We start from the raw sequence: 54,540 nt of genomic DNA, 5'->3' as shown, positions 1-54,540 counted from the left end.
GGAGAGGTTTCCCTGGACGTCTTCCACGTCGGGGATGTCGAGTATCGCCAAAGTCTCGGGAATCGCGGTGGCGGAAGCGGCACGATCGAGGTGGACGACTGGGCCAACCTGATGCGCTTCAAGGCGATCGGTGGCTACGATGCGGGGCGCGCCATGCCCTACGTCACCGCCGGCCTGTCCCGCCTGACCATCGGAGACGAGTCCACGGGTGGCTACTTCATCGGCATCGGCGGTGCCGTGAACCTGACGCCGCAGTTCTCGCTTGCCCTCGAAGGCATCTACGACGTCTTCGACGAGCCGACCTTGTGCAGCGACGACGGGTGCCTCGACTACGGCGAGGGCGCCGACGGCACGACCCTCATGCTCAAGGGCTCCTACCGCTTCTAGGGATCGATCGGACCGGGAACGAAAAAAGCCGCCCCGAGGGGCGGCTTTTGCGTCACCGATCTGCGGTGTGCGGTTCAGCGGCGGATGTTGAGCCGCTGGATGAGGTCGCGATACCGCTCCTCGTTCTTCGCACGGGTGTAGTCCAGGAGCTTCCGGCGCTGCGCGACGAGCTTCAGCAGGCCGCGGCGCGAGTGGTTGTCCTTGTGGTGCGTCTTGAAATGCTCGGTCAGGGCGGCAATGCGGTGCGTCAGGATCGCGACCTGCACCTCGGGCGAACCGGTGTCACCGGACTTCGTCCCGAAATCGTTGATGACCTTTTGCTTCTCTTCCGGCGTGATCGACATCGGGTGTCTCCTTCAAGTTCGAGTGTGACGGCGCCGACCGGGATGTCGTCCAGAACGGGCCCTGCCGCGCAGAATCGTGCGGCGAAGCGCGCGTATAGAGGACAGGGGGCGACTTGAAAAGGGGCCTACGCCCAGACCTGCGGCGACTGCGTGTAGGCGATATAAAGGGGGTGCTTCGGATGCCCCTCCTTCGACAGCCCCAAATGGTGCAGCACCTGTCCCGAGTCGCGCATCAGCCGCTCGACCTCGGGGCCGCGGCCCAGATGGGCGCCGTGGGTGCCCCAGGCGCAGACGATGGTGTCGGCCCAGTGGCAGCCGTCGAGGATGGCCGCGTCGTTCTCGGGGCGGCCGACAGGTTCGTCGGCGCGGCGCATCGCCTTGGGATCGGTGTCGCGCCAGGCGAAGATGTTGCAGACCCGGAACGCGCCGAAGCCCAGCGTCCGGGCGCGGCGCTCGCACCGCTCGACCGTGGGGTCGTTTTGGATCTCGGTCGCGGTCGACGGGTTCAGCATGACGAACAGTGCCTTTTCCCCAGCCGGATCCCATACCCGCGTCAGGGTGTAGCGGTAGCGTTCGCAGTCGGAATAGACCGCCACGCTTGCCGCATCGCCCTTCAGGTGCTGCCGTTCGATCACGTCAGAAGAACGCGCGAGGGGTGGAACTGCCCCGCGCGATAGTGCCCCAGCGCGACCGCCTGCCCTTGGTGCGCGGCCCAGGTCAGATCCCCGAAATCGGCCTCGGTCGACAGGACCTCGGCGGCGTTGCCGTTGCGGATCTTCGTCGCGGCGATCTGGTTCACGTGGCAGACCGGCAGGTCCGACAGCCCGGCCTCGACGGGCAGCAGAAGCTGGTCGATCTCTTCGGTTCGCGCCAGTTCCTCGATCCGCTCCATCGTCACGGCGCGGTCCAGTTCGAACGGCCCCGACCAGATGCGGCGGAGGGAGGTGACGTGGCCGAGGCACCCCAGCTCCTGCCCCAGGTCGCGCGCGATCGAGCGGACATAGCCGCCCTTGCCGCAGACCAGATGCAGGTCGGCCGCGTCGCCCCGCGCGTCGTCCAGCGAGAGCTCGTCCACATAGAGGGCGCGAGCCTGCAACTCGGGCGTCTCGCCCTCGCGCGCCATGTCGTAAGCGCGGCGGCCGTCGACTTTCACGGCTGAAAACGCGGGCGGCGTCTGCATGATGTCGCCGACATAGCCGGGCAGGGCGGCCTCGATCGCCTCGCGCGAGGGGCGGGCGTCCGACGTCTCCAGAACCTCGCCCGATGCATCGTCGGTAGTCGTTTGCGTTCCCCATTTTACGGTGAAGTCGTAGGCCTTCAGCGCGTCGGTGATCGACGAAACGATCTTTGTCGCCTCACCCAGTGCAATGACCAGCACGCCCGTCGCGTCGGGGTCCAGCGTGCCCGCATGGCCTGCCTTCTTCGCCTCGAACGCCCAGCGGACCTTGTTCACCACGTCGGTCGAGCCGATTCCGGCCGGCTTGTCCACGACCAGCCAGCCCGAGACGTCGCGTCCTTTCTTGCGCCGCGCCATTAGTCCTCCGTCACCGTTCCGATGATCGGCCCCATGGGCCAGCCGGCGTCATGCCGCCCCGAGCCGGCGTCGTAAAGCCGCGAGATGGTGCCGTCGAAGTAAAGCGCATCCGGCACGCCAAGCTCGTCGCGGAACAGGCGGCCGAACGTGTGAAAGTTCACCACCTCATTCGAGATCGCGAAATACAGCGTTCCGTCCGGCCCCACGCCCACCCCGTTGCGGATGTTGAGAGAGTCCGAATCGGCCAGGAAGCGCGGGTGCAGGTCGCCGTCGATCACCAGCATCGGGCCCGACTGCGTGGCAAAGGTGCAATCCGGCGGTTCGGCGGCGAAGGTGCGGCTTTCGATCACCTGCGCCTTGTCGTCGGTCAGGCACAGCACCCCGTTCGGCAGCAGCCCGAAATTGCCCGGCCCCTCGGAGGTGACGATCTCGCGCGCGGTCTCGCCGTCCTCGACGTAAAGACCCACGGGCGAGCGGTCGGGATGATACATGCCCGCATTCATCGCCACGCCCAGCGCCTGCCCCTGAAAGGCAAGCGCGTCGTTCACGGCGCGGAAGCTGGCATAGGGCGCGCCTGCGTCGTCCCGCAGGAACAGGCGCACATCTTCGGCCGCGGGGTCGATGCGGCACACGGTGAAACCCGCGCCGTCGAAGGTCACGTCCTCGCATTCCGCCGCCGCTGCGGGTAGCGCGGAAAGGCCCAGAAGGACCAGCGCCGCGCGGATCACCCTTCGTCCTCCTCGTCGTCGCCCAGGTCGCGCTGGACGTCCTCGCGGGCGAAGAGCTCGCGCGTCTCGTCGAGGCGGTCGAAGGTGTCGTCGATAAGGAACCGCAGGTCGGGCGTGAATTTCAGCGTCGTCTCTTTCGACAGCGCGCGGCGCAGCTCGTGCTTGTTGCGCTTGAGGCCGGCGATCGCCTCTTCGCGGTTCTTGCCGCCCAGCGGCAGCACGTAGGCCGTCGCGATCTTGAGGTCGGTGGACATGCGCACCTCGCTCACGGTGATCGACAGGCGATTGAGGTCCGGGTCGTGGATATCGCCCTTGTTCAGCACGTCCGACAGCGTGCGGCGGACCAGCTCGCCCACGCGGAGTTGCCGCTGATTCGGGCCGGATCCTTCGGAATGACGGTTCTTGGACATGGGGCGCAGATATTCACCTCTCCCGGGCGGTGCAACAGGACGTTGCGAGAGGCGGCCGATCCGGGCTAGCTGCCCGCCATCGGATACGGGGGACGAGCCATGAAGATCGCGGTTGCGGGCGTATCGGGCCGGATGGGCCAGATGCTGGTGAAGGCGGTGGAAGAGGCCGACGGCGCCGAGCTGTCGGGTGCCATCGAGAGGCCGGACCACGCCTGGGTCGGGCAGGACCTGTGCGATCTCTGTGGCATGGGTCGGGGCGTGACGGTCGCGTGCGATGCCGCGCAGGGGATCGCCGGCGCTGATGCGGTCGTCGATTTCACCGCGCCGGCCGCCACCGTGGCCCTGTCGCGCGCCTGCGCCGAGGCGGGCGTGGCGCATGTGATCGGCACGACCGGTCTGTCGGACGAGGACATCGCTGCCATCGACGAAGCGGGCCGGAAGATCGCCATCGTGCGCGCCGGGAACATGAGCCTTGGCGTCAACCTGCTGACCTCGCTGGTCGAGCGTGTCGCGGCGAGCCTCGGGCTGGACTACGACATCGAGATCTTCGAGGCGCATCACCGGCACAAGGTCGACGCCCCCTCGGGCACGGCGCTGATGCTGGGCGAGGCGGCGGCCAGGGGGCGCGGCGTGGACCTGGCCGACGTGGCCGACCGCGCCCGCGACGGGATGACGGGCGAGCGCGAGCCCGGCGCGATCGGCTTTCACGCCATCCGTGGCGGGTCCATCATCGGCGAGCATGACGTGGTCTTCGCAGGCCCGGGCGAGACGCTGACCCTGAGCCACGTCGCCAACGACCGCGCGCTCTTTGCCAAGGGCGCGATCCGCGCCGCGCTCTGGACCGAGGGGCGCGAACCGGGGCACTACGACATGGTGGACGTGCTGGGGCTCTAGGCTTCAGAAGTCGATGGCGATGCCCTTCTTCTCCCAGTCGCCATAGCGGATGGGCTCAAGGCCGTCGCGGCCGCCAAGCTCGGGCGGCAGGTCCAGCGGCTTGGCCGCCTTGCGCCGCGCCTCGGCTTCTTCAAGCGCGCGGATCGCTTCGGGGGGCAGGTCGTCTTTGTCCATCGGCTTACCTTGCTGGTCAAACGGGCCTCTTCCGTCATATACGCAGCGCCGTTCCCGCAACAAGGTCAGGCCCCATGGACACCGCCCGCGCCGCCGCGCTCACGCTGATCCGAGAGGTGACCGAATCCGGCCGCCTGCTGCCCGAGGTCTCGGACAAGATCCTCGCCCCGCTATCCGGCCCCGACCGCGCCCGCGCCATGCGGCTGGCCCTGACGACGCTGCGCTGGAAGGACCGCGCCGACCGGGCGCTGGGCCCGCACCTGCGGATGAAGCCCCGGCCCGAGGTGCTGAACGTCATGCGCCTCGCCCTGTGCGAGATCTATGTCGAGGGCGCCGCCCCCCACGGTGCCGTCGGCGCGGCGGTCGACCTTTCGCGCGGGACCGAGCGCGGCAAGGGGCAGGCGGGCCTCGTCAACGCGGTGCTGCGCAACGTCCTGCGCAAGGGCCCCGAAGCATGGGAGGCCTTGCCCGTCCCGCGTCTCCCCAAGTGGCTGCGCAAGCCGCTGGTGACCGATTTCGGCAAGGACGCCGTCGCGGGAATGGAGATTGCCTTTGCCGCCGGCGCGCCGCTGGACCTGACGGTGAAGGACGACCCCGAAGGCTGGGCCGAGCAACTGGGTGGAACCGTCACGCCCACAGGGTCTGTGCGGCTTGCACGGCAGGGACAGGTGTCGAAGCTGCCGGGCTATGACGAGGGCGCGTGGTGGGTGCAGGACGCCGCCGCCGCGGTGCCGGTGCGCGCGCTGGACCCGCAGCCGGGCGAGCGGGTGCTCGACATGTGCGCGGCCCCCGGCGGCAAGACGATGCAGATCGCGGCGGCGGGGGCCGAGGTGACGGCGCTGGACATTTCCGAGGGGCGGTTGGCGCAGGTCCACGAGAACCTCGCCCGCTGCGGGCTTGCAGCCGAGGTGGTCGCCGCCGACGCGCTGGAGTGGCAGGGCAGGCCGTTCGACGCGGTGCTTCTGGATGCGCCATGTTCGGCCACCGGCACGATCCGCCGCCATCCCGACCTGCCCGTCGCCAAGACCAGCGACGCCTTCCCCGAGCTTTTCGCCCTGCAGGAGCGCCTGATCGACCGCGCGCTGTCGCTGGTGAAGCCGGGCGGGCGCGTCGTCTTCTGCACCTGCTCGCTGCTGATCGACGAGGGGGAAGAGCAGGTCCGCGACGCCCTCGCTCGCCATCCCGGCCTGACGGTCGAGACCGCACCCCTGTCCATTCCCGGCATCGACTCCGCGTGGGTCGGCCCCGAGGGCCTGCGCCTGCGCCCCGACTACTGGCCCGATCTGGGCGGCATGGACGGCTTCTTCGTCACGGTTCTGCGCCGTGCGCCGCATGGCGATGACAGCGCGGGCGGGCCGGTCTAAGCTCGGCGCGACCGAGAAAGACACGCCGTGCCGCGCCAAGACCTGACCCGCCTCGACCGACTTCGGATGTGGAACGACCGCCGCCGGCATGCGGAGGCCGAGTTCCTCGTGCGACCGGGCCCTCGCGATCCGGGCCGTCTGCATCGCGGGCAGGGGATGCTGGAGGGCGAGTTCATGTTCCTCGGCTACAGCGTCGAGGCCCCCGACACGTCGATCTGGGACCTGCCCATCCCCGAGCCCGCCTTCCACGAGGCGCTGCACGCCTTCGGCTGGCTCGACGATCTTGCCGCGACCGGGGCCGGGGACCGCAAGGCGCGCGCGTGGCTCGACGACTGGATCGCGCGGTATGGGGACGGGACCGGGCCGGGCTGGCGGCCCGACCTGCTGGGCCGGCGGGTGCTGCGGCTGATCGACCATTCCGGCATCCTGATGATGGGCGACCGGCCGCGCGACCACGCCGCGCGCGCCTCGCTGCAGGTTCAGGCACGGCAACTGGCCCGGTCGTGGCGACGGCTGCGGCCCGGCCCCCGGCGGTTCGAGGCGCTCGCGGGCGTCCTGCTTGCCGCCGGGACGCTTGCGGGCCTGTCCGGCCACCGGGCGAAGGCGCTTCAGGCGCTCGAGGCCGAGATCGCCCTTACTGTGGGGTCGGACGGCACCCTCCCCAGCCGCAACCCCGAGGCGCTCGCCCGGATCTTCGCCGATCTCGCCCGTATCCGCGCCGACCTGGAGGAAACGGACGCCCCGGTCCCGCAATTCCTGACCGACGCGCTGGGCCGCATCGCGCCGGTCATCCGGACGCTGCGCCACGCCGACGGCGGATTGCCGCGCTTTCACGGCGGCGGGCGGGGGGCGCCGGGCCTCGTCGACCAGGCGCTCGCACGCTCGGGCACCCGGGCCGGCCCGCCCACCGATCGGGTGATGGGCTATGTCCGCCTCGCGCACGGGCGCACGACGCTGCTGATGGACGCAGCACCACCCCCAACGCAGTCGGCCGAGGCCCACGCCTCGACCCTCGCGTTCGAGCTGACGTCGGGGCGCCGCCCCCTCATCGTGAATTGCGGCTCTGGTCGCACATTCGGCGACCGCTGGCGCCGGGCGGGGCGTGCGACCCCGTCCCATTCCGCGCTGACCATCGCCGGCATGTCCTCGTCCCGGCTGGGGGCGAACGACCTGATCTCCGACGCCCCCCGCGACGTGCGGATCGAGCGCCGCCGCAACGACCGGTCGACCGGAATCATCGCCGGGCATGACGGCTACGTCCGCAGCCACGGCCTGACCCATGTGCGGCAGGTCCATCTGGGCCATGACGGCCGCGGGCTTCAGGGCGAGGACGTGATCGCCGCGATCGAGACCGAGGACGAACCGATCCTCGACGCTGTCCTCGATGCCGCGGGTGGCTGGTTGCCCTTCACCATCCGCTTCCACCTGCACCCCGAGGTCGACGCCGCGTTCGGCGCCGACGGCCAGTCCTTCGATCTGGCGCTCGGCTCGGGCGAGCGGTGGGTGTTCCGGCATACAGGCAGAGCCGCACTGTCCCTGGAAGCTTCGGTCTATCTCGACGTGGGCGAGCTGGAACCGACCCCGGCGCGGCAGATCGTGCTCAGCTCGACAGTGGCGGATTACGCCACCCGCGTGACCTGGACCCTTGCAAAAGCCGACCAAACCCCCGATGCCGTGCGCGACCTCGTGCACGGGGATCGCCCCGTGCTCGCCTGAATTGCGCCGGAGTGCCCATGCCCGAACTCGTCCCCCTCAAACGCGCCCTCCTGTCCGTGTCGGACAAGACCGGCCTGATCGAACTGGGCCAGGCCCTTGCCGGCCGCGGGGTCGAGATCCTGTCCACCGGCGGCTCGGCCAAGGCGCTGCGCGACGCGGGGATCGAGGTGCGCGACGTCAGCGAGGTCACCGGCTCGCCCGAGATGATGGACGGCCGGGTCAAGACCCTGCACCCCAGGATCCACGGTGGCCTCCTGGCGCTGCGCGACGACCCCGCGCACGCGCAGGCGATGGAGGATCACGGCATCGGCGCGATCGACCTCCTGGTGGTGAACCTCTACCCGTTCGAGGCGACCGTGGCCCGCGGCGCGGACTATGCCGAGGCGGTCGAGAACATTGATATCGGCGGCCCCGCCATGATCCGCGCGGGTGCGAAGAACCACGACTACGTCACGGTGATGGTCGACGTCGAAGACTACGCCGCCCTGCTGGTCGAGCTGGACGACAACGGCGGCCAGACCTCGCGCGCCTTCCGCCAGACGCTGGCGCAGCGCGCCTATGCCCGCACGGCGGCCTATGACGCGGCGGTGTCGTCGTGGATGGCCGGGGCGATCGGTGACGTGGCGCCCCGCCGGCGCGCCGTGGCGGGCATGCTGAAGCAGACCATGCGCTACGGCGAGAACCCGCACCAGTCGGCGGCCTTCTATACCGACGGCTCGAACCGCCCCGGCGTTGCCACGGCGACCCAGCACCAGGGCAAGGAGCTGTCCTACAACAACATCAACGACACCGACGCGGCGTTCGAGCTGGTCTCGGAATTCGCCGATGCCGGCCCCACCTGCGTCATTGTCAAGCACGCCAACCCATGCGGCGTGGCCCAAGGCGGCACGCTGGCCGAGGCCTACGGGCGCGCCTATGATTGCGACCGTGTCTCGGCCTTCGGGGGCATCGTCGCGCTGAACCGACCGCTGGACGAGGAGACCGCCCGCGCCATCACCGGCATCTTCACCGAGGTCGTTATCGCCCCCGGCGCGAACGATGCCGCGCGCGAGGTCTTCGCAGCCAAGAAGAACCTGCGCCTGCTGACCACCGAGGGGCTGGCCGCCGCCGTGCCCGGGCTGACCTGGCGGCAGGTCTCGGGCGGATATCTCGTGCAGGACCGCGACATCGGACAGGTGACCGAGGCCGATCTGAAGGTCGTCACCAAGCTTTCGCCGACCGACGAACAGCTCAGGGACCTGCTCTTCGCGTGGACCGTCGCCAAGCACGTCAAGTCGAACGCCATCGTCTATGCCAAGGGCGGAGCGACGGTGGGCGTCGGCGCCGGGCAGATGAGCCGCGTGGACTCCACCCGCATCGCCGCGCGCAAGGCGCAGGACATGGCCGAGGCGCTGGACCTGCCCGAGACGCCGACGGTGGGCTCGGTCGTCGCCTCGGACGCGTTCTTCCCCTTCCCCGACGGGCTTCTGGCGGCCGCCGGTGCCGGCGCGCGGGCGGTGATTCAGCCCGGCGGCTCGGTCCGCGACGACGCGGTGATCGAGGCGGCCGACGAGGCAGGCCTTGCCATGGTGTTTACCGGCCAGCGGCACTTCCGGCACTGATGCGACGGCTCCTCACCCTCTGCCTGGCGGTCTTGCCCGCCCTGGCCCTCGCGCAAGAGGACCCCGAGGCGGTGCTGTCCGGGCTTCTGGACCAGAGGGACATCGCGCCCGACCGCCTCGCCCCCGCCTTCCGGGCGGAGGTGCCGCCCGCCGCGCTGACATGGGTGCTGGACGACGTGGTCGCGCAGGTCGGGACGGTCGAGGACATCGCGCTCGACGGCAGCCGGTTCACCGTCACGGGGACGCAAGCGGTCGTCCGGGGGTCCATCGCGCTGGACGACGAAGGGCGGATCGCCACCCTGTTCTTCGAGCCGCCCGAACCCGTGGCCGAGACGATCGACGACGTGACCGAGGGGCTGACCGAGCTGGGCGCCGACGTGGCCTGGCTGGTGACGCGCGGGGACGAGACGCTCGCCGCCCACCGGGCCGACGACGTGCTGTCGGTGGCCTCGGCCTACAAGCTGGGCGTGCTGGCGGCGCTGCGGGCCGAAATCGAGTCCGGCGCGCGCGATTGGGCCGACGTGGTGCGGCTGCAGGATCGCCACCGCTCGCTGCCCTCGGGCGCCATGCAGGACTGGCCCGAAGGCGCGCCGGTGACGCTGCAGACCGCGGCGACGCTGATGATCGCCGAAAGCGACAACACCGCGACGGACCTGCTGATCGACACGCTGGGCCGCGAGGCGGTGGCCAGAGCCCTGGGTCAGGACCGTGTGCTCACCACGCGCGAAGTCTTCGCGTTGCGGGCCGATCCCGACGCAGCCGCCGCGTGGCGCGCCGCCGATCCAGACGAAGCGGCCCGGATCGCCGCCGAAGCGGCCCGCGACCTTCCGGACCCCGCCGCACTTGGCGACCAAGGCCCCGACTGGCAGCTTCCGGCGCGCACCCTCTGCGACCTGATGGAGCACGTCGGCGACCTAGACATCCTGTCGGTCAATCCCGGCCCCGTTCCGCCCGATGACTGGGCGCAGATCGCCTACAAGGGCGGCGAGTTGGGCGACACCTACAACCTGACCGCGCTGGTCTGGGACGGCCGGGCGCCCGTCTGCGCCGTTCTGACGGTGAACGGGCGCACGGCGCCGCCGGCAGAGATCGTCGGCGCGTTCCGCGCGCTTCTCGCCGCAGCACGGGAGGCGGGCGAATGAGGCTTCTGTGGCTCAGCGCGGCAATCGTGTTCGTCCTCGATCAACTGACCAAGGTGATCGTCGTCCAGCTTCTGGGCCTGTCCACGCGCGGAGTGATCGAGGTGCTGCCACCTTTCGTGACCTTCCGCATGGCCTGGAACCGCGGGGTGAATTTCGGCGTCTTCGCCGGCGACGGCGACGTCACCCGCTGGATCCTCGTCGCCGTCGCCCTCGCCATCTCGGCCTGGGTGGTGTTCTGGCTGCGCCGCGAAAAGCCGGGCCGGTGGGGCATGATCTCGGGCGGGGTGCTGGTCGGCGGAGCATTGGGCAACGTGCTCGACCGGTTGATCTACGGGGCCGTGGCGGATTTTCTGAACATGAGCTGCTGCGGGATCGACAACCCCTACAGCTTCAACGTGGCCGATATCGCAATCTTCGTGGGCGCGGTGGGTTTGATCCTGTTCACCGGCCGGTCGAAGACGGCGTGACGCGCGCGGACGCATAGGATATGGCACGGACCCAAGGGGACGGGAGACGCAAGATGACCACCACGCTGCGCATCGTGACACTGGCGCTGGTCGCCGCTCTGGCGGGGTGCGGGGCGGGCGAACCCGACCTCATCCGCCCCAGGAGCAGCGGCAATGGGCCGGATGAGTTCGGCATCGTGCCGAACAAGCCGCTGCAGCAGCCGCAGAGCCTGTCGCAGCTTCCGCCGCCGACGCCGGGCGGGACCAACCGCACCGACCAGACGCCCGAGGCCGACGCGATCGCCGCACTCGGCGGCAACGCCGCCGCGCTGGCCGGGCCGGTTCAGGGACCCGCGCTGATCCAGTACGCGGGCCGGTTCGGGGTCGATGGCGACATTCGCGCCCAGCTCGCTGCGCAGGACCAGGCCTTCCGCGACGGTAGACCCGGCCGCCTGCTCGAACGGATGTTCGGGACGACGACCTACTATTCGGCCTACTCGAACCAGTCGCTCGACCAGTACCAGGAGCTGGAGCGCCTGCGCCAGCTGGGCGTCCGCACGCCCTCCGCACCGCCGGAAGACTAGAGCGGGCGGCACGTTCGCATGGTCAAGCTCGTCCTGCTTCACAGAGCCGACTCGATCTATGGCGACGTGCCCGAGGCGCAGTATGACTTCCCGAAGGCCTACCTGAAGGCGGTGTCCGACGGCGTCGGCGACTGGGCGATCTACTACGAGCCAGTGAAGGCCGGTCCGAAGGGCTACTTTGCGGTGGCCAAGATACGACAAGTCATCCCGAACCCGGCGGCAGAGGGTCGTTTCCTTGCCCTCGTCGAGCCGGAATCCTTCCTGGAATTCGATGCGACGGTCCCGCGCCTGATCCACGGCCGTCCCTTGGAAAGTGCGCTCGGCCACGTGGATGGAACGCCGAAGGCCGGCGGCGCGCTACAAAGCGCCGTCCGGCGTCTGCCCGAGGCCGAGTTCGCACGGATCGTGAACCTGGGCCTTCCGCCGGACCTCGAACGCGACGAGGCGACCCGCTACGATCCCGTCCAGCCCGGTTTCGCCGACGCGCCCGCCGTGTTCGAGCGCCCGGTGATCGAGCGCCTGACACGGCGCGCCTATCGCGATGTCGCATTCCGCCGGAAGGTGCGCGCGGCCTACGACTATCGCTGCGCCATGTCGGGGCTGCGGCTTCGCAACGGGGGCGGGCGACCCGAGGTGCAGGCAGCCCATATCCGCCCCGTGGCAGACGGCGGCAGCGATTCGGTTCGCAACGGTCTTGCGCTGTCGGGCACGCTGCACTGGATGTTCGACCGCGGGCTCGTCTCCGTGGCCGAGGACGCGACGATCCTCGTGTCGCGCAACAAGGTGCCGGGGGATGTCGTGTCGCGGCTGATCAACGCCGACAACCGCTTGCATACGCCCGGCGATCCGCGTGACGCGCCGCACCCGGCATACCTCAAGTGGCATCGCGAGAATGTCTTCGGTCAGTGGACCCCGGATGGCTCGGCCCCATGGGACTGACGCCCATATCACGACCTCGTAGCCCCGGGTTTGCCCCGGACCCCGGCGGCAATACCTAGGGAGAAACCCAAACCGCGAGGTTCTACATGCTGCGCCTCTTTGCTCCCGTCGCGTTCCTTGCCTCGGCGGTTGCCGCCCAGGCTGCCGAGGTCACCAGCTTCACGCTGGACAACGGCCTCGATGTCGTTGTGATCGAGGATCACCGCGCCCCGGTCGTCGTCCATATGGTCTGGTACAAGGTCGGCGCCGCCGATGAAGAACCCGGCGTCTCGGGCATCGCCCACTACCTCGAACATCTGATGTTCAAGGGCACCGACGAGCTGGAGCCGGGCGAGTTCAGCCGCACCGTCGCGCAGCAGGGCGGCACCGACAACGCCTTCACCAGCTACGACTACACCGCCTATTTCCAGCGCGTGGCCTCCGACCGCCTCGACCTGATGATGGAGATGGAGGCCGACCGGATGCGCGACCTCCAGCTCGACGACCGCGACATCGCGACGGAGCTGCGCGTCGTGCAGGAAGAGCGAAACCAGCGGATCGAGAACGACCCCGGCGCGCTGTTCTCCGAGCAGCGGGACGCGGCGCAGTACCTGAACCACCCCTATGGCCGCCCCATCATCGGCTGGATGCACGAGGTCGAGAGCCTGGAACTCGAGGACGCCACCTCTTTCTACGAGCGCTACTACGCCCCGAACAACGCGATCCTCGTCGTCGCCGGTGATGTCGACCCCGAGCACGTCCGCGAACTGGCCAAGGAGCATTACGGCCCGCTCGATCCGACCGAGAACCTGCCCGAGCGCGTACGCCCGCAGGAGCCCCCGCAGCTGGCCGAACGGCGCATCACCTACGAGGATCCGCGCGTGGCCCAGCCCTACGTGATCCGCACCTACCTCGCCCCCGAGCGTGAGACCGGCGCGCAGGAAGAGGCCGCCGCGCTGACCCTGCTGGCCGAGGTGCTCGGATCGGGCCAGACCTCGGAACTGAACTCGCGCCTGCAATTCGGCACGGGCGAGGCGCTTTACACGAGCGCCTTCTACAGCGGCACGTCCTATGACGACACGACCTTCGGGCTGGTGATGGTCCCGGCGCCCGGCGTCTCGCTGGAAGCGGCCGAGGCGGCGCTCGACCGCGAGCTGGCCGATTTCCTCGAGGATGGCGTCGACCCCGAACAGCTCGACCGGATCAAGACGGAGCTCGGCGCGGCCCTGATCTACGAATCCGACAGCCCCCAGTCGCTTGCCAACCGCTACGGGCGGGCGCTTGCCACGGGGCTGACGCTGGACGATGTGGAAGCCTGGCCCGACATCCTCGACCGGACCACCGCCGAGGACATCATGGCCGCCGCCCGCGACGTGTTCGACCGCAACCGCGCCGTGACCGGCTACCTCAAGGCGCCCGAGGACGCGCCGCAGGATGCCGCCTCCCTCGCGACCGTTCCCGACGCCACGGAGGTCACTCAATGATCCGCACCGTCTTCGCCGCCGCCTTCGCGGTTCTGGCCGGCCCCGCCCTCGCCGCCGTCGAAGTGCAGGAGGTGACCTCGCCCGGCGGCATCGACGCCTGGCTGGTCGAGGAACACTCGATCCCCTTCACCGCGCTTGAGATCCGCTTCGTTCCCGGCGCCGCAGCCGACCGCGACGGCAAGCGCGGGGCGGTCAACCTGATGGCGGGACTGCTGGAAGAGGGCACCGGCGATCTCGACGCGCAGGGGTTCGCCGCGGCGCGGGACGAGCTGGCCGCCCGGTTCGGCTACGACGCCCATGACGACGCGGTGTCCGTCTCGGCCCAGTTCCTGACCGAGAACCGCGACGAGGCGGTGGACCTGCTCCGCCGTTCCATCGTCGAGCCTGCCTTCCCCGAGGACGCCATCGCCCGCGTCAAGGATCAGGTCCTGTCCATCATCGCCCGCGACGCGACCGATCCCGGCGCCATCGCACGCGAGACCTTCGACCGGCTGGCATTTGGCGACCACCCCTATGGCAGCCCGGTCGAGGGCACGGCCGAAAGCGTCACCGCCCTGACCCGTGACGACATCGAACAGGCGCATCGTGACACGCTGGTGAAGGACCACCTCTACGTCTCGGCCGTGGGCGACATCACCCCCGAAGAGTTGGGGACGCTGCTGGACGACCTGCTGGGCGACCTGCCGCAATCCAGCGACGCGCCCCTGCCGGCCGATGCCGGCTGGAACCTGGAGCCGGGGGTAGAGGTGGTGGACTACCCCGTCCCGCAATCGGTGATCCTCTTCGGCCATGAAGGGATCGAGCGCGACGACCCCGACTTCTTCCCCGCCTATGTCGCCAACCAGATCTTCGGTGGCGCAGGCTTCGAATCCCGCCTGATGGACGAGGTTCGCGTGCAGCGCGGCCTGACCTACGGGATCGGCACCTACCTCGCGCCGATGGAATATGCCGAAGTGGTCGGCGGGCAGGCGAACTCGGCCAACGCGACGGCCGCGGAGCTGGTGGACGTGGTCCGCGGCCAGTGGGGTCGGATCGCCGAGGGCGTGACCGAGGAAGAGCTGGCCGACACCAAGACCTACCTGACCGGCGCCTACCCGCTGCGGTTCGATGGCAACGCCAACATCGCCTCGATCCTCGTCGGCATGCAGATGGACGAGCTGGAGCCCGAATATATCGACACGCGCAACGACCTGATCGAGGCCGTGACGCTGGACGACATCACCCGCGTGGCCGAGCGAATCTACCGCCCCGACGACCTGTCCTTCGTCATCGTCGGCCAGCCCGAAGGCATCGACGCCGACTGAACCGGGGGCCGGGGGAAACTGCCCGGCCCCGAGATTTCCACATTTCCCGGCACGGGCGGCCGTGCTAGCGTTTGTGGCATGACCGCCCACGACCGCAACATATCCCGCCCTGTCATACGGCAGCTCGACGAATCGGCCATCAACCGGATCGCCGCGGGCGAGGTTGTCGAGCGCCCGGCCTCGGCGGTGAAGGAGCTGGTCGAGAACGCCATCGACGCCGGCGCCACGCGCATCCGCATCGACTTTGCCGAGGGCGGCAAGACCCTGATCCGCGTCACCGACGACGGCTGCGGAATGTCACCGGAGGATCTGCCGCTGGCGCTGAACCGCCACGCCACGTCCAAAATCGACGGCGACGACCTGCTGAACATCCACTCCTTCGGCTTTCGGGGCGAGGCGCTGCCCTCGCTCGCCGCCGTGGGGCGCCTGACGCTGACCTCGCGCGTCGTGGGCGGTGAGGGGGCTTGCCTGAGCGTCTCGGGCGGGCGCGCGGACAAGGTGAAGCCCGCCGCACTGTCGAAAGGCACCGTGGTCGAGCTGCGCGACCTGTTCTACGCCACGCCCGCCCGATTGAAATTCCTGCGCTCGGACCGGGCCGAGGCGCAGGCCATCGGCGATGTGGTCAAGCGGCTTGCGATGGCCGAACCCTTCATCGGCTTCTGCCTGACGGACGTGTCCGGCGGCGGTGAGGGGCGCGAGGTCTTCCGTGCCGAGCCGGGCTCGGGCGACCTGTTCGACGCGCTCCACGACCGGCTCGCCCGCGTGATCGGCCGGGATTTTGCCGACAACGCCCTGCGCGTCGAGGCCACGCGCGAGGACGTGGCGCTGACCGGCTACGCAGCCCTCCCGACCTTCTCGCGCGGGGCGGCGACGCATCAGTATCTGTTCGTCAACGGCCGCCCGGTGCGGGACAAGCTGCTCTACGGCGCGCTGCGCGGCGCCTACCAGGACTTCCTCAGCCGAGACCGCCACCCCGTCGCCGCGCTGTTCGTCGAACTCGACCCGACCCGCGTCGACCAGAACGTCCACCCCGCCAAGACCGAGGTGCGCTTTCGCGAGCCGGGCGTGGTGCGCGGCCTGATCGTGTCGGCCCTGAAACACGCGCTTCTCGAGGCCGGGCACCGCGCCTCGACCACCGTGGCGCAGGCGACGCTGGGCGCCTTCCGCCCCGAACCGTCCGAGCCGCGCGTCTACCAGATGGACCGGCCCAGCCAGCCGCGCCCCATGCGGCCCCAATCGGGCTTCGCCGAAAACGCCTTCGAATGGGACCGCCCGCAGGTGTCGGCTCGCGTGGACCAAGTGGTTGAGGACGAGACCCCGCCCGAACAGCACCCGTTGGGGGCCGCACGGGGGCAGGTGCACGAGAACTACATCATCGCCCAGACCGAGCGCGGCATGGTCATCGTCGACCAGCACGCAGCCCACGAGCGCCTCGTCTATGAAAAGCTCAAGCGCCAGATGGCCGAGAACGGCGTCGCGGCGCAGGCCCTCCTGATCCCCGAGATCGTGGAGCTGAGCGATTCCGACGCCGCCCGCCTGCTCGAGATCGCGGACGACCTCGCCCGCGCTGGCCTGACGATCGAGGCGTTCGGTGGCGGTGCGATTGCGGTGCGCGAAACCCCCGCGATCCTGGGCGAGGTCAACGCCGAGGCCATGCTGCGCGACATCCTCGACGAGCTGGACGACCTCGGCGAAAGCCTCTCGGTCACCGCCAAGGTCGAGGCGGTGCTGTCGCGCATGGCCTGCCACGGCTCGATCCGCTCGGGCCGCCGGATGCGCGCCGAAGAGATGAACGCCCTGCTGCGCGAGATGGAGGCGACCCCCCATTCCGGCCAGTGCAACCACGGGCGGCCCACCTATGTCGAACTCGCGCTGTCCGACATCGAGCGGCTGTTCGGCCGGACATGAGCCCGACGCTCGACCGCCTTCTGGCCGATCCGCTGCTGCTCGGCGGCGCGATCCTCGGGCTCTTCGCTGTCCTCCTCCTGATCCTCGCCAGCATCCGCGCCGCACGCTCGGCCCGCTCGACCGAGGCTTTGGCGGGCGACCTGCGGCGCCTGAACCACGGCCAGACGCAGTTGGCAGGCTCGCTCCAGACGGTCAGCGAGACCGCGGCGCAGACCCAGATGCACGTCCTCCAGACCGTCGAGGCGCGGCTGGCCGAAGTCCAGCGCCAGATGGCCGAGCGGCTGGCGGAAACTACCCTGCGCCAGCAACGCTCCATCGGCGAGATGCACGAAAAGATGCAGGAGGTGCTGCACGGTCAGACCGAAAAGACCGGCGCATCCCTGACCAAGCTGCAAGAACGACTGGCGGCGATCGACAAGGCGCAGGACAACATCCAGAAGCTGTCGGGGGATGTGCTGTCGCTACAGGACATCCTGTCGAACAAGCAAAGCCGCGGGGCCTTTGGCGAGATCCAGCTCCACGACATCGTCTCGAAGGCGCTGCCCGCCGACAGCTACTCGTGGCAGGCGAAGATGCCGAATGGCACCCGCGCCGATTGCCTGGTCCACCTGCCGAACCCGCCCGGCCCCATCGCCATCGACGCCAAATTCCCGCTGGAGGCATACGAGCATTACGTCGCCGCCGAGGATCGCGAGCAGAAGAAGCGCGCGCTCGCCGCCTTCGGCCACTCGGTCCGCAAGCATATCCGCGACATCTCGGACAAGTACATCACGCCGGGCGACACCGCCGACGGAGCGATGATGTTCCTGCCCTCCGAGGCGGTCTATGCCGAGCTTCATGCCCGCCTGCCCGCCATCGTCCGCGAGGGATTCGCTGCCCGCGTCTGGATCGTGTCGCCCACCACCTGCATGGCCACGCTCAACACCATGCGTGCGATCCTGAAGGACGCCCGGATGCGCGAGCAGGCCGGCGCGATCCGGACCGAGCTTGGGCTGCTCCACGGCGACGTCGAGCGGCTGTCCGATCGGGTCGCCAATCTCGACCGGCATTTCGAGCAGGCCCGCCGCGACGTCGAGCAGATCCGGATTTCGGCCGAGAAGGCCGGCACCCGCGCCGGCCGCCTGCACGACTTCGATTTCGAACCCGAAGAGCGCACCGCCCTGCCGGGGGAGTGACCCCGCGCCGGCGGAGCACCGCAAGACCGACCGAAACCTCCGCACCCATCGGAACGCATTCCCGAAGCCTGCGGTTGATCCGTGGATGCCCACCGACAGGGCCGACGGCCCGGCCCGGCGCGGCGAACGGAGCGGAATGGAAGTCTTTGTGTATCTCACAGTGGTTCTGGCGATCGCGGCGGCCGTGGTTTTCGTCCGCAGCCGGTTCCTGTCGTTCCGCGGCCAGCGCCCGTCGGAATATCTCGGCCTCGCGCCTGACCTGGACCTGCGGCAGCATCTTGCGGGTGAGTGCATCTGCGAAGGCGCGATCTTCGGCCCGACCGGCCGCATGGCCTCTCGCTTCCGGGCGACCATGATCGGCCGCTGGGAGGGCGATCATGGCGTCGTGGATGTGGATTTCCGGTTCGACGGGGGCGCAAGGCAGACGCGCAGCTGGCATCTGACGCTGGGCGAGAACGGGCGCGTCGTCGCCGAGGCCAATGACACGCTTGGTCGCGGGCGCGGGCAGGTGACGGGCCCGACGCTGCAGCTTCTTTACACCATCGTCCTGCCTCAGGATGCCGGCGGCCATACGCTGCGGGTGACGGACTGGATGTACCTGACCGAGTCGGGGACGATCCTGAACCGAAGCCAGTTCCGCAAGGGCGGCCTTCTCGCGGCCGAGCTGGTGGCCACCATCCGCAAGAAGGATCCCGCTTGATCCCTCAGTAATGCGTTCGCGCGTCGGGGCGCGCGTCCAGGTGTGGCACGGCGTTGTACTGCGACAGCAGCATCCCCTGCGGCCGTATGTGAAAGCGGTGGATCGAGGTGTTCAGGATCGGCAGCAGCACATGGGCCAGCCGCTCGGCGTCGAGGCCCAGAACGTGGCGCAGCGCCATCCCGATCACGCCGCCCGAGGTGACGCACAGCACCCGGCGGCCCGGCTCGGCCGCCTCCTCCAGAACGCTGGTGATCCGCGACTCGAACGACGAGAAGCTCTCGTCGCCCTGAATCTCGGCCGCGTGCCAGGCGCGCATCACCTTGGGTGCATGTTCGGGGAACCCGTCCGAGGCAGGCATCGGAACGCCGTGCGCGGCTTCGAGAGCGGCACCGAGGTTGAAGTAGTCCATCTCGTTCAGCCGGCGGTCCTGCACCGGCGTCACGCCCATGCCCTGGGCGGTCTCGACGTGGCGGATCAGCGTGCCGCAGAGCACCGTGTCGAAGGGAGCCTCGTGCCGGGCGATCCAGTCGCCGACCCACCGCGCCTGATCGTGCCCCAACGGGCTGAGCCGGTCGTAATCTTCTTCGGTGGTGGCGTGGCTGTTGGCCTGCCCGTGCCGGACCAGGACGATTTCACCCATGGGGTCCTCCTTGCATCGCAGCGGGGCGTATCGCCACGTTGCGAGAAAGCCAAGATGCTGCGGGGGCGGGTGTCAGCGATAGGCCATCTGAACCGCAACCCGCAACGTCTGCAGCGCCGAAGGCGTGCGCGCCCGGGTGGGATGGGGATCCGGTCGCGATATCAGGCCTCACGTCACGTTTCACGGCCTGTTCCCTGCGCCGGACATACCGCCGGCCGGCGCGGTCCCGCCCCCTGCGCGGAAACCTTCGCGGTTGGTGCAGGGTTTCCCCTCATGCGGGTCGCTCCGGCCCGCCTCAATTCGTGGAGGATCATCGTGAAACCCAGTTCCCTAGGCACCCTTTCGGCCGCCATCCTGTCCCTTGCGGCCCCGACGGCGCTGTCGGCACAGACCGCCGGCGGCAACGACGCGATGACCGATATCACCTGCGAAGCGTTCCTCGACCTGCCCGCCTCTGACCAGGAGATGCACGCGACGGCGCTGACCACGGCGCGCATGGACGCGGCGATGCCCCCGTCCGACACCGATGCGACAGGCGAGGACACCGCCGAAGCCGAGCCCGACGATGCCGAGGCGCCCTCGGAAAGCGCCGGCACGCCCACCGACGGCATGATGAGCAACATCCTTTCGCCCACGGTCGTGGCCCTCGTCACGATCTGCGAGAACACGGTCTCCGACGGCACCGGGGCCGGCACCGTCAGCGAGAGCGATACCGGCGCATTGCCCGACTGATCAGGCGCGAGTCCACGGGTATTTCCCTGCGCGATTGGGCTGTTTTCGGGCCGGTTATCCGATAACGTCGCGGCGACATGGACCGACGGTCCCGACCCGTGCGACGGGCGGATACCGGTCCCCTGGAACAGACGACTAAAGGAGCCCCCATGCGCGTCCTTCTCACTGCCCTGACGCTTGGCCTTACCGCGACGGGTCCGTCGCTGGCCGCCGAATCCGCCCTGCTGATCGGTAACGACCGGTACGATACGCTCGACGGCGTCGACGCTGCGCGCAGCATCGACGATGCCGGGCAGTCGCTTTCGGATGCGGGCGTCTCGGTGGTCGCGGTCGAAAATGCCGACCGTGCCGCAATGCTGGAGGCGGTGCGCCGATATTCGGATTCCGCCGACGACGCGGACGCGCAGGCGATCGTCCTGGTCGGCCGGTTTGCGGCGCAGGGGGACGAGGTGTTCTACCTCGGGACCGAGGCCGAAGGCACCGGCGTGCTCGACGGAATGACGGCGGGTCTGCCGGTCTCGGCCCTGGCCGAACTGCTGACGCAGACGCCGGGGCGGGGGCTTCTTGTCCTGGGGGCCGCTGGCGGGCTGCCCGACATCGACCTGCCGCAGGGCGTCACGCTGGTCGTCACCTCGCCCGAGCGCGCCGCCCGCCTGGTCGAAGAGACGCTGGCCGAGCCCGGCGCCCGGCTCGGCGCGGGTGACGGGATCGAGGCGCGCGGCTTCTCGCCCGAGAGCTTCACCTTCCTCCGCACCGAGGCGGCGGCGACCCGCCCGCAGGCCGCGCCCGGTGCCAGTGACGCCGAGGCGGACTACTGGCGCCTGACCCGCAGCCGTGACGACGCGACCGCCTATGCCGCCTATCTCGACCGCTACCCGAACGGCCAGTTCGCCGCCGAGGCGCAGGCGCGGATCGCCGGAGAGCAGGCGACGCCCGAGGAGCGTGCCGCTGCCGCCGAGGAGGCGCTCGACCTCAGCCGCGAGGGGCGGCAGGGCGTGCAGCAGGACCTGTCGGCGCTGGGCTTCGATACCCGCGGGGTCGATGGCATCTTCGGGTCCGGCACCCGCGGCGCCATCCGGGGCTGGCAGCAGGATCAGGGCTTTCCCATTACCGGCTATCTGACGGCGGAGCAGGTCTCGACCCTCGACCGGCAGGGTTCGCAGCGGCGCGAGGCGCAGCGCGCCGAGGACGATGCGCTCTGGGCCGGCATGGGGCAGGATCGCAGCTCCGCCGAGCTTGAGAACTACCTCGAACGCTTCCCCGGCGGGTTCCACGCCGCCGAGGCGCGCGGGGCGTTGACCGAGCTGCGCAACGAGCAGGCCGCCGACGGGGGCGTGGCCGAACGCGAGCGGCAGATCTGGCGGGCGACGCGCGCCGAGAACAGTGTCGAGGGCTACCGGCGCTACATCACCGCCTTCCCCGATGGCGAGTTCGTCGCGGACGCCCGCGCCGCCATCGCCCGGTCCGAGGGCCAGCCGCAGCCGCAGCCGCAGGGTCAACCCCAGCCGCCGCAGCAGGACGTCAGCGCCGACGCCCAGACCGAGGCCGCGCTGGGCCTGACCCCCGCCACCCGGCGCGCGGTCGAGATGCGGCTGTCGCAGCTTGGCTTCGAGCCCGGCGCGGTGGACGGCGAGTTCGACAACGGCACTCGCTCGGCGTTGCGCCGCTACCAGCAGAACGCGGGTCTGCCGCAGACGGGGTACGTCAACCAGATCACGGCGGTGCGTCTGCTGGCCGACACCCTGCGCGATGTCCTGCGCTAGCAACGGCGCCTTCGCTGCGCTACACGGTCGGGCAGACCCAACGGAGCCTGCCCGATGACCGATCGCCCGATCCCGCCCCGCCGCCCGATGACGCTGCGCGATGTGTCCGAGGCGTCGGGCGTCAGCGAGATGACGGTCAGCCGCGTGTTGCGCAACCGCGGCGACGTCAGCCCGGCCACGCGCGAGAAGGTCCTCGCCGCCGCGGCCGAGCTTGGCTACGTCCCGAACAAGATCGCCGGCGCGCTTGCCTCGTCGCGGGTGAACCTCGTGTCGGTCATCATCCCCAGCCTGTCGAACATGGTGTTTCCGGATGTCCTCAGCGGCATCACCGAGGTGCTGGACGAGACGCATCTGCAACCCGTGGTCGGCGTCACCAACTACCGCCCCGAGCGGGAAGAGAAGGTGATCTACGAGATGCTCTCGTGGCGGCCCTCGGGGGTCATCATTGCCGGGATCGAGCATAACGAGGCCTGCCGCCGGATGCTGCGCGCCGCCGACGTGCCCGTGGTCGAGATCATGGACGTGGACGGCGAGCCGGTGGATTCCGTCGTCGGCATCAGCCAGCGTCGGGCGGGGCGGATGATGGCCGAGGCGATCCTGAAGCAGGGGTTCGAGCGGATCGGCTTCCTCGGCACCCGGATGCCGCTGGACCACCGCGCCCGCAAGCGGTTCGAGGGCTTCACCGAGGCGCTGGCGCGTCACGGGCTCGAGGTGGCGGACCAGGAGTTCTACGAGGGCGGCTCGGCGCTGAAGAAGGGGCGCGAGATGACGCAGACCCTGATGCAGCGGACCGACGACCTCGATTTCCTCTACTATTCCAATGACATGATCGGGGCTGGCGGGCTTTTGTGGTGCCTCGAACAGGGCATAGACATTCCCGGCAAGCTGGGGCTCGCGGGCTTCAACGGGACCGAGCTGCTCGAAGGGCTGGCGATGAAGCTCGCCACCATGGATGCCGGCCGGCGCGAAACCGGGCGCGAGGCCGCCAAGATCATCGCCGCCCGCGCCGACGGCTCCCTGACCGAGCCGCGCCGGATCGAGATCGAGCCGAAGATCTCCTATGGCGACACCCTGCGTCGCTACAAGCCCTAGGGTCGCCAGTCGCGTAACTGTCACATGGGGTTGTTAGGCGACCACCGCAGTCAACATCCGGAGTCCGCAATGAAGTTCGCCCACAGCATCGCCCTTGTCTCGGCCGTTGTCGCCAGTCCTGCCTTTGCCCAAGGCAACCCGGAAGACGTCACTGGCCCCTTGGTCATCTACACGTCGCAGCCCGACCAGGACGCGCAGCAGACGGTCGAGGCTTTCAACGAGGTCTACCCGAATGTCGAGGTCGAGTGGGTCCGCGACGGCACCACCCAGATGATGGCGCGCCTCCGGGCCGAGTTCGAGGCCGGTCAGCCCCAGCCCGACGTGCTGCTGATCGCCGACACGGTGACAATGGAAAGTCTCGAGCAGGAAGACCGCCTGATGCCCTACACCGAGGCCGACACCTCGGCCTATGACGACGGGCTGATGGACCCCGAGGGGCACTACTTCTCGACCAAGCTCATCACCACCGGCATCGTCTACAACACCGCGGCCGAGATGGTCCCGACCTCCTACGCCGACCTGCTGAAGCCCGATGCCGAGAACAACATCACCATGCCCTCGCCGCTGGAATCGGGCGCCGCGACGATCCACATGGTCTCGCTGACCGGCATCGACAGCCTCGGCTGGGATTTCTACCAAGGCCTCGCCGACCAGGGCGCGATCGCGCAGGGCGGCAATGGCGGTGTCTACCAGGCGGTCGCGGGGGGGCAGTCGCTTTACGGCTTCGTCGTGGACTTCCTGGCGCTGCGCAACATCCAGGACGGTGCGCCGGTCGGCTTCGTGTTCCCCGAAGAGGGCGTCTCGGCGGTGACCGAGCCGGTCGCGATCCTGAAAACCGCCGAGAATGTCGAGGCCGCGAAGGCTTTCGTCGACTTCCTCCTGTCCGAGCGTGGCCAGGAACTCGCGGCCGAGCAGGGCTACCTGCCCGCCCATCCCGGCGTCGCGGCCCCCGACTACTTCCCCGACCGCTCGGAGATCACCGTGATCGACTTCGACCCGGCCAATGCGCTCGAGAACGCCGACACCTACCGTCAGCGCTTTACCGAGATGTTCGGCGGCTGATGCGGACACGAAGCGGCGGCGAGCGGGCGACCCTCGCCGCCCTTGCCATCGCGGCAGCGGGCCTGTTCCTGCTGCCGCTCGGACGGCTTTTCTGGACCGGCCTCTCGCGTGGTCCCGGCCCCGTGGCCGAGGCGCTGGCCTCGCCCGCCACCCGCCGGGCGCTGTGGAACAGCCTCGACAGCGCGGCGGTGTCGGCGACGGGCGCGCTGATCCTCGGGACCGTGCTGGCCTTCGTCATCGGGCTGACGAACCTGCGCGCCAAGGGCGTCTTCGTCTTCCTTCTGCTGCTGCCGATGATGATCCCGCCCCATGTGACGGCGATCTCGTGGATCCAGGCTCTGGGCCCGTCGAGCCCCGTTCTGGGCTGGCTCGGCCTCGCGCCGCCCATCGGCGCAGCGCATCCGCTTTACTCGCGCGAAGGCGTGATTCTGCTGCTGACGATCCAGCACACGCCTCTGGTGTTCCTCGTGGTGCTTGCGGCCCTGCGCGGCCTGCCCCGCGAGGTCTCCGAGGCCGCGCGCATCGCCGGGGCAGGGCCGGTGCGCCTGCTGCGCCGGGTGCTGCTTCCGCTTCTGGCGCCGTCGCTGGTGGCGGCCTACGCGCTGGCCTTCGTCTCGTCGCTGGGCAATTTCGGCATCCCCGCGCTTCTGGGTATCCCGGGACGGTTCATCACGCTCCCGGTCCTGATCTGGCGCCGTCTTGCGGGCTACGGGCCGAGCGTGCTGGCGGATGTGGCCGTGCTGTCGATGCTGCTGGCGGTCGTCGCGATCCTTGCCGTGGCGCTGCAATCCTGGCTGCAGCGGGTCATGCGGGCCGGCCTGATCGGCCCGCCCCAGCCGGCGCTGCGCATCGACCTCGGCCGCGCACGTCCGCTGTGGGAGGGGGCGCTGGCGCTCTTCATCGCGACCGTGCTGGCGCTGCCCTTGGCCTCGCTCGTCGCCACCGCGCTGGTGCCGACCTACGGCGTGCCCCTGACCTTCGAGACCATGACCTTCGCCCATTTCGCCGAGGTCCTCTTCCGCCAGAGCGCCCCCTCGCGCGCCTTCGTCAACTCGACGCTGATCGCCGGGGCCGCTGCGCTGATCCTTGCCGCGCTGGCGGCCGTGGTGACCTATTTCGGCGGGCGGCAATGGCGGCTCGCCCGCACGACGGGCAGCTCGGTCGCGACACTGGCCGAGGTCAGCTACGCCATCCCCGGCCTCGTCATCTCGGTCGCGTTCATCCTCGTCTACATCCGGCCGCTGCCGGGGACGGGGCTGTCGCTCTACAACACGCTGGCGCTGATCCTGCTGGCCTACCTGACCGCCTATTTTGCCATCGGGCTGAAGCCTGTCGCGGCGGCCGCGGGGCAACTCGACCCGGCGCTGGACGACGCGGCGCGGGTGTCGGGGGCTGGGTTCGGGCGGCGGATGCGGCGCATCCACCTGCCGCTGGTCGCGCCTGCCGCCGCGTCTGGAGCGATCCTGGTGTTCCTGACGGCCTATAACGAGGTCACCGTCTCGGCCCTTCTCTGGAGCCGCGGGAACGAGACCATCGGGACCACGATATTCAACTACGAGGATGGCGGCTACACCACGCTCGCCGCCGCCATGTCGACGGTGACGGTGGCGGCGACGGTGGTGCTGATGGCGCTACTCGACCGCTTCGGCCGGCGCCTGCCGCCCGGCGTCGTGCCCTGGCGCATCTGACGAGGCAGGCAGGACCCAGCCGCTTGCGATCTCCAGCGGGACGGTCTCGCCGTTGCGCAGGGGCCGGGGGCTCGACACCGGAAGCCCCTGCTCCAGCCCCGACACATGGGCTCTGCCCTCCCACACGCCACCGCGATAGAACACCCGGTCGAGCCGAGCGGTGAGCGCGCCAGCGCCCAGCCGCACATCGCCCGGCCGGATGACGACCGACACGGCGCATGCGCCCGAACCCTGCTGCGTAACGGGGACCTGTTGACCGGCGATCGCGGCGCACCCGTCCTGAAGCGTCGCGCTCAGGATGGCGGAGCGCCCGATGAACCGGGCGACCTCGGCGGTGGCGGGACGCTCGTAGAGGTCCTGCGGCGCCGCGACCTGCTGGAACTGCCCGCGCGCCATCACGGCGACGCGGGTCGCCAGCGCCATCGCCTCGCGCTGGTCGTGGGTGATGTAGATCGTCGTCGCGCCGGCGCGGTGGTGGAAGGCGGCAATCTCCTCCTCCATCGTGGAGCGCAGATGCGGGTCGAGATTGGCCAGCGGCTCGTCCATCAGCACCGTGTGCGCACCGCCGGCAAGGCACCGCGCCAAGGCGACGCGCTGGCGCTGGCCGCCCGACAGCTCGGCCGGTCGCCGGTCGCGGAACGGCATCAGGTCCACGGTCTTCAGGTGCGTCTCGGCCTCGGCCCGCGCAGCGCGGCGGCTCTTGCCCGCGCTCTCCAGCGGGAAGGCCACGTTGCCGCCGACATCCATGTGCGGCCACAGCGCGTAGGACTGGAACACGACCCCGACATCGCGGCGTTCAGGCGGGACATGTAGCCCGGGGCCCGAGACTGTGCGGCCGCTGAGCGTGATCTCTCCGCCGTCGAGATGCTCAAGCCCGGCGATCATGCGCAGGAGCGTCGATTTTCCGCAGCCCGAGGGGCCGAGGACCACGAAGAACTCTCCCTCGGTGATGTTCGCCGAGATGCCGTCGACGGCGAAATGGCTGCCGAACCGCTTGCGGATCGCGGATAGTCCTACAGCCATCTACCCTTACCCGATCCGACCGCGAGGCCCGTCGCCGACCTGACCGCGGTGCAAAAGCAGGTGGTCGAGCATCACCGCCGCCGCCATCGCTTCGGCCACCGGGACGGCGCGGATGCCGACACAGGGGTCGTGGCGGCCCTTGGTCACGATCTCGGCCGGCTCGCCCGCCTTGGTGATCGTCTGCCGGGTCGTCATGATCGACGAGGTCGGCTTGACCGCGAAGCGGACCACGATGTCCTGCCCGGTCGAGATGCCGCCGAGGATGCCGCCGGCGTGGTTCGAGCCATAGACCGGCCCGTCCGGACCCATGCTGATCTCGTCCGCGTTCTCGCTGCCGGTCAGGGCGGCGGCACCCATGCCCTCACCGATCTCGACCCCCTTCACCGCGTTGATCGACATCATCGCGGCGGCCAGATCCGTGTCGAGCTTGCCATAGATCGGCGCGCCCAGCCCTGCAGCGGCACCCGAGATCCGGCACTCGATCACCGCGCCCACGCTGTCGCCGGACTTGCGCAACTCGTCGAGGTAGTCGGCCCAGGTCTCGGCCGCCTGCGCGTCAGGCGTCCAGAACGGGTTGCGCTCGACTTCCGCCCAGTCGAACCGCGAGGGGTCGGCACGATGCGGCCCCATCTGCACCATGTAGCCCTGCACCTGCATCCCCGGCGCAAGTTGTGCCAAAGCCGCCCGCGCGACGCCGCCGGCGGCCACGCGCGCCGCAGTCTCGCGCGCGCTGGAGCGACCGCCGCCGCGCGGGTCGCGGATGCCGTATTTCTGCCAGTAGGTGATGTCGGCATGGCCGGGGCGGAATTTCTCGGCGATGTCGCCGTAATCCTTCGACCGCTGGTCGGTGTTGCGGATCATCAGCTGGATCGGGGTGCCGGTGGTCTGCCCCTCGTAGACGCCCGACAGGATCTCGACCTCGTCGGCCTCGCGGCGCTGGGTGGTGTACTTGTTCTGTCCCGGCTTGCGCTTGTCGAGCCAGACCTGGATGTCTTCGGGCGCGAGCGGCACCCCCGGGGGGCAGCCGTCGACCGTAGCGCCAAGGGCCGGCCCGTGGCTTTCGCCCCAGGTGGTGACGCGGAACAGGTGGCCGTAGGTGTTCAGGCTCATCAAGGCTCTCCCGTGGTTGGCTTGCTGTTAGCGGCCCGCCGGGGCCCTCTCAAGCCCTGCGTTCAAGGCCCGTGCTCAGGCCATCCGCGGTGTGTAGACCCATGGCCCCACCCGGCGCGTGCGGGACGACCCGACGATCACCACCGTGCGCATGTCGGCCATCTCGGGCGTGGCCTCGCTCAGCTTCACGGTAGAGATGTGCTCGGCGGGGGTCGACACCGCGCGGGCGAAGATCACGAGGCGATCGTCGCCGCAGGCCTCGCGCAGCACCTCCAGCGTGCGGCGGAATCCCTCGGGGCGCGAGGCCGAGCGCGGGTTGTAGAAGGCCATGGCGAAATCGGCCTCGGCTGCGAGGCGCAGGCGCTTCTCGATCAGGTCCCAGGGCTTGAGGTTGTCGCTGAGGTTGATGGCGCAGAAATCGTGGCCCAGCGGCGCGCCGGCTCGCGCGGCTGCCGCGAACATGGCGCTGATCCCGGGGACCACGACGACGTCCAGCCCCTGCCAGTCGGGCCGCCCCTCCATCGCCTCGAACACCGCGGCGGCCATGGCGAAGACACCGGGATCACCGGACGAGACCACCGCCACCTGCCGCCCCTCGGCCGCAAGGTCCAGCGCATGGCTCGCCCGGTCCAGTTCCACCCGGTTGTCGCTGGCGTGTTTCACCAGCCCCGGCCGGTCCGGCACCCGCGCGACATAGGGGATGTAGCCCACGATATCCGTCGCCCCCGCGACGGTCGCCTGCGCCTCGGGCGTGATCAGCCCGTCGCAACCGGGGCCGAGGCCCACGATGCGCAGCCAGCCGCTCAAGGCCGGCGCCCCTGTCCGTGGACGAGCACGATCGAGAAATACGGGACCTGCCGCCCCTCTGCCTGGGCCAGCGTCATGACGCATTCCTCGGACATCGAGGCGCATTCGACCAGCCACGCGCGGTCGTATTTCCCGGCGGTCCGCAGGGCGCGGCGGACCTTGTCCATGTTCCGCCCGATCTTCATCACCACCAGCGCGTCGGCCTCGCGAAAGCGCGCCTCCAGCAGGTCCTCGGGCAGGGTCGCCATGACCACCGACAGCACGTCGTCGCCCCATGTGATCGGCAGGCCCGTGGCCGTCCAGGCGGCCGACATGCCGGTGATCGCAGGCACGACCTCGACCCGGACGCGGTCCTTCAGGCGGGTGTAGAGGTGCATGAACGAGCCGTAGAAGAACGGGTCGCCCTCGCAGGGCACGATGATTTCTTCGCCCGCTTCGACCTGTGCGGCCAGCGTCTCGGCCACGTCCTCGTAGAAGGCGGCGAGCGCGTCGTTATAGGCCGGATCGTCGAGCGGGATCTCCGTCGTCACCGGGTATTCCATCGCGACCTCCGTCACGTCGTCGCGCAGCATCCCTTCGACCGCGGTGCGGGCGCGGCCGGGGCGGCCCTTCTTGCGGAAATAGGCGATGGTCGCGGCGCCCCGGATCAGGCGGTCGGCGCGCACGCTCATCAGGTCGGGATCGCCCGGACCCAGTCCCACGCCGATGACGCGGCCCGTCATTCCGCGCGGCTCGCAAGGGCGTTGATCGCCGCGACCGTGATTGCCGACCCGCCCAGCCGCCCGTCGACGATCAGCGACGGCACCGGCTGGTCGGCCCACAGCGCGGCCTTGGATTCCGCGGCACCCACGAAGCCGACGGGGCAGCCGATGATCGCCGCGGGGCGCGGGCAGGTGGGGTCTTCGAGCATGTTCAGCAGGTGGAACAGCGCCGTCGGCGCGTTCCCGATCGCCACCAGCGCGCCTTCAAGATGCGGCCGCCACAGCTCCAGCGCAATGGCCGAGCGGGTGTTGCCGGCCGCCTTCGCCATGTCAGGGACGCGCGGATCGTGCAGCGTGCAGATCACCGCGTTGTCGGCGGGCAGGCGGGTGCGCGTGACGCCCTCGCTGACCATCCGCGCGTCGCACAGGATCGGTGCCCCTGCTTCCAGCGCGGTGCGGGCGGCGGTGGCAAAACCGCCGAACATCCGCACGTGGCGTTCCAGTCCGACCATTCCGGCGGCGTGGATCATGCGCACGACGACCGGCTCGGCCTCGGCGTCGAAGCCCGTCAGGTCCGCCTCGGCGCGGATCGTGGCGAAGGACTGGCGGTAGATCGCGGCGCCGTCCTTCTCGTACTCATAGGGCATCGAGGGCCTCCTGCGGCGTCAGTCCGGTCGCGGCGGGTGTGTCGCCCGCGCGGCCGCCGATGACAAGATCGAACCGGCCGTCCCGCCCCACCAGCGTCACGTCCGCCGGCGCGGACCGCGCGCATCCCTTCGCGCACCCGCTGACATGGAGCGACCCTTTGGGGTGCGCTTGCCGGGCGAGGGAGCGCGTCTCGACACTCGCCTGCGGGCAGAGCGGCGCGCCGGGGCAGGCATCCACCTTCAGCAGCGGATTGTCGGGGGGCAGCATGCCGCTGGGACGGGCAGTCGCGCCCTCCAGAAGCAGCGTCCGCCATGGCGTGACGCGGATTCCCTCGGCGGCTTGCGCAGCGACAGCCAGCGTCTCGGCCGGCATCTGGCCGAACGCCACGCCGCCCTCGGTGAAGCCTTGAACCGGCCCGACCGGCCCGACCTCGGCGTCCCACGGCCCGGGAGGAGAGGCAGCGCGCATCCGCCGCGCCTCCCCGCGATGCGCCGCGAACCATTGCGCAAGGGCGAGCGCCGCGTCCACCGCCGTCGCCTCGTCCACCGCACGGCCGAACGGCTGCCCCTCGGCCCGCAGGATCAGCCCGGCCTCGCCCCGTTCGATCCGCACGTCGCCCGGCACGCCGTCCAGGACGCGGACCGGCCCCGCATCGATGACGAAGCCGAACTTGGCGGGCAGGGGCGGAAGCTCTGCCAGCTGCCGGGTCAGCGCGTCGGCGAGGCGTTGCGTCGCGTCGCCCGGCTGCCAGTCAGGGGCGACGGTGACGTTGCGCCGGGCCTCTGCATCGGGGTCGGGATCGAGCAGGTCCAGCTCGGCCAGGCCCGCGATCACGGCCCCATGATCGACGATGCCGCGCAGCTGGACGTTGCCGCGCCGGGTCAGCTCAACGATGCCGCTGCCCTGCGCCGCGGCCAAGGCCGCCAAACCAAGCGCCTGCGCTCGGCTCAGCCGCGCCAGATGCGGACGCACCCGCACCACCAGCCCGTCGCCCGACATCATCGGCTGCCACGCACCGGGGCACCAGCCCTTGACCACGCTCACGGCCCGAGCTCCGCGAGGATCGAGTTGCGCCGCGTCTGCCACAGGCCCGCCGCATGAAGCGCGGCGAACCGCTCGCGCATCGCCTCGAGCGCGCCCGGATTCTCGCGGCCGAGGAAGTCGACCACCGCGGCGTCGCCGAGCGTCGCCTCGTGGTACGCGTCGAACAGGTGCGGCTCGACCACGCCGGCAAGCTGCGCGAAGGCGGCCATGTGTTCCAGCGTGGCAGCGATCTCTGCCCCGCCGCGGAAGCCGTGGCGCATCATCCCGGCGATCCAGCCGGGATGTGTGGCGCGGCCGCGGACGACGCGGGCGATCTCTTCCTGCAGGGACCGGGCGCGGGGCCGGTCGGGCGCGGTATTGTCCAGGTGCCACAGCCGCGCGGCCCCTCCGGTGACGGCCTGCGCGGCTGCGAACCCGGCCTCGTGGGTCGCGTAGTCGCCCGCGAGCAGCAGGTCGCTTTCGGCGAGGTCCTGCGCGTGGACAAAAGCCTGCGCGCCCGCCACCCGCTCGCGCAGGCCGCTCTCGTCGCGGCGGGGTTCCTCGCCGTCATGCGCCCAGGCCGAGGCCGCCAGCCACGCCTCGCCCGCCGCCTGCCGTCCCGCATCGCCATAGTCATGCGCGTCGACGCCCAGCCCGAAGCTGCCCGGCGCAGGGCCGTAAACGCGCGCGCCCGTCTGCCCGACGAAGGGATTCCAGTCCGGCGCCTCGTCCCGCGCCGCCAGCGCGCGCACAGCCTGTCCATGCAACCGCCCAAGCCCCGGAAAGGTATCGCGGAACAGGCCCGAGATGCGCAGCGTCACGTCCACCCGCGGGCGATCCAGTTCGGCGATCGGCAGGACTTCGATCCCGCGCACCCGCTCGGACCCGTCGTCCCAAACGGGCCGCACCCCCATCAACGCCAGCGCCATCGCGAAATCCTCGCCGGCCGTGCGCATCGTGGACGAGCCCCACAGGTCCACCACCATCGCCCGCGGCCAGTCGCCCTCGTCCTGCAAGTGCCGCCGCACCACTTCGTCGGCCAGCCGACCCCCCTGCGCCCAGGCGGCCCGCGTCGGCACGGCGCGCGCATCCACGGTGAACAGGTTCCGCCCCGTCGGCAGCACGTCCGCCCGCCCGCGATAGGGCGAGCCGGACGGCCCCGCCTCGATCCGCTTGCCGTCCAGCGCATCCAGCAGCGCCTGCCGCTCGCCCGCACCGTCGTCGAAGGCGTTCTCGCGCCCCCAGACATGCAGGCCGTCGCCGAACTGGCCTTCCTTCACGTCGCAGACGAAGCGGTCGATCCGGGTGATCGCCTCGGCGGGACAGGAGGCGCCGTCCAGGCCCAGATCGGCCTCGACCCCCAGCGCCTGCGCCTCGGAGCGGATGTCCTCCTGCAGGCGGTCGCGGCGGCGTGGATCGAGCCCGTCGGCGTTCGAGAACTCGTCGAGAAGCGCCTCCAGATGCGCCAACCGTTCTGGCGTGCCGCTTTCCTTCAGCGGGGGCGGCACATGGCCCAGCGTCACCGCGCCGATCCGCCGCTTGGCCTGCGCGGCCTCGCCGGGGTCGTTGACGATGAAGGGGTATATCACGGGCAGGTCGCCCACCAGCGCCTCGGGCCAGCAGGTGTCCGACAGCGCGACCGCCTTGCCCGGCAGCCATTCCAGCGTGCCATGCGCACCGATATGGACCAGCGCATCGGCCCGCTGCCTCAGCCAAAGGTAGAAGGCGACATAGGCGTGGCGCGGGACGCGGCTGAGATCGTGGTAGTCGTCGCCCTTCGCCTGCGGCGTCCCGCGCTCGGGCTGCAGGGCGACCCAAGCGGCACCGCGACGGACGGCTGCGAAGTGGAAGGCGCCGTCCTTCAAAGCGGGATCGTGCTCGGGCGCGCCCCAGGCGTCGTCAAGGTCGGCGCGCAAGCCCTTGGGCAGCCGGTCCAGCGCGGCGCGATAGTCGGCGAGCGGCCAGGCCTCGCTGCGCGCGGCCAGTGCTTCGGGCAGGGCATCCCCGGGCGCTATTGCGTAGCCCGCCTCGCGCAGGTCCGAAAGGATCGCCTCGGTCGAGGCAACGGCGTCGAGCCCCACGGCGTGCGCCATGTTCCAGTCGCGCCCCGGATAGGTCGACAGCACCAGCGCCGGCCGCCGATCCGCCGCCTGGGTCGCCCCGAGCCGCACCCACGCCGCGACCCGGTCCGCGATGGCAGCGACGCGCCCCTCGTCCGCGCTGTGGGCGACGCGGGCGAACTGCAGGTCGGGGTCGCGCACGCCGGGTTCCTTGAACGAGGCGACGCCGCCGAGGATCCGGCCGTCCATCTCGGGCAGGACCACGTGCATGGCCAGATCGGCCGGGGACAGGCCGCGCTCGGCCCCGGCCCACGCCTTACGGTTGGCCGTCGACAGCGCGACCTGGAACACCGGCACGCCAGCGGCGTCGAGGGGCGATGTCCCGTCCTCGCCGCGGCCCGAGAACGCCGTCGCGTTCACCACGGCCACCGGAGCCCAGAACCGAACCTGCCGCCGCAGCCAGCCCGCCGCATCTGGCGCCTTCAGCGAGGGCGCGAACAGCCCCACGGCGTCGAACCCGCGCGCGCGCAGGGCTTCGATCAGGGCAGCCACCGGCTCGAGGTCCGCGGCGACCAGGTAGGAGCGGTAGAAGACGACCAGCACCCGTCGCTCGGTTCCGGATGCCATGCCGACCAACGGACAACACGGCCCGTCCTCGGGCGTCCACGCCCCCACCATCGGCAGCGCCTTCTGCCCCCGGACCGGCCCGGCATAGAGTCCCGAGGCGAGCGCCATCTGCTGCAGCGCCGCTTGCGCCGCCACGACGCCGCCGGTGTCGCAGAAATGCTGAAGACGCCGCAGGGTCGATGTGGGCAGGGTCGAGGCGCGGTCCAGCGTCTCGTCCGGGCGGCCATCGGCGGGTAGGACGGCCAGCGGTATGCCGCGGGAGCGAGCTAGCGCTTCGACCTGCTGAAGGCCGTAGGACCAGTAGGGCGCGCCGCCGATCAGGCGGATCAGGATGCCCTTCGCCCCCGAGAGCGTCTGATCGACATAGGTATCGACCGACAGCGGGTGGCGCAGCGCCGACAGGTTGGCGAGGCGCAGCGACGGCAGTCCGTCGCGCGCCCTGTGCCAGGCTTCCGCGAACGCGCCGAGGTCCGAGTCCGAGAACGACAGCACCACCAGGTCGGCCGGGTCCTGGCCGAGATCGGTGGGCGTGCCGGCCTCTTCGAGCCCGTGGCTTTCGCGGAAGATGACGTGCATCTTACGGGCCCGTCATCGCGCGCCGGGTCATTCGGCGGCCTCGAGCGCGCCAAGCGCGGCGCGGATCGCGGTTTCGTCGATGTCGTCATGCTCGGCGATCACCACGAGGCGGCCGCGGCGGGCTTCCTCGGGCTTCCACGGGCGGTCGAATTGGTGACGCACGCGGGCGCCGACGGCCTGGACCAGCAGGCGCATGGGCTTGCCCTGCACGGCGGCGTAGCCCTTCACGCGCAGGATGTTGCGTTCGCGCGCAAGCGTCTCGATGGCGGCGACGAGGTCGGCGGGCGCGGCAAGTTCAGGGATGTCCACGACGATGGACTCGAAATCGTCGTGATCGTGGTCGGCCGCGTCGTCATGGTGCGAGGGGCGGGCGTCCATGTCATCCTCGGCGGCGGCACCGAGGCCAAGGATCACGCGCGGGTCCACGACCCCTTCGGCGCATTCCACGATGGGCAGGGGGCGGGGAGCTTCGGCGGCGATGATCGCTCGGGCCTTCGCGACGCCTTCGGGGCCGGCGAGGTCGGGCTTGGTCAGAAGCACGATGTCGGCGCAGGAGATCTGATCCTCGAACACCTCGGACAGGGGCGTTTCGTGGTCGATGCTGTCATCGGCCTCGCGCTGGGCCTGCACGCGGTCCACGTCGGGGGCAAAGCGGCCCGCCGCCACGGCCTCGGCATCGGCCAGAGAGATCACGCCGTCCACGGTAATCTTGGACCGGATGTCGGGCCAGTCGAACGCCTTGAGCAGGGGCTTCGGCAGGGCAAGGCCCGACGTCTCGATCAGGATGTGATCGGGGCGCGGGTCGAGCTTCATCAGCGCCTCGATCGTGGGAATGAAGTCGTCTGCCACCGTGCAGCAGATGCAGCCATTCGCCAGTTCGACGATGTTTTCGGCAGGGCAGTCGGGAATCGCGCAGCCCTTGAGGATCTCGCCGTCGACGCCCACGTCGCCGAATTCGTTGACGACGACCGCGAGGCGCCGGCCGCCCGGGTTCTGCATCAGGTGGCGGATCAGCGTTGTCTTGCCCGAGCCCAGAAAGCCGGTGACGACGGTGACGGGAAGCTTGGACAGGTCGGTCATTCGGGGGCCTCCGGGAGGGTGAAGGGGGGGATGCGCGCGATGCAGTTGCGCTTGAAATGTTCGGGCCGTTCGCGCCACGGCACAAGGCCGTCGGGCTGCGCGGCGTAGAGGCCGGCGCCCTCGACCACGAGGGCCGCGTCGGCCTCGGTCAGGTTGCCGTAGACGAAGGTCCAGCGGTCGGGACCGCGCAGCGCGACCGAGCAGCCGCGCTCGCAATTCGACATGCACTCGACCTCGACCAGGCGCACGCCTTCGGGCAGCTGGCCCGCGACGGCGTCGGCCAGCACCTTGCCGGGGCGGCGGCTTTCGCCGGGCGTGTCGATCCCGCGGCGGCACTTGATGCAGACCAGAAGCTCGGTCTCGGGCATTGCTACCTTTCCGGGCGGGGCGCATCACGGAATGGGGGCGCAACTGCCCCGTCCTCCGATCGTGGCGCACCCCGTCCACGTCGTTCATCGTTCCGGCTGGCAGGTCTCCCGGCTTGCGGATGTGGGCGTTGGCCCGCGGTCGTCCCGCCTTCCCGGCCGGGTGGCCAGTGGCGTCGGGCGACCTCTCCGGTCACGGTCGCGGGGGCGGCTGGGTTTCTGACCCATTCCCTTTTCACCCGTTGCAACGGGCACCAGCGCAGGCGAGACATGGGCGCAACCCAAGCCCGGAGTCAAGCGATGGACGAAGCAGCCGAGCGGCACAACGCCAAGATGAAGAAGATCAAGGCCGCGCGCGACCGGATGATGGCGGACAAGACCGACGAAAAGGGCCTGATCGTCGTCCATACCGGGAAGGGGAAGGGCAAGAGTTCCTCGGCCTTCGGGATGGTGATGCGCTGCGTCGGCTGGGGCATCCCGGCGGCGGTCGTCCAGTTCGTGAAGGGCGACTGGGAAACCGGCGAGAAGCGCGTGATCGAGGAGCGTTTCCCCGAAGTGCGCCTGTTCGTCGCCGGCGAGGGTTTCACCTGGGAAACCCAGGACCGCGACCGCGACATCGCCGCCGCCCGTCGCGGCTGGGACATTGCGAAAGAGCAGATCCGCGACACCCGCAACGGGTTCGTCCTGCTGGACGAGATCAACATCGCGCTGCGCTACGACTACCTCGATATCGACGAGGTCGTGACCTTCCTGCTGGAAGAAAAACCGCCGATGACCCATGTCGTCCTGACGGGCCGCAACGCCAAGCCCGAGCTGATCGAGGCGGCGGACCTGGTGACGGAGATGGACCTCGTGAAGCACCCGTTCCGCGACGGCATCAAGGCGCAGAAGGGGGTGGAGTTCTGACTGCCCCGATCGCCTTCGACCTTGCGGTGTGGGATTTCGACGGCGTGCTGAACGTCAATCCCGGGGGCGAAGTGTTCCCCTGGATCGCCGATCTCGACCGGGACGTGGGCATTCCGCCCGAGAGCTTCCGGCGCTTCCTGAACGTGCCCGGTCAAAGGCGCGACGTGCTCAACGGCTGGTGCGACCTGCGCGAGCGGCTCGGCGGCTGGATCGAGGCCGAGGGGCACGACATCACCGCCGAGGAATTCCTGGCGCACTGGCTGACCGCCGACGACCGGCCCGACGCCGAGGCGGTCGAATGGCTGCGGGAATCGGACGGGCGCAAGGTGATCGCCACCAACAACGCCGTGTCCCGCGCCCGCTACATCGCCGAGCGGACCGAGGCGGGCCGTGCGGCCGCGAAGGTCTTTGCCAGCGGCGAGATGGGCGTGGCCAAGCCGTCTCCGGGTTTCTTCGGCCAGATCGAGCGCTGGGCCGGTCTGCCGCCCCCGCGCATCCTGCTGATCGACGACAGCGCCGACAATTGCGCCAGCGCCCGGCGCCGCGGCTGGCAGGCGTTCCGGTTCGGCCCGGAGACGCGGGACCGCCTGCCGAGGATGCTGGGCCTGTGACCGCCATCACCCGCTACCGCATCGCCCCCCGCCGCGATGTCGCCGCCCCGCGCATCCGGATCGCGGTCCTTGCCGATCTCCACGCCTGCACGCCTTTCATGGACGAGGCGCGGATCGCCCGGATCGTCGACGAGGTGCAGGCGCTTGGCGCAGACGTGATCTGCCTTCTTGGCGACTACGTGGGCCATGCCTGGGCCTCGCGGACGCTGAAGCCCGCACAGGTCGCGCCCCTTCTGGCCCGGCTGACCGCGCCGCTCGGTGTGCATGGGGTCATGGGGAACCACGACTGGCACGACGACCCCGCCGCCAAGACAGGCCGTGCGGCTTCGACCACCTGGCACGACGGGCTGGCCGAGGCCGGACTGCCGCCCCTGGTCAATGCCGCGCGTCACCTGACAGCCGGGGGCGTGGCCTTCACGCTCGCCGGGCTCGAATCACAGCGCGCCTACTCGGACGATTGCGGGGGCGACAATGTCGCTGCAGCGCTCGCCGGCACGGATCCCGGGCGCTTCACGATCCTTCTGGCGCACGAGCCCGACATCTTCCCGACACTGCCCGACCAGGTTGACCTGACCCTGTCGGGGCACACCCATGCGGGTCAAATCCGCCTGTTCGGGCGGCCGTGGGTCGTCCCCTCGCATCACGGCCGCCGCTACGCCTACGGGCACCACGCCGAGGGGTCGAAGCAGCTCGTCGTCTCGGCCGGGGTCGGCAACACCGGGCCACCGTTCCGGCTGTTCTGCCCGCCCGAGCTGGTGCTGATCGAGGTCGGATGAGCCGCGCGCTGATGATCCAGGGGACGGGCTCGAACGTAGGCAAGTCCATGCTGGTCGCGGGGCTGTGCCGGGCCGCGCGCCGGAGGGGGCTGTCGGTCGCGCCGTTCAAGCCGCAGAACATGTCGAACAACGCCGCCGTGACGGCCGATGGCGGCGAGATCGGCCGCGCGCAGGCGTTGCAGGCGGTGGCGGCCGGTCTGCCCCGGCACACCGACATGAACCCGGTCCTGCTGAAGCCCGAGACCGACACCGGCGCGCAGGTCATCGTGCAGGGCCGCCGCCTGACCACCGTCCGCGCCCGCGACTATGCCAGGCTGAAGCCGCAACTGCTCGAGAAGGTGCTCGAGAGCTTCCAGCGCCTGAAAGCCGCCCACGACCTGGTGCTGGTCGAGGGCGCCGGCAGCCCGGCCGAGGTCAACCTGCGCGCCGGCGACATCGCCAACATGGGCTTCGCCCGCGCCGCCGACGTGCCGGTGGTGCTGGCGGGCGACATCGACCGGGGCGGGGTGATCGCGCAGATCGTGGGCACGCAGGCGGTGATCGACCCCGAGGATGCCGCGCTGATCGGCGGCTTCATCGTCAATCGCTTCCGAGGCGACCCCACGCTGTTCGCCGATGGCTACCGGCTGATCGAGGCGCACACGGGCTGGCGCGGCTTCGGCGTCTGCCCCTGGTTCGACGGCGCGTGGAGGTTGCCTGCCGAAGATGCGCTCGACCTGCGCGGCGGGCGGGGCGAGGGGCTGCACATCGTCTGCCTGCGCCTGAGCCGGATCGCGAATTTCGACGACCTCGACCCGCTGGCGGCCGAACCGGGCGTCCGCTTGACCATGCTCGGCCCCGGCCAGGCGCTGCCCGGCGACACGGATGTGGCGATCATCCCGGGCACCAAGTCCACGGGCGGCGACCTGGCGTATCTGCGCGCGCAGGGCTGGGACGTCGACCTTGCCGCCCATGCAAGGCGGGGCGGGCATGTTCTGGGCATCTGCGGCGGCTACCAGATGCTGGGCTCCGAGGTTGCGGACCCGCATGGAGTCGAGGGCGCGCCGGGGGCCGATCCCGGGCTCGGCCTGCTGGACGTTTCCACCACCATGTCGGCCGACAAGCGCCTGACCGAGGTGCGCGCGACCCACGCCGCGACGGGCCTGCCCTTCGACGGCTACGAGATCCACATGGGCATGACCGACGGCCCCGACCGCGCCCGGCCGTTCGGGTACGTGGATGGCGAGCCCGAGGGCGCCGTCAGCGCCGACGGGAGGATCGCCGGCAGCTACCTGCATGGCATGTTCACCGACGACGCGTTCCGCGCATCGTGGCTTGCCGGGTTCGGAGTGACCTCCGAAGCTGGCTACGGCGCAGGGGTCGAGGCGACGCTCGACGCGCTGGCAGACCATCTCGAGGCGCATCTGGACGTGGACGGGATGCTGGCGCTGGCCCGCTAGAGCGCGGCTGCCAGCTGCGCCCACCCGTCGCCGTCCGGCAGGCCCAGCCGCAGCCACCCGTCGCTATAGGGGAAGATCCGGCTCCAGATGCGGCCTTCCGCCAACCGCCTTTGCGCCGCCACCGCGTCGCCCGTTTCGTAGGTGCGGAACAGGGTCGTGCCCCCGACCAGCCGCCAGCCTGCCGCCTCGGCGATCCGGTCCAGCCGCGCGGCGTCTCGCGCGAGGCGGCTGCGGGTCGCCGCGTGCCACGCGGTGTCGGCCAGAGCGCGCCGCCCGACCTCGATCGCCGCGCCCGACACGGGCCACGGACCCGCCTCGGCCCGCAGCTTCGCGGCGAGCGGTTCGGCGGCAAGCGCGAAACCCAGCCGCACCCCCGCCAGCCCGAAGAACTTGCCGAAGGATCGGAGCACCACCGCGTTGGGCGGCATGTCAGCGGCAAGGGAGAGCTCGGGTGTGACATCGCAGAAGCTCTCGTCCACGACGAGTGTGCCGACCCGCGCCGCAATGTCGCGTACCGCGTTGGGCGCGAAGCTGCGTCCGTCCGGGTTGTTCGGGTTCACCACGACGGCCAGATCGGCGCCCTCCAGTGCGTCGGGATCGGTGGCCTCGGCTACCTCCCACCCTGCGCCAATCAGCGCCCCCGCATGCTCGTTATAGGTCGGCCCCAGCACCCGCGCCAAGCGACCCGGCACGATCCGCGGCAGCGCCTGGATCGCCCCCTGTGCCCCGGCCATGGGCACGATCTGCGCCCCCGTGCCGTAGGCTGCGCGGGCCGCATCGGTAAGCGCGGCCATGTCGGCGCGGGTGGGCAGGGCGGTCCAGGCGCGGGTGGAAAGCTCCGACACGGGGTAGGGGCGCGGGTTGATCCCGGTGGACAGGTCCAGCCACCCGGTCCCGCCATAGCGCGCCATCGCGGCGTCGAGGTTGCCTCCGTGGTCCCTCATGCGATCCACACCGCCACCAGCACCGCCCCCGCGATCAGCATCGCACGGCGGTAGAGGTCGAGCGCGCGGGACAGGGCATCGGCTGTCGCGTCGGGCGCACCCGCGTTCAGCCAAGGCTCGTCCGCGACCCGATCTGCATAGACGCGCGGCCCCGACAATCGGCACCCGAGGGCCGCCGCCATCGCCGCCTCGGGCCAGCCGGCGTTGGGCGAGCGGTGCCTGCGCGCGTCCCGCCGCATCACTGCGAAGGCGCCCTTGGGCGCGGGGGCGACGAGGCAGAACAGCGCCCCGGTCAGTCGCGCGGGTATCCAATTGGCGAGATCGTCGAGCCGGGCGGCCGCGCGACCGAAATCCTCGTAGGCCGGGGTGCGGTGGCCGATCATCGAATCCATCGTGTTGATCGCCTTGTAGGCGGCTATGCCAGGCAGGCCGAAGAGCGCCCCCCAGAAGAGCGGCGCGATCACCCCGTCGCTGGCGTTCTCGGCGAGGCTCTCGATCGCGGCGCGGGCGATGCCGGGCGGGTCGAGGCGGCTCGGGTCGCGCCCGACGATCTTGGCGACCTCCTCTCGCGCCGCCGTGGCGTCGCCCTCGGTCAAAGGCAGGGCGACGGCCTTCACGTGGTCATGGAGCGAGCGCGCCGCGACCAGCGGCCAGGCGAGCACCCCCATCACCAGTGTCGCCGTCAGGCCGTCCGACATTGCGCTTTGCAGGAAGATCGCTGGGACCAGCACAGCTGCGAGCGTCGCGGCGACCGTCATCTGGCCAGTGCGGCGGCGGGCACGGGCGTCGCCCTCGTTCCAGCGCCTGTCCAGCGCCGCGATCAGCCGGCCCATCCACGTGACCGGGTGGCCGATCCGGTCATGTACGGCGCCGGGCCAGCCGATGGTGGCGTCGAGCGCCAGAGCGACCGCCATTGCTCCGATCATGCCGCGCCCCCGGTCTGGAACCGGACGATGCCGGTCAGCCCGGCCTCTGCCAGCGCTGCCTCGACGCCCGGGGGCACCGCGCCGGGCGCGTAGATCAGCGCGCGGGCCGACCCGGTATGCGCCCGTGCCCAGCCAAGCGCGCCCAGATCGGCAGCGAGCGTCTGGGTCGGGTCACCCTCGGGGCCGCGAGCCGCGGTGGTGCGGCGGCCCGACTCGCTGGCGATCCCGGCGCAGAGGGAGAGTTGCCCGGAGGTGGCCCAGAGGCGGTGCAGGTCCGCGATGTCGGGAAAGTCGATATCGGCGGGGTCGGTCGGCAACGGAGGGCCTTGGAAGCCGCCGACGATCTCGGCCCTTGGGGGCGGCGCGATACGGTCGAGAATACGCCCCTCGCGCGGGGCCCAGAGCACGGCGTCGGGGCAGTCCAGCATCAACGGATCGCTCGCCCCCTCGGCGGCGATGCAGGCGGTGGCGAGGCGTGCCGGGTCGTGGACGCCCGCCGCGCGCCCGATCAGCAAGAGTGCCGCCGTCGAGGCGCCGGTCCCGCCGCCCATCGGCATCCGCGCGGCCATGTCGAGCCTTGGATCGGCGACGCCAAGGGCGGCGCAGAAGGCTGCGATCCGCTCGGGCGGCAGGAGCGGTCCGGCACCGGGCGAGGGCTCGACCGGGGGCAGGGGGCAGGTCATCGTGACCAGCGCCAGCGTGCCGTCGGGGTCCATGCGGCCTTGCATCCACTCGCCGAAATGACCGCTCATCTGGGCCTCGCGTTCACGCAGCCGATGGCGAAGCCGCCGGTATATGCGGTCATCCGGGTCAGCGACAGGGGTGCTATCTCGAAGGCGAGCGCGGCGCCCGGCCCGGTGACGGTTGCGAGCGCCGCGCGGATCGTGCCGGCATGGGCGATCACGGCGACCGGTCCTTCGGCGGCGAGCGGCGCCAGCACGGGTGCGACGCGGGCGCAGAGCTCGGCGAAGCTTTCGCCCCCCTCCCACCTATGGGCGGCGAGGGCGTCGCCTGTCAGGGGGCCGAGGTCGGGCAGATCGGCCAGGGGGGCGCCGTCGTGGCAGCCGAAATCCTGCTCCCACAGGCGGGGATCCTCGGCCACATCGGCCTCGGGGAACAGCGCACGGGCGGTCCGGGTGCAACGGCGCGCGGGGCTGCTGACCACCGTGGCGACCTCGCCCAGCATCGCCCGCATCGCGGCGATCGAGGCGGGGTCGGGGACGGTATCGACCTCGGACCGGCCCCAGAGCCGGGTGGGGTCGGTGACAGCCGCGTGGCGGATGAAAAGCAGATCAGGGCGCGGCATCGACGGCGAGGCTTTCCTTTCCCGGCAGCCTGTGATGTGTCACTTCGGCATGGCAAAGTCGATCCTCATCACGGGCGGGGCGCGGTCGGGCAAATCGCTGTTTGCCGAGCGGTCCATCGCGAAGATGGGCGGCGCGCCCACCTATATCGCCACGGCCCGGCCGCAGGACGACGAGATGGACGTCCGCATCGCCGCCCACAAGGCGCGGCGCGGGGCGGAGTGGGGCCTGGTCGAAGAACCTCTCGACCTGATCGGCGCGCTGCGCGCCAGCGACACGGGGCCGCGCCTTGTCGATTGCCTGACGCTGTGGCTGACCAACCTGATGCTGGCCGAGGCCGACTGGCGCGCCGCAGTGGATGAGGTCGCGGGCGTTCTGCCGACGCTCGACCACCCGGTCGTCTTCGTCACCAACGAGGTGGGCCTTGGCATTGTCCCCGCAAATGCGCTCGCCCGGCGGTTCCGCGACGCGGCGGGCACCGTCAACCAGACCATTGCCGACGCGGCGGACGAGGTGTTCCTCGTCGTCGCCGGCCAACCCCTGAAGGTGAAACCCGGTGCAGCCTGACTTCTCTTCGTTCGACGCCCTCGCCCGCAGCCTGACCGACTTGCCCGCGCTGGATCTTGCCGCCGCCGAGGCCGCGCAGGCCCGGCAGGCCGAGCTGACCAAGCCGCCGGGATCGCTCGGCCGGCTGGAAGAGCTGGCGATCTTCATGGCGGGCTGGCAGGGCACCTCGCGGCCCCGGATCGAGCGGGCGCAGGCGCTGGTCTTTGCCGGCAATCATGGCATCTGTGCCCGTGGCGTGAACCCGTTTCCGCAAGAGGTCACGGCGGCGATGGTCGCCAACTTCAAGGCCGGGGGTGCGGCGATCAACCAGCTCTGCGCTGTCGCGGGGGCCGAGATGACGGTGGTGCCGCTGGACCTGGACCGGCCGACCGCGGACTTCACCGAAGGCCCGGCGATGACCGAGGACGAGTGTCTGGCGGCCATCCAGAGGGGCGCCGAGGCGGTCGATCCGGGGGCGAGCATCGTCCTGCTGGGCGAGATGGGGATCGGCAACTCGACCGTCGCGGCGGCGTTGGCTCATGCCTGCCTGGGCGGAGAGGCCGAGGATTGGGTCGGCCGCGGCACCGGCGCCGATCCGCAGGTGCTGGCCCGCAAGGTCGCGGTGGTGCAAAGCGGCGTGTCGCATCATTCGCGCGTCCGCCCGCTCGAGCGTCTCGCCGCGGTCGGCGGGCGCGAGCAGGCGGCGATCGCCGGCGCGGTTCTGGCGGCGCGGGCGCGGCGCATCCCCGTGATGCTGGACGGGTTCATCTGCACCGCCGCGGCGCTGCCCCTTTGGTCGCACGAGCCCGAGCTGTTCGGCCATTGCCTCGTCGCGCATCGCAGCGCCGAGCCTGGGCATGCGCGGATGCTCGAAGCGATCGGCAAGCGCCCGATCCTCGACCTGGGCATGGCGCTGGGCGAGGGGTCGGGCGCGGCCGTGGCGCTGTCGGTCCTGCGTCACGCGCTCGCGGCGCATGACGGGATGGCCACCTTCGCCGAGGCCGGCATCGGATGAATCGCATCATCGATGAGATCCGCGTGGCGATTCTGTTCCTGACGCGGCTGCCGGTCGGGCGGCTCGACACGCCGCCCGAGTTGAAGGACGCCGCCTGGGCGTTTCCCGTCGCGGGCCTTGTCCCGGCTGCCATCGGCTGGGCCGTCTTCAGCGTCGCGGGCGGTGACCTTCTGGGCGCGGCGCTGGCCGTGGCGGCGATGATGCTGGTGACGGGCGGGCTGCATTTCGACGGGCTCGCCGATTTCGCCGACGGGATCGGCGGCGGGCGCGACCGCGAGCACGTCCTGACCATCATGGAGGACAGCCGCATCGGCAGCTATGGCGTCCTCGCCCTGATCGCCATTGCGCTGGTGCAGGTCGCGGCGATCGCCGCGGTGGGACACGGCGCGGTCTTCCTGTTCCTGGGGGTCCTCAGCCGGATCGCGATGCTGCGCCTGCTGACAGCCCTGCCGCCCGCGCGGGAAAAGGGCCTCAGCGCCATTGCCATGGGTGCGCCGCATTTCTGGCGGAGCGGGGTGCTGGCGCTGGTGCTGGCACTCGGCGTCGGTTGGGCCGCCCTTTGGGCCGCGCTGGCCATGGCGCTGGTCTATGTCGCGGTGCGCCGCCTGTGCCTCAAGCGGATGGGCGGGCAGACCGGCGACGCCTGCGGAGCGACGCAGCTTCTGGCCGAGACGGCGGGCTGGGCGGCGCTGGCGCTGGCGGCCTAGACGAAGACCTCGCGCCGCTCCTGGTGGCCGATGTCGAAGACGCGGCGGTAGCGCGCGATCTCGTCCTCGGGGCCGGTCGCCTTCTCGGGGTTGTCCGACAGCTTGACCGTGGGCCGCCCGTTCGCGGAACGCGCCTTGCATACCAGCGAAAACGGGGCGAGCGCGTCACCCTCGACCAGACCGCGGAAGTCGTTGGTCAGAAGGGTGCCCCAGCCGAAACTGACCCGCACGCGCCCGGCATAGCGGGCGTGAAGCTCCTCGATCTTGTCCACGTCGAGGCCGTCCGAGAAGATCACCAGCTTCTGGCGCGGGTCCTCTCCGCGCTCCTTCCACCAGCGGATGGCGGTCTCGGCCCCTTCCACCGGGTCGCCCGAGTCGATGCGGATGCCGGTCCAGCCGGCCAGCCAGTCGGGCGCGTGTTTCAGAAAATTCCCGGTCCCGTAGGTGTCGGGCAGGATCATGCGCAGGTTGCCCTCATGCTCGTCGTGCCAATCGGCGAGCACGTCGTAGGGCGCCTGGCGCAGCGCCTCGTCCGTATCGGCGAGGGCGGCATAGACCATCGGCAGTTCGTGAGCGTTCGTGCCGATCGCCTCGAGGTCGCGGTTCTTGGCGATCAGGCAGTTCGAGGTGCCGGTAAAGGCGCGGCCCAACCCCTCCTGCATGGCCTGTACCGCCCAGTCCTGCCACAGGAACGAATGCCGCCGCCGCGTGCCGAAATCCGCGATCCTGAGGTCGGGGAGCTTCTGCAGACGCTCGACCTTCTCCCACAGCTTGGTCATCGCGCGGGCGTAGAGCACCTGCATCTCGAACCGGCCCATGTCGTGAAGCACGGCGCGCGAGCGCAGTTCCATCAGGACGGCGAGGGCCGGGATCTCCCACAGCATGACCTCGGGCCAACTGCCTTCGAAGGTCAGCTCGTACTGGTCGCCGACGCGTTCGAGGTGGTAGGCGGGCAGGCGCAGGTTCTCGAACCAGTCCATGAAGGCCGGAGTGAACATCTGCCGCTTGCCGTAGAAGGTGTTGCCCCGCATCCAGGTGGACTCGCCGCGCGACAGCGACAGGCTGCGGATGTGGTCGAGCTGTTCGCGCAGCTCGCCCTCGTCGACCAGCCGGGCGAGCGGGACGGACTTGGTGCGGTTGATCAGGCTGAAGGTCACCCGCGTCTTGGGGTGCCGGCGGAACACCGTCTGGCACATCAGCAGCTTGTAGAAATCCGTGTCGATCAGGGACCGCACGATCGGGTCGATCTTCCACTTGTGGTTCCAGACGCGCGTCGCGATGTCGACCATGACGGTTCTCTCCGAATTTGGGCGCATATGTGCACCCCGAGCCAGCGGGAGCAAGCCAAGGCGGGTTGCCGCTGTGCGCGTGGCCTTTACTGTGCTCGTTGAGGCGGGCTTCCGCCATGACAAGCTGGGAGAGACAGCATGAAGACGCGCGCCGCAGTGGCCCTCGAGGCCGGCAAACCCCTGGAGATCATGGACGTGAACCTCGAAGGCCCGAAGGCGGGCGAGGTGCTGGTCGAGATCAAGGCCACGGGCCTGTGCCACACCGACGAATTCACCCGATCGGGCGCCGACCCCGAGGGCGCGTTCCCCGCGATCCTTGGCCACGAGGGCGCCGGCATCGTGCAGGAGGTCGGTCCAGGCGTGACCAGCGTGAAGCCGGGCGACCACGTGATCCCGCTCTACACGCCCGAGTGCCGCGAATGCGAATACTGCCTGAACCCCAAGACCAACCTCTGCCAGGCGATCCGCACGACCCAAGGGCAGGGCGTGATGCCCGACGGCACCTCGCGCTTTTCCATGGAGGACGGCACGCCGATCCTGCACTACATGGGCTGCTCGACCTTCTCGAACTTCACGGTCCTGCCCGAGATCGCGCTGGCCAAGGTCAATCCCGACGCGCCGTTCGACAAGATCTGCTACATTGGTTGCGGCGTCACCACCGGCATCGGCGCGGTCATCAACACCGCCAAGGTCGAGCCCGGCTCGCGCTGCGTGGTGTTCGGTCTGGGCGGCATCGGGTTGAACGTGATCCAGGGCCTGCGTCTGGTGGGCGCCGAGATGATCGTGGGCGTCGACATCAACGACTCGAAGAAAGAGATCGCCGAGCGCTTCGGCATGACCCACTTCGTGAACCCGAACGAGGTCGAGGGCGACCTGGTCCCCTACCTCGTGGACCTGACGAAGGGCGGCGCGGACTACTCGTTCGAGTGCATCGGCAAGACGCCCCTGATGCGGCAGGCGCTGGAATGCGCCCACAAGGGCTGGGGCGAGTCGATCATCATCGGCGTCGCGGGCGCGGGCGAGGAAATCTCGACCCGGCCGTTCCAGCTGGTGACGGGCCGCACCTGGAAAGGCTCGGCCTTCGGCGGCGCGCGAGGCCGGACGGACGTGCCGAAGATCGTGGAGTGGTACATGCAGGGCAAGATCGAGATCGACCCGATGATCACCCACAAGCTGACCCTGGACGAGATCAACCACGGGTTCGAGCTGATGCACGAGGGCAAGTCGATCCGCGCGGTCGTCGAATACTGAGCGACGGTTCGGTGCCGCTGCTGTGCGGCGCCGGCTTCAGTCGGGGTCGACCTTCCCGCGCAGGGACTTGACCTCGCCGCGCTGGCGCTTGGCCTCGCGGCGCTTGCGCTTCTGGTTCAGCGACACCTTCGTCGGCACGCGGCGCTTCGGCTTCTCCAGGGCCTGACGGATCAGCTCGACCAGGCGGTCGCGGGCGATCGCGCGGTTGCGGGCCTGGTGGCGGGTCTCGTCCACCTTGATCAGAAGCGCGCCCTCGCGGGTCCAGCGGCGTCCGGCGAGCCGGCGCAGGCGCGTCTTGACCGGGGCCGGCAGGTTCGGGGAACGCTCGGCCTCGAACCGCAGCTCGACCGCAGTGGCGACCTTGTTGACGTTCTGCCCGCCGGGGCCGCCGGACTGGACGAACTGTTCCACCAGCTCCCAATCCTCGATCTGGATACGGTCGTTCACGCGCAATGTCATGGCGCGAGAAGAAGCACCTGCGGGCGGTGAAGCGCAAGTGGGCCGACGCATGGAGAAAAGAAAAGGGACCGCCGGAATACGACGGTCCCTCGAATGTTTCGGAGGTGGGCCCGGTTAGGGTCCGACCCAATCATGGTTCTTCGTCCTCAGGACTGCCCTTGGACGTCGGCCCCCATGACTGTTCCGCCCTCACACTCCTGCATCATTCTAGACACTGGACCACCTCCTTTCGTTGATTGCCGATAGAGGGACGGTGGCACAGATTTGGCGTCAGTCAAACAAAATCATGCTAGAGATTGTGTGAGTTTTTTCGTGATCAGCCGGAACGGCACAAGGGCGATCAAAACGAGGGCGAGCTTGAGCATCCAGTCCGCAACCGCGAGAGAGACCCAAAGCGGCGTCGCCGGCCCGAAGGTCAGGAACGGCGCGGCGTCCCACGCCCAGGAGACGTGGCTGTCGGCGGCGGCACCGAAGCTGATGAACGCGGCAAAGGCGATGGTGAAGAACAGCGTCGCGTCGATCACGGATCCCACGATCGAAGAGGCCAGCGGCGCATTCCACCACGCCCCCCCGCGCACCCGGTTGAACACGAAGATGTCGGCAAGCTGCGCCGTCAGGAACGCAACGCCCGAGGCGACTGCGACGCGCAGCGGCACGGCCGGATAGGTGTAGCCGTCGCCCTGCAGCGTGATCTGCGTGCCGATCAGCGAGCAGACGACGCCGACCGCGAAGCCGGCGAGCACCACGCGGCGCGCGGTCTGCGGGCCATGGACGCGGTTCACCACGTCGGTGACGAGGAAGGCGAAGGGATAGGTGAAGGCGCCCCAGGTCAGGAGGCCGTCGAGCAGCACGAACTGCACGAGGATGTTCGAAGCCACCACGATGGTGGCCATGGCAAGGATGCCAGGAAGGATGCGGGTCATGTCCGGTCCGTTTTTTTAGACAAGGTGGTCGGAGACTTGTTCCCGCGAACGGGATGGGCGCGCTTAGCGCCGTTTACGGCGCGGTGCAAGGACCGGAACGGGGCTCAGTCCGGGACGTCGTATTCCACGATCTCGGTGCGCTGGACGAAGAAGAAGTTGTCGTCCGAGATCATCGTCAGCCGAAGTTTGCCCGCGTCGTCGCGCCAGACAGCGATGCCTTCGAGATTGTCGTGGATACCGGGAAGGGTGGCCAACAGCTCTTCCTCGGCGGTGATCTCGTCGCCCGTGAAGGTAAAGCGGCGGACGCGGCTGCGAAAGCCCAGCAGCCCCTCGAGATCGCGCTCCAACAGGTAGAGCCGCCCGGTATCGTCGAAATCGAGGCCCACGGGCACGAATTCGCCGCGCCGGGGCAGGGCGGGGCCGTCCTGCCATGTGGTGCCGCGAAGGATGTAGGTGGGCAAGGTGTCGCCCGAGGCGTCCTCGGGCATGGTCCAGAGCGCGCCGTCGGCGTCGATGGCCAGCCCTTCAAGCGCGCGGTTCGTGGGCAGCGCCTCGAAGGCCTCGGGGATCGGCAGGCTGCGCGGCGTGCGGCTGGGCGTCATGTAGGCCAGGACACGGGGATTGCGCTCGATCGAGATGTAGAAGCGGTCGCCGGCGTCCGGGATCGCCAGCCCCTCGGTGTCGGGCGTGCCCTCGCCGCCGTCGAACGCGGCGAGCGTCGTGCCGCCATCACTCTCGATCCCGGTGATCTGCCCACCGGGGCCGCGCCGGATGCGCAGTTGCACCAGCCGGCCACGGTCCGAGAGGACCACGGCGCTGCGGCCGCCCTCGGTCACCTCGATGGCGGAATAGCCGCCATGAGCCGGGTCGTCATCCTCCCACACCCACGACCCCGTCGGCTGCTGCGCTGGACCGGCGCAGGCCGCAAGGGTCGTGAATGCGAGGATCAGCGTGCCAAGACGGCCTGACATGCCTGCGGAAGGTCGGCCATGGTCAATTCGCGCTTGGGCGTCGGAGCGGGGGCGTTCGGATCCGGCGGGGGTGGGTTGATGATGTTGCGCACCCATTGCTGCGCCTCTGCGCAGCCGTCGCCGGCGGGGGGCGGGTCCTGCGGCTCGCAGCCCGGCGCGTTGTCGGGGCAGCTGAGGCGGATGTGGAAGTGGTAATGGTGGCCGTAATAGGGGCGCACCTTGTTGAGCCACGAGCGGTCGCCGGTGGCGTTCTGGCACATGGCGACCTTGGCGCCGGGGAAGATGAAGATGCGCTCGACCCGCGGGTCGGTGGCGGCGGCCTTCACGATGGTCTCCTGGAAGGAGGACCAGTCGCTGGTCGTATAGGCGCCCGCGTTGCGGCGATAGGATTGGGCCGAGATGTTCTCGCGCTGCGTGCGCGACAGGCCCAGCGTGGCGGGCATCAGCCAGATATCGGCGTCGAGGCCGATCTGGTGGCTCGCGTGGCCGGTCAGCATCGGCCCGCCCGAGGGCTGGCTGATGTCGCCGACGTAGATGCCGTTGGACGCCGGATGCGCCGCGGCGGCCTGCGCGACCCGCTGGATCACGTCCAGCGTCTCGGGGTGGCCCCAGTTGCGATTGCGCGACAGGCGCATCGCCTGCCAGGTCGGACCCGTTTCGGGCAGCTGCTGCGCACCGGCAAGGCAGCCCTTCGAGTAGAAGCCGTAGGGCGCGGAAGGCAGGGCGGAGGGCGTCGGCTTGTTGCCGAACAGCTGCTTGGCCATGCCGCTTTGCGTGACTTCGACGCCGGCGAGGCTGGGCGTCGGGATGTCGCGGCTGGCCGTGCCGCCGCAGGCAGTCAGGAGGCCGAGCCCCATGACGCCAAGGATACGCGATACACTCATCTACACAGGATCTCCCTCGGGTCTGACCCAGACTAGCAGCACCAGAGCCACCGCGAAAAGGACGATCAGGGGCGACACGCCAAGGTGTTGCGATCCGGTCAGGGAGGTCGCGATCCCGATCGACAGCGGCGCGATGAACGAGGTCGCCTTGCCCGTCAGCGCATAGAGGCCGAAAGCCTCGGTCATGCGCGCCGCGTTGCCCTGCCGGACCATCATCGTGCGGCTGGCCGATTGCAGGGCCCCACCCGCCGCGCCGATGGTCGCGCCGATGACCAGGAAGATCGTGTCGGGCAGTTGCGAGGTGACGCCCTGCGGCACGCCGAAAACGCTGTCGCGGCTGACGAACATGGCGGCGAGGATGGTGAAGAGAAGTGCGGTGGTGCTCACGACGATCACCGGCTTCGGGCCGAACCGCTCATCCGCCCGACCGCCGATCCACGCGAAGAGCGCGCCCGAGATCACCGCGATGATGCCGAAGGTGCCGGTCTGGACGACGCTCCAATCCAGGACCCCGGCGGCGAAGATCGCGCCGAGCGCGTAGGCCCCCGCCAGCCCGTCGCGGTAGAGCATCGACGCGATGAGGAAGGTCAGCTGCGACGGCGTCTCGGGCAGCCGGCGGATCGTCTCTCCCAGATCGCGAAGGGCGGCCCTGACATTCACGCGGCGCGCCGCGGCGCGGGGTTCGCGCACCCACAGGAAGAAGGGCACCATGAAGATGACGTACCAGATCGCCGTGAGCGGGCCGATGAAGCGCGTGCCCTCGCGGGTTTCGGGGTCGAGGCCCAGGATCGGCTCGATCCCGAGAAGCGTGGTGCCGGTCAGCCCGTCCTCGGCGAAGAACAGCAGCGCCAGGATCAGCGAGATCAGCCCGCCCAGGTAGCCGAAGGCCCAGCCCGTGCCCGAGATGCGGCCGATGGTCTGTCGCGTAGTCAGGTCGGGCAGCATCGAGTTGGTGAAGATCGTCGCGAACTCCATCCCGATCAGGCCGATTCCGAAGAAGATCATCGTGCGGAGCAGGTCGAAATCCTGCGGGGTCGCAAGCCACAGCGCCGCCGAGCCGACGACGTAGAGCACCGAGAACCCCCAGATCCACGGCATCCGCCGCCCGCTCTGGTCCGCGATGGCCCCGAACACGGGCGCCAGTATCGCGATCACGATGCCTGCCGCGCCGATGCCGTAGCCCCAAACGGCCTGTGCCTGCGATCCGTCGCCCAGAACCTGGCTGACATAGGGGCCGAAGATGAAGGTGATGAGCAGCGTGTTGTACGGCTGGCTGGCCCAGTCGAAGAAGAACCAGCCCCAGATCCGCTTGCGCTCGACCGTCTGCATGTGTCGCCCCTTCTCTGCCCCCGCGCATCAAGCACGGGGCGGCGCGGGCGGCAAAGGCTTATTGCATCGGCGGCCACGGGCGCTGCGCGTCGGCCTCGGACCAGGCGTGCACCCAGTCGGGCAGGGGCGGGAAGTCGAGCCCGCCCAGGGCCTCGGCGACCTCGTTCATGGGGATCATCCGCTTGCGGTCGGTGACGGCGGTGCGCAGCAGCACGTGGCTGGTGCATTCGCCGTCGCTCTCGCGGAACATGGCCTGCTCGACGTAGAGGAACTTGGCGTCCCGGCCGACGATGCGGCTGCGCATCTCGACCTTGTGGAACATCTGGACGCGGCGGCGGTAGCGCACGCTCGACCCTGCGACCGTGCCGACCCAGCCTTGCTTGCGCATGAAGTCCCAGACCTGCGCACGCCGGAACAGCACGATGCGGCCAAGGTCGAACAGCGTCAGCGTGCGACCGTTGTTCAGCTCCATCCACATGTCGATGTCGACGGGCCAGATCCGGTGATGGCTGACATGGGTGTCGAAGAAGCCGAGAGTCGGGGCGTCTTTGAAGCGCCGGAGCTCGTTCGCGAAGCGTAAAATCGGATACATAAGCGTCGAGGTGCCGCGCCGCGCCGCGGCGGTCAAGCCTTGCCCGTGGCGAGCGCCATGGTTACGTAGCGGCGGACGCCAGACAGGGACCGAAATGCTCTCCGTAATCCAGATTCTTCTCCTCATCCTCGACGTGGTGTGGTTCATCATGATCGCCCACATCATCATGTCGTGGTTGATCAACTTCCAGGTCCTGAACCTTCGCCAGCCGCTGGTCGCGCAGATCTGGGACGGGCTGAACCGCGTGCTCGAACCGCTTTACGGGCCGATCCGCCGGGTGCTGCCGCCGATGGGGGGCCTCGACCTTGCCCCGCTGGTGGCGCTGATCGCGGTCTATGCGCTTCGCATCATCCTGATGAACAACGCCCCCGCCTTCTACTGAGGCGACCTGCCGCGCTTGTCCCCCGATTCCCGATGTGGGATCGGTGAGCCCGCGCAGCTCAACGACCTCCGGAGGCAGTTTCATGCAAGATCCCAAGGCGATCCTCGCCTCCGTCTTCGGATTCTCCGAGTTCCGCCCCGGCCAAAGCGAGATCGTCGAGGCCGTGGCAGCGGGCGAGCCGGTGCTGGCCATCATGCCGACGGGCGGGGGCAAATCGCTGTGCTACCAACTGCCGGCGCTGATGCGCGACGGCGTCACGCTGGTCGTCTCGCCCCTGATCGCCCTGATGCGCGACCAGGTGCGGGGCCTGCAGGTCGCGGGCGTCGCGGCCGGTGCGCTGACCTCGGCCAATACCGAGGAAGAGACGCGCGCCGTCTACGAGCAGCTCGAGGCCGGGACGCTGAAGCTGCTGTATCTCGCGCCCGAGCGCCTGGGATCAGCCGGGCACATGCTGCGGCGGGCCAATGTCGGCCTGATCGCGGTGGACGAGGCGCATTGCGTCAGCCAGTGGGGCCATGATTTCCGGCCCGACTACCTCAAGATCGGTGAGCTGCGCCGCGCCTTGGGCGTGCCGCTGGCCGCATTCACCGCCACCGCCGATGCCGAAACGCGCGAGGAAATTGTCTCGCGCCTGTTCACCGGCGAAGAGCCGCGCTTGTTCCTGCACGGCTTCGACCGGCCGAACATCCACCTTGCCTTCCGCCCCAAGAACCAGCCTCGCCAGCAGATCCTCAGCTTTGCGCAAGCCCGCCGGGGACAGTCCGGCATCGTCTATTGCGGCACCCGCGCCAAGACTGAAAGCCTCGCCGATGCCCTTCGGCAAGAGGGGCACGCCGCCTGCTCCTACCACGGCGGGATGGAGGCCGAGGCGCGCCGTGCCGTCGAGACCCGCTTCGCGGTCGAGGACGGCCTGATCGTCTGCGCCACGGTCGCCTTCGGTATGGGTGTGGACAAGCCCGACATTCGCTGGGTCGCCCATGCCGACCTTCCGAAGTCGATCGAGTCCTACTACCAGGAGATCGGCCGCGCCGGCCGCGACGGCGCCCCGGCCGAGACATTGACGCTGTACGGTCCCGACGACATCCGCCTGCGCCGGTCGCAAATCGACGAGGGGATGGCCCCGCCGGAGCGCAAGAGCGCTGATCACGGCCGGCTGAACGCCCTTCTGGGGCTGGCCGAGTCCCTCGGATGCCGGCGCCAGAAGCTGCTGCGATATTTCGGGGAAGAGGCCGCGCCCTGCGGCAATTGCGACCTCTGCGACCGCCCTCCGGCGATCTTCGACGGCACCGAAGCCGTGCGGATGGCCCTGTCGGCAATCCTGCGGACGGCCGAGCGGTTCGGCACCGGCCATTTGATCGACATCCTCGTCGGCCGCGAGACCGACAAGGTGAAGCAGCGCGGCCATGATGACCTGCCGACTTTCGGCGTCGGAAAGACCCACCAGCCAAGGCAATGGCAGGCGATCTTCCGGCAGAT

General features: G+C 69.9%; 56 protein-coding genes and 1 riboswitch (2 of these 57 cut by a window edge). Of the genes, 29 read left to right on the top strand and 27 right to left on the bottom strand.

From position 1 onward, the window contains the following. Nucleotides 1-387: the 3' portion of an outer membrane protein gene (locus PAM7066_RS09030; protein WP_085853830.1), read on the top strand. The gene continues 246 nt to the left of window position 1, outside the view; only the last 387 of its 633 coding nucleotides appear in the window; its start codon lies off the left edge, out of view; the stop codon is at nt 385-387. A 74-nt stretch (nt 388-461) separates the two neighbouring features. Here PAM7066_RS09030 and rpsO read toward each other — a convergent pair whose 3' ends face one another. The 5 genes from rpsO to rbfA form a co-directional block, all read right to left on the bottom strand. After that, entirely contained in the window at nt 462-731 is a 270-nt protein-coding gene (gene rpsO, locus PAM7066_RS09025) for a 30S ribosomal protein S15 (protein WP_085853829.1), read from the bottom strand. A gap of 125 nt (nt 732-856) precedes the next feature. Continuing rightward, a complete protein-coding gene (locus PAM7066_RS09020; RefSeq protein ID WP_085853828.1) occupies nt 857-1,366 on the bottom strand; it encodes a DUF1643 domain-containing protein in 510 nt (169 codons plus the stop codon). Beyond that, nucleotides 1,363-2,265: a tRNA pseudouridine(55) synthase TruB gene (gene truB, locus PAM7066_RS09015; RefSeq protein WP_085853827.1), complete on the bottom strand. Its 903-nt coding sequence runs from the start codon at nt 2,263-2,265 to the stop codon at nt 1,363-1,365. The genes PAM7066_RS09020 and truB overlap by 4 nt, the downstream gene beginning before the upstream one ends. Further along, entirely contained in the window at nt 2,265-2,993 is a 729-nt protein-coding gene (locus PAM7066_RS09010) for a phosphodiester glycosidase family protein (protein WP_085853826.1), read from the bottom strand. The genes truB and PAM7066_RS09010 overlap by 1 nt, the downstream gene beginning before the upstream one ends. Further along, nucleotides 2,990-3,403, bottom strand: coding sequence for a 30S ribosome-binding factor RbfA (gene rbfA, locus PAM7066_RS09005; protein WP_085853825.1), 414 nt, complete (start codon nt 3,401-3,403; stop codon nt 2,990-2,992). The genes PAM7066_RS09010 and rbfA overlap by 4 nt, the downstream gene beginning before the upstream one ends. A 99-nt stretch (nt 3,404-3,502) precedes the next feature. On the opposite strand from rbfA, the gene dapB reads away from it, so the two are divergent. Beyond that, nucleotides 3,503-4,297, top strand: a complete 795-nt coding sequence (gene dapB, locus PAM7066_RS09000) for a 4-hydroxy-tetrahydrodipicolinate reductase (RefSeq protein WP_085853824.1) — start codon at nt 3,503-3,505, stop codon at nt 4,295-4,297. 3 nt (nt 4,298-4,300) lie between these two features. Here the strand turns inward: dapB and PAM7066_RS08995 are convergent, their stop codons facing one another. Continuing rightward, nucleotides 4,301-4,471 carry a DUF1674 domain-containing protein gene (locus tag PAM7066_RS08995; protein ID WP_085853823.1) on the bottom strand — a complete coding sequence of 57 codons (171 nt, stop codon included), beginning with the start codon at nt 4,469-4,471 and terminating at the stop codon, nt 4,301-4,303. Between the two features lie 74 nt (nt 4,472-4,545). On the opposite strand from PAM7066_RS08995, the gene PAM7066_RS08990 reads away from it, so the two are divergent. From PAM7066_RS08990 to PAM7066_RS08935, 12 genes are all read left to right on the top strand, one after another. Then, entirely contained in the window at nt 4,546-5,835 is a 1,290-nt protein-coding gene (locus PAM7066_RS08990) for an RsmB/NOP family class I SAM-dependent RNA methyltransferase (protein ID WP_085853822.1), read from the top strand. A 27-nt stretch (nt 5,836-5,862) separates the two neighbouring features. Beyond that, nucleotides 5,863-7,551: a heparinase II/III family protein gene (locus PAM7066_RS08985; protein WP_245749638.1), complete on the top strand. Its 1,689-nt coding sequence runs from the start codon at nt 5,863-5,865 to the stop codon at nt 7,549-7,551. Nucleotides 7,552-7,568: 17 nt separating this feature from the next. After that, entirely contained in the window at nt 7,569-9,152 is a 1,584-nt protein-coding gene (gene purH / locus PAM7066_RS08980; protein ID WP_085853821.1) for a bifunctional phosphoribosylaminoimidazolecarboxamide formyltransferase/IMP cyclohydrolase, read from the top strand. Beyond that, nucleotides 9,152-10,294: a serine hydrolase gene (locus PAM7066_RS08975; protein ID WP_085853820.1), complete on the top strand. Its 1,143-nt coding sequence runs from the start codon at nt 9,152-9,154 to the stop codon at nt 10,292-10,294. Before purH ends, PAM7066_RS08975 begins: the two co-directional genes overlap by 1 nt. Beyond that, entirely contained in the window at nt 10,291-10,761 is a 471-nt protein-coding gene (lspA, locus tag PAM7066_RS08970) for a signal peptidase II (protein ID WP_085853819.1), read from the top strand. The genes PAM7066_RS08975 and lspA overlap by 4 nt, the downstream gene beginning before the upstream one ends. A 53-nt stretch (nt 10,762-10,814) precedes the next feature. After that, nucleotides 10,815-11,324: a DUF3035 domain-containing protein gene (locus PAM7066_RS08965; protein ID WP_085853818.1), complete on the top strand. Its 510-nt coding sequence runs from the start codon at nt 10,815-10,817 to the stop codon at nt 11,322-11,324. 18 nt (nt 11,325-11,342) lie between these two features. Next, nucleotides 11,343-12,263: an HNH endonuclease gene (locus PAM7066_RS08960; protein WP_085853817.1), complete on the top strand. Its 921-nt coding sequence runs from the start codon at nt 11,343-11,345 to the stop codon at nt 12,261-12,263. Nucleotides 12,264-12,349: 86 nt separating this feature from the next. Then, nucleotides 12,350-13,726, top strand: coding sequence for a M16 family metallopeptidase (locus PAM7066_RS08955; RefSeq protein ID WP_085853816.1), 1,377 nt, complete (start codon nt 12,350-12,352; stop codon nt 13,724-13,726). Beyond that, nucleotides 13,723-15,030 (top strand): M16 family metallopeptidase, encoded by a 1,308-nt coding sequence (locus PAM7066_RS08950; RefSeq protein ID WP_085853815.1) that lies wholly within the window; start codon nt 13,723-13,725, stop codon nt 15,028-15,030. Before PAM7066_RS08955 ends, PAM7066_RS08950 begins: the two co-directional genes overlap by 4 nt. Before the next feature lie 78 nt (nt 15,031-15,108). Beyond that, entirely contained in the window at nt 15,109-16,938 is a 1,830-nt protein-coding gene (gene mutL / locus PAM7066_RS08945; protein ID WP_085853814.1) for a DNA mismatch repair endonuclease MutL, read from the top strand. Next, entirely contained in the window at nt 16,935-18,113 is a 1,179-nt protein-coding gene (locus PAM7066_RS08940) for a DNA recombination protein RmuC (RefSeq protein ID WP_085853813.1), read from the top strand. Before mutL ends, PAM7066_RS08940 begins: the two co-directional genes overlap by 4 nt. A gap of 136 nt (nt 18,114-18,249) precedes the next feature. Continuing rightward, nucleotides 18,250-18,813: a DUF3833 family protein gene (locus PAM7066_RS08935; protein ID WP_085853812.1), complete on the top strand. Its 564-nt coding sequence runs from the start codon at nt 18,250-18,252 to the stop codon at nt 18,811-18,813. Nucleotides 18,814-18,817: 4 nt separating this feature from the next. Here the strand turns inward: PAM7066_RS08935 and PAM7066_RS08930 are convergent, their stop codons facing one another. Then, a complete protein-coding gene (locus PAM7066_RS08930) occupies nt 18,818-19,453 on the bottom strand; it encodes a histidine phosphatase family protein (protein ID WP_085853811.1) in 636 nt (211 codons plus the stop codon). Between the two features lie 315 nt (nt 19,454-19,768). On the opposite strand from PAM7066_RS08930, the gene PAM7066_RS08925 reads away from it, so the two are divergent. The 5 genes from PAM7066_RS08925 (at nt 19,769) to PAM7066_RS08905 (ending at nt 25,790) form a co-directional block, all read left to right on the top strand. Then, on the top strand, nt 19,769-20,185 hold the full coding sequence (locus tag PAM7066_RS08925) for a hypothetical protein (protein WP_139214977.1): 417 nt from the start codon (nt 19,769-19,771) through the stop codon (nt 20,183-20,185). A 149-nt stretch (nt 20,186-20,334) separates the two neighbouring features. Further along, nucleotides 20,335-21,948: a peptidoglycan-binding domain-containing protein gene (locus tag PAM7066_RS08920; RefSeq protein WP_139214976.1), complete on the top strand. Its 1,614-nt coding sequence runs from the start codon at nt 20,335-20,337 to the stop codon at nt 21,946-21,948. Between the two features lie 54 nt (nt 21,949-22,002). After that, nucleotides 22,003-23,040 (top strand): LacI family DNA-binding transcriptional regulator, encoded by a 1,038-nt coding sequence (locus tag PAM7066_RS08915; RefSeq protein ID WP_085853808.1) that lies wholly within the window; start codon nt 22,003-22,005, stop codon nt 23,038-23,040. 69 nt (nt 23,041-23,109) lie between these two features. Beyond that, entirely contained in the window at nt 23,110-24,102 is a 993-nt protein-coding gene (locus PAM7066_RS08910; RefSeq protein ID WP_085853807.1) for an ABC transporter substrate-binding protein, read from the top strand. Next, nucleotides 24,102-25,790 (top strand): ABC transporter permease, encoded by a 1,689-nt coding sequence (locus PAM7066_RS08905; protein WP_085853806.1) that lies wholly within the window; start codon nt 24,102-24,104, stop codon nt 25,788-25,790. Before PAM7066_RS08910 ends, PAM7066_RS08905 begins: the two co-directional genes overlap by 1 nt. Here PAM7066_RS08905 and PAM7066_RS08900 read toward each other — a convergent pair. The 9 genes from PAM7066_RS08900 to PAM7066_RS08860 all read right to left on the bottom strand — a co-directional run bounded on the left by PAM7066_RS08900 (nt 25,734) and on the right by PAM7066_RS08860 (nt 35,813). Further along, nucleotides 25,734-26,813: an ABC transporter ATP-binding protein gene (locus PAM7066_RS08900; protein ID WP_085853805.1), complete on the bottom strand. Its 1,080-nt coding sequence runs from the start codon at nt 26,811-26,813 to the stop codon at nt 25,734-25,736. The genes PAM7066_RS08905 and PAM7066_RS08900 overlap by 57 nt on opposite strands. A gap of 6 nt (nt 26,814-26,819) precedes the next feature. Beyond that, entirely contained in the window at nt 26,820-27,923 is a 1,104-nt protein-coding gene (aroC, locus tag PAM7066_RS08895; protein ID WP_085853804.1) for a chorismate synthase, read from the bottom strand. A 75-nt stretch (nt 27,924-27,998) separates the two neighbouring features. Next, nucleotides 27,999-28,730 (bottom strand): precorrin-3B C(17)-methyltransferase, encoded by a 732-nt coding sequence (cobJ, locus tag PAM7066_RS08890; RefSeq protein ID WP_085853803.1) that lies wholly within the window; start codon nt 28,728-28,730, stop codon nt 27,999-28,001. Continuing rightward, entirely contained in the window at nt 28,727-29,452 is a 726-nt protein-coding gene (locus PAM7066_RS08885; protein ID WP_085853802.1) for a precorrin-2 C(20)-methyltransferase, read from the bottom strand. The genes cobJ and PAM7066_RS08885 overlap by 4 nt, the downstream gene beginning before the upstream one ends. Then, nucleotides 29,449-30,078, bottom strand: a complete 630-nt coding sequence (locus tag PAM7066_RS08880) for a precorrin-8X methylmutase (RefSeq protein WP_085853801.1) — start codon at nt 30,076-30,078, stop codon at nt 29,449-29,451. Before PAM7066_RS08880 ends, PAM7066_RS08885 begins: the two co-directional genes overlap by 4 nt. Then, nucleotides 30,068-31,123: a ferredoxin-like domain-containing protein gene (locus PAM7066_RS08875; protein ID WP_245749637.1), complete on the bottom strand. Its 1,056-nt coding sequence runs from the start codon at nt 31,121-31,123 to the stop codon at nt 30,068-30,070. Before PAM7066_RS08875 ends, PAM7066_RS08880 begins: the two co-directional genes overlap by 11 nt. Continuing rightward, nucleotides 31,120-34,365: a cobaltochelatase subunit CobN gene (gene cobN, locus PAM7066_RS08870; protein ID WP_085853800.1), complete on the bottom strand. Its 3,246-nt coding sequence runs from the start codon at nt 34,363-34,365 to the stop codon at nt 31,120-31,122. The genes PAM7066_RS08875 and cobN overlap by 4 nt, the downstream gene beginning before the upstream one ends. Before the next feature lie 27 nt (nt 34,366-34,392). Continuing rightward, nucleotides 34,393-35,445: a cobalamin biosynthesis protein CobW gene (gene cobW / locus PAM7066_RS08865; RefSeq protein ID WP_085853799.1), complete on the bottom strand. Its 1,053-nt coding sequence runs from the start codon at nt 35,443-35,445 to the stop codon at nt 34,393-34,395. Next, complete coding sequence (locus PAM7066_RS08860; protein WP_085853798.1) at nt 35,442-35,813, bottom strand: DUF1636 family protein; 372 nt, start codon at nt 35,811-35,813, stop codon at nt 35,442-35,444. Before PAM7066_RS08860 ends, cobW begins: the two co-directional genes overlap by 4 nt. 81 nt (nt 35,814-35,894) lie before the next feature. Continuing rightward, nucleotides 35,895-36,084: riboswitch (cobalamin riboswitch) on the bottom strand. Between the two features lie 26 nt (nt 36,085-36,110). Between PAM7066_RS08860 and cobO the strand changes: the two genes are divergently transcribed. Genes cobO through PAM7066_RS08845 form a run of 4 tightly spaced genes read left to right on the top strand, consistent with a single transcriptional unit; the run spans nt 36,111 to nt 39,542 of the window. Next, nucleotides 36,111-36,716, top strand: coding sequence for a cob(I)yrinic acid a,c-diamide adenosyltransferase (cobO, locus tag PAM7066_RS08855; protein ID WP_085853797.1), 606 nt, complete (start codon nt 36,111-36,113; stop codon nt 36,714-36,716). A 26-nt stretch (nt 36,717-36,742) separates the two neighbouring features. Continuing rightward, nucleotides 36,743-37,327 (top strand): HAD family hydrolase, encoded by a 585-nt coding sequence (locus PAM7066_RS18590; RefSeq protein WP_175484609.1) that lies wholly within the window; start codon nt 36,743-36,745, stop codon nt 37,325-37,327. Further along, nucleotides 37,324-38,103, top strand: a complete 780-nt coding sequence (locus tag PAM7066_RS08850; RefSeq protein WP_139214975.1) for a metallophosphoesterase — start codon at nt 37,324-37,326, stop codon at nt 38,101-38,103. The genes PAM7066_RS18590 and PAM7066_RS08850 overlap by 4 nt, the downstream gene beginning before the upstream one ends. Further along, nucleotides 38,100-39,542 (top strand): cobyric acid synthase, encoded by a 1,443-nt coding sequence (locus PAM7066_RS08845; RefSeq protein ID WP_085853795.1) that lies wholly within the window; start codon nt 38,100-38,102, stop codon nt 39,540-39,542. The genes PAM7066_RS08850 and PAM7066_RS08845 overlap by 4 nt, the downstream gene beginning before the upstream one ends. Here PAM7066_RS08845 and cobD read toward each other — a convergent pair. The 4 genes from cobD to PAM7066_RS08825 are packed head-to-tail and all read right to left on the bottom strand — an operon-like array spanning nt 39,539 to nt 42,718. Then, nucleotides 39,539-40,486, bottom strand: coding sequence for a threonine-phosphate decarboxylase CobD (cobD, locus tag PAM7066_RS08840; protein ID WP_085853794.1), 948 nt, complete (start codon nt 40,484-40,486; stop codon nt 39,539-39,541). The two genes, PAM7066_RS08845 and cobD, sit on opposite strands and share 4 nt — an antisense overlap. Continuing rightward, entirely contained in the window at nt 40,483-41,412 is a 930-nt protein-coding gene (cbiB, locus tag PAM7066_RS08835; RefSeq protein WP_217639946.1) for an adenosylcobinamide-phosphate synthase CbiB, read from the bottom strand. Before cbiB ends, cobD begins: the two co-directional genes overlap by 4 nt. Then, nucleotides 41,409-42,164: a hypothetical protein gene (locus PAM7066_RS08830; protein ID WP_085853792.1), complete on the bottom strand. Its 756-nt coding sequence runs from the start codon at nt 42,162-42,164 to the stop codon at nt 41,409-41,411. The genes cbiB and PAM7066_RS08830 overlap by 4 nt, the downstream gene beginning before the upstream one ends. Next, the gene (locus tag PAM7066_RS08825) at nt 42,161-42,718 is read right to left on the bottom strand and encodes a histidine phosphatase family protein (protein ID WP_085853791.1); all 558 of its coding nucleotides are present in this window, start codon (nt 42,716-42,718) and stop codon (nt 42,161-42,163) included. The genes PAM7066_RS08830 and PAM7066_RS08825 overlap by 4 nt, the downstream gene beginning before the upstream one ends. A 49-nt stretch (nt 42,719-42,767) precedes the next feature. Here PAM7066_RS08825 and cobU point away from each other — a divergent pair, with 49 nt between their 5' ends. Genes cobU through cobS form a run of 3 tightly spaced genes read left to right on the top strand, consistent with a single transcriptional unit; the run spans nt 42,768 to nt 44,984 of the window. Further along, complete coding sequence (gene cobU / locus PAM7066_RS08820) at nt 42,768-43,283, top strand: bifunctional adenosylcobinamide kinase/adenosylcobinamide-phosphate guanylyltransferase (RefSeq protein ID WP_085853937.1); 516 nt, start codon at nt 42,768-42,770, stop codon at nt 43,281-43,283. Next, on the top strand, nt 43,273-44,277 hold the full coding sequence (gene cobT, locus PAM7066_RS08815) for a nicotinate-nucleotide--dimethylbenzimidazole phosphoribosyltransferase (protein ID WP_085853790.1): 1,005 nt from the start codon (nt 43,273-43,275) through the stop codon (nt 44,275-44,277). Before cobU ends, cobT begins: the two co-directional genes overlap by 11 nt. Next, nucleotides 44,274-44,984 (top strand): adenosylcobinamide-GDP ribazoletransferase, encoded by a 711-nt coding sequence (gene cobS, locus PAM7066_RS08810; protein ID WP_085853789.1) that lies wholly within the window; start codon nt 44,274-44,276, stop codon nt 44,982-44,984. Before cobT ends, cobS begins: the two co-directional genes overlap by 4 nt. Here cobS and pncB read toward each other — a convergent pair. Further along, nucleotides 44,981-46,273, bottom strand: a complete 1,293-nt coding sequence (pncB, locus tag PAM7066_RS08805) for a nicotinate phosphoribosyltransferase (protein WP_085853788.1) — start codon at nt 46,271-46,273, stop codon at nt 44,981-44,983. The two genes, cobS and pncB, sit on opposite strands and share 4 nt — an antisense overlap. Before the next feature lie 138 nt (nt 46,274-46,411). On the opposite strand from pncB, the gene PAM7066_RS08800 reads away from it, so the two are divergent. Next, a complete protein-coding gene (locus PAM7066_RS08800; RefSeq protein ID WP_085853787.1) occupies nt 46,412-47,524 on the top strand; it encodes an S-(hydroxymethyl)glutathione dehydrogenase/class III alcohol dehydrogenase in 1,113 nt (370 codons plus the stop codon). 36 nt (nt 47,525-47,560) lie between these two features. On the opposite strand, the gene arfB is transcribed toward PAM7066_RS08800, so the two are convergent. The 6 genes from arfB to PAM7066_RS08770 all read right to left on the bottom strand — a co-directional run bounded on the left by arfB (nt 47,561) and on the right by PAM7066_RS08770 (nt 52,682). Then, complete coding sequence (arfB, locus tag PAM7066_RS08795; protein ID WP_085853786.1) at nt 47,561-47,983, bottom strand: alternative ribosome rescue aminoacyl-tRNA hydrolase ArfB; 423 nt, start codon at nt 47,981-47,983, stop codon at nt 47,561-47,563. A 284-nt stretch (nt 47,984-48,267) separates the two neighbouring features. Beyond that, the gene (locus PAM7066_RS08790) at nt 48,268-48,906 is read right to left on the bottom strand and encodes a queuosine precursor transporter (RefSeq protein ID WP_085853785.1); all 639 of its coding nucleotides are present in this window, start codon (nt 48,904-48,906) and stop codon (nt 48,268-48,270) included. A gap of 104 nt (nt 48,907-49,010) precedes the next feature. Beyond that, nucleotides 49,011-49,877, bottom strand: a complete 867-nt coding sequence (locus PAM7066_RS08785) for an esterase-like activity of phytase family protein (RefSeq protein ID WP_085853784.1) — start codon at nt 49,875-49,877, stop codon at nt 49,011-49,013. Continuing rightward, nucleotides 49,853-50,761 carry a penicillin-insensitive murein endopeptidase gene (mepA, locus tag PAM7066_RS08780; RefSeq protein ID WP_085853783.1) on the bottom strand — a complete coding sequence of 303 codons (909 nt, stop codon included), beginning with the start codon at nt 50,759-50,761 and terminating at the stop codon, nt 49,853-49,855. Before mepA ends, PAM7066_RS08785 begins: the two co-directional genes overlap by 25 nt. Then, nucleotides 50,762-52,090 (bottom strand): MFS transporter, encoded by a 1,329-nt coding sequence (locus tag PAM7066_RS08775; protein WP_085853782.1) that lies wholly within the window; start codon nt 52,088-52,090, stop codon nt 50,762-50,764. It abuts the gene before it with no gap. Nucleotides 52,091-52,148: 58 nt separating this feature from the next. Next, entirely contained in the window at nt 52,149-52,682 is a 534-nt protein-coding gene (locus tag PAM7066_RS08770; protein WP_085853936.1) for an acyl-CoA thioesterase, read from the bottom strand. Between the two features lie 94 nt (nt 52,683-52,776). Here PAM7066_RS08770 and PAM7066_RS08765 point away from each other — a divergent pair, with 94 nt between their 5' ends. Together PAM7066_RS08765 and recQ are read left to right on the top strand one after the other, a co-directional pair. Further along, nucleotides 52,777-53,064, top strand: coding sequence for a YggT family protein (locus tag PAM7066_RS08765; RefSeq protein WP_085853781.1), 288 nt, complete (start codon nt 52,777-52,779; stop codon nt 53,062-53,064). Nucleotides 53,065-53,146: 82 nt separating this feature from the next. Next, on the top strand, nt 53,147-54,540 hold the 5' portion of the coding sequence (recQ, locus tag PAM7066_RS08760; RefSeq protein WP_090928851.1) for a DNA helicase RecQ. 640 nt of this gene lie beyond the right edge of the window; only the first 1,394 of its 2,034 coding nucleotides appear in the window; it begins with the start codon at nt 53,147-53,149; its stop codon lies beyond the right edge, outside the window.

Origin of the sequence: Palleronia marisminoris (assembly GCF_900172315.1) — a bacterium.
Taxonomy (GTDB): Bacteria; Pseudomonadota; Alphaproteobacteria; order Rhodobacterales; family Rhodobacteraceae; genus Palleronia; species Palleronia marisminoris.
This window is presented reverse-complemented; position numbering and strand designations above follow the sequence as displayed.

What these genes read in the sequence shown, in the direction of transcription:
- dapB (WP_085853824.1), top strand. Translation starts at nt 3,503, where the DNA reads ATGAAGATCGCGGTTGCGGGCGTATCGGGCCGGATGGGCCAGATGCTG.
- cobN (WP_085853800.1), bottom strand. Translation starts at nt 34,365, where the DNA reads ATGCACGTCATCTTCCGCGAAAGCCACGGGCTCGAAGAGGCCGGCACG.
- PAM7066_RS08905 (WP_085853806.1), top strand. Translation starts at nt 24,102, where the DNA reads ATGCGGACACGAAGCGGCGGCGAGCGGGCGACCCTCGCCGCCCTTGCC.
- PAM7066_RS08775 (WP_085853782.1), bottom strand. Translation starts at nt 52,090, where the DNA reads ATGCAGACGGTCGAGCGCAAGCGGATCTGGGGCTGGTTCTTCTTCGAC.
- PAM7066_RS08830 (WP_085853792.1), bottom strand. Translation starts at nt 42,164, where the DNA reads ATGAGCGGTCATTTCGGCGAGTGGATGCAAGGCCGCATGGACCCCGAC.
- PAM7066_RS08910 (WP_085853807.1), top strand. Translation starts at nt 23,110, where the DNA reads ATGAAGTTCGCCCACAGCATCGCCCTTGTCTCGGCCGTTGTCGCCAGT.
- PAM7066_RS08770 (WP_085853936.1), bottom strand. Translation starts at nt 52,682, where the DNA reads ATGTATCCGATTTTACGCTTCGCGAACGAGCTCCGGCGCTTCAAAGAC.
- purH (WP_085853821.1), top strand. Translation starts at nt 7,569, where the DNA reads ATGCCCGAACTCGTCCCCCTCAAACGCGCCCTCCTGTCCGTGTCGGAC.
- PAM7066_RS08785 (WP_085853784.1), bottom strand. Translation starts at nt 49,877, where the DNA reads ATGTCAGGCCGTCTTGGCACGCTGATCCTCGCATTCACGACCCTTGCG.
- PAM7066_RS08880 (WP_085853801.1), bottom strand. Translation starts at nt 30,078, where the DNA reads ATGCCCTATGAGTACGAGAAGGACGGCGCCGCGATCTACCGCCAGTCC.
- PAM7066_RS08995 (WP_085853823.1), bottom strand. Translation starts at nt 4,471, where the DNA reads ATGGACAAAGACGACCTGCCCCCCGAAGCGATCCGCGCGCTTGAAGAA.
- cbiB (WP_217639946.1), bottom strand. Translation starts at nt 41,412, where the DNA reads ATGATCGGAGCAATGGCGGTCGCTCTGGCGCTCGACGCCACCATCGGC.
- rbfA (WP_085853825.1), bottom strand. Translation starts at nt 3,403, where the DNA reads ATGTCCAAGAACCGTCATTCCGAAGGATCCGGCCCGAATCAGCGGCAA.
- PAM7066_RS08955 (WP_085853816.1), top strand. Translation starts at nt 12,350, where the DNA reads ATGCTGCGCCTCTTTGCTCCCGTCGCGTTCCTTGCCTCGGCGGTTGCC.
- PAM7066_RS08930 (WP_085853811.1), bottom strand. Translation starts at nt 19,453, where the DNA reads ATGGGTGAAATCGTCCTGGTCCGGCACGGGCAGGCCAACAGCCACGCC.
- PAM7066_RS08915 (WP_085853808.1), top strand. Translation starts at nt 22,003, where the DNA reads ATGACCGATCGCCCGATCCCGCCCCGCCGCCCGATGACGCTGCGCGAT.
- PAM7066_RS08860 (WP_085853798.1), bottom strand. Translation starts at nt 35,813, where the DNA reads ATGCCCGAGACCGAGCTTCTGGTCTGCATCAAGTGCCGCCGCGGGATC.
- cobS (WP_085853789.1), top strand. Translation starts at nt 44,274, where the DNA reads ATGAATCGCATCATCGATGAGATCCGCGTGGCGATTCTGTTCCTGACG.
- lspA (WP_085853819.1), top strand. Translation starts at nt 10,291, where the DNA reads ATGAGGCTTCTGTGGCTCAGCGCGGCAATCGTGTTCGTCCTCGATCAA.
- PAM7066_RS08845 (WP_085853795.1), top strand. Translation starts at nt 38,100, where the DNA reads ATGAGCCGCGCGCTGATGATCCAGGGGACGGGCTCGAACGTAGGCAAG.
- PAM7066_RS08965 (WP_085853818.1), top strand. Translation starts at nt 10,815, where the DNA reads ATGACCACCACGCTGCGCATCGTGACACTGGCGCTGGTCGCCGCTCTG.
- PAM7066_RS08900 (WP_085853805.1), bottom strand. Translation starts at nt 26,813, where the DNA reads ATGGCTGTAGGACTATCCGCGATCCGCAAGCGGTTCGGCAGCCATTTC.
- PAM7066_RS08990 (WP_085853822.1), top strand. Translation starts at nt 4,546, where the DNA reads ATGGACACCGCCCGCGCCGCCGCGCTCACGCTGATCCGAGAGGTGACC.
- PAM7066_RS08790 (WP_085853785.1), bottom strand. Translation starts at nt 48,906, where the DNA reads ATGACCCGCATCCTTCCTGGCATCCTTGCCATGGCCACCATCGTGGTG.
- rpsO (WP_085853829.1), bottom strand. Translation starts at nt 731, where the DNA reads ATGTCGATCACGCCGGAAGAGAAGCAAAAGGTCATCAACGATTTCGGG.
- truB (WP_085853827.1), bottom strand. Translation starts at nt 2,265, where the DNA reads ATGGCGCGGCGCAAGAAAGGACGCGACGTCTCGGGCTGGCTGGTCGTG.
- PAM7066_RS08950 (WP_085853815.1), top strand. Translation starts at nt 13,723, where the DNA reads ATGATCCGCACCGTCTTCGCCGCCGCCTTCGCGGTTCTGGCCGGCCCC.
- mutL (WP_085853814.1), top strand. Translation starts at nt 15,109, where the DNA reads ATGACCGCCCACGACCGCAACATATCCCGCCCTGTCATACGGCAGCTC.
- pncB (WP_085853788.1), bottom strand. Translation starts at nt 46,273, where the DNA reads ATGGTCGACATCGCGACGCGCGTCTGGAACCACAAGTGGAAGATCGAC.
- cobU (WP_085853937.1), top strand. Translation starts at nt 42,768, where the DNA reads ATGGCAAAGTCGATCCTCATCACGGGCGGGGCGCGGTCGGGCAAATCG.
- cobD (WP_085853794.1), bottom strand. Translation starts at nt 40,486, where the DNA reads ATGAGGGACCACGGAGGCAACCTCGACGCCGCGATGGCGCGCTATGGC.
- PAM7066_RS08960 (WP_085853817.1), top strand. Translation starts at nt 11,343, where the DNA reads ATGGTCAAGCTCGTCCTGCTTCACAGAGCCGACTCGATCTATGGCGAC.
- cobW (WP_085853799.1), bottom strand. Translation starts at nt 35,445, where the DNA reads ATGACCGACCTGTCCAAGCTTCCCGTCACCGTCGTCACCGGCTTTCTG.
- PAM7066_RS08885 (WP_085853802.1), bottom strand. Translation starts at nt 29,452, where the DNA reads ATGACGGGCCGCGTCATCGGCGTGGGACTGGGTCCGGGCGATCCCGAC.
- PAM7066_RS08940 (WP_085853813.1), top strand. Translation starts at nt 16,935, where the DNA reads ATGAGCCCGACGCTCGACCGCCTTCTGGCCGATCCGCTGCTGCTCGGC.
- PAM7066_RS08935 (WP_085853812.1), top strand. Translation starts at nt 18,250, where the DNA reads ATGGAAGTCTTTGTGTATCTCACAGTGGTTCTGGCGATCGCGGCGGCC.
- PAM7066_RS08800 (WP_085853787.1), top strand. Translation starts at nt 46,412, where the DNA reads ATGAAGACGCGCGCCGCAGTGGCCCTCGAGGCCGGCAAACCCCTGGAG.
- aroC (WP_085853804.1), bottom strand. Translation starts at nt 27,923, where the DNA reads ATGAGCCTGAACACCTACGGCCACCTGTTCCGCGTCACCACCTGGGGC.
- cobO (WP_085853797.1), top strand. Translation starts at nt 36,111, where the DNA reads ATGGACGAAGCAGCCGAGCGGCACAACGCCAAGATGAAGAAGATCAAG.
- mepA (WP_085853783.1), bottom strand. Translation starts at nt 50,761, where the DNA reads ATGAGTGTATCGCGTATCCTTGGCGTCATGGGGCTCGGCCTCCTGACT.
- PAM7066_RS08975 (WP_085853820.1), top strand. Translation starts at nt 9,152, where the DNA reads ATGCGACGGCTCCTCACCCTCTGCCTGGCGGTCTTGCCCGCCCTGGCC.
- PAM7066_RS08825 (WP_085853791.1), bottom strand. Translation starts at nt 42,718, where the DNA reads ATGCCGCGCCCTGATCTGCTTTTCATCCGCCACGCGGCTGTCACCGAC.
- PAM7066_RS08920 (WP_139214976.1), top strand. Translation starts at nt 20,335, where the DNA reads ATGCGCGTCCTTCTCACTGCCCTGACGCTTGGCCTTACCGCGACGGGT.
- arfB (WP_085853786.1), bottom strand. Translation starts at nt 47,983, where the DNA reads ATGACATTGCGCGTGAACGACCGTATCCAGATCGAGGATTGGGAGCTG.
- PAM7066_RS08765 (WP_085853781.1), top strand. Translation starts at nt 52,777, where the DNA reads ATGCTCTCCGTAATCCAGATTCTTCTCCTCATCCTCGACGTGGTGTGG.